Source organism: Croceibacterium ferulae, from assembly GCF_003660445.1.
Taxonomy (GTDB): domain Bacteria; phylum Pseudomonadota; class Alphaproteobacteria; order Sphingomonadales; family Sphingomonadaceae; genus Croceibacterium; species Croceibacterium ferulae.
Window position 1 is genome coordinate 172,399 of the sequence record NZ_QZVQ01000009.1, and the last position, 57,671, is coordinate 230,069.

At 68.4% G+C, this 57,671-nt stretch carries 39 protein-coding genes (2 of these 39 only partly in view); 17 read left to right on the forward strand and 22 right to left on the reverse strand.

Annotated features, from left to right (window positions below):
• From ald to D5S08_RS12215, 8 genes are all read right to left on the reverse strand, one after another.
• Positions 1–172: the 5' end (the start) of an alanine dehydrogenase gene (gene ald, locus D5S08_RS12180; protein ID WP_121118895.1), read on the reverse strand. 944 nt of this gene lie to the left of the window's left edge; the window shows 172 of its 1,116 coding nt (coding positions 1–172); the start codon lies at positions 170–172; its stop codon lies beyond the left edge, outside the window.
• A 126-nt stretch (positions 173–298) separates the two neighbouring features.
• Complete coding sequence (locus D5S08_RS12185) at positions 299–1,834, reverse strand: SulP family inorganic anion transporter (RefSeq protein WP_121118897.1); 1,536 nt, start codon at positions 1,832–1,834, stop codon at positions 299–301.
• A 3-nt stretch (positions 1,835–1,837) separates the two neighbouring features.
• Entirely contained in the window at positions 1,838–2,521 is a 684-nt protein-coding gene (locus tag D5S08_RS12190) for a carbonic anhydrase (RefSeq protein ID WP_121118899.1), read from the reverse strand.
• A gap of 120 nt (positions 2,522–2,641) precedes the next feature.
• On the reverse strand, positions 2,642–3,964 hold the full coding sequence (locus D5S08_RS12195) for an ATP-binding protein (protein WP_121118901.1): 1,323 nt from the start codon (positions 3,962–3,964) through the stop codon (positions 2,642–2,644).
• A 19-nt stretch (positions 3,965–3,983) separates the two neighbouring features.
• Entirely contained in the window at positions 3,984–4,688 is a 705-nt protein-coding gene (locus D5S08_RS12200; protein WP_121118904.1) for a response regulator, read from the reverse strand.
• A gap of 362 nt (positions 4,689–5,050) precedes the next feature.
• Positions 5,051–5,527: a DUF4168 domain-containing protein gene (locus D5S08_RS12205; protein ID WP_126665551.1), complete on the reverse strand. Its 477-nt coding sequence runs from the start codon at positions 5,525–5,527 to the stop codon at positions 5,051–5,053.
• Between the two features lie 63 nt (positions 5,528–5,590).
• A complete protein-coding gene (locus D5S08_RS12210; protein WP_121118907.1) occupies positions 5,591–8,002 on the reverse strand; it encodes an FtsK/SpoIIIE family DNA translocase in 2,412 nt (803 codons plus the stop codon).
• Positions 8,003–8,067: 65 nt separating this feature from the next.
• Complete coding sequence (locus D5S08_RS12215) at positions 8,068–8,598, reverse strand: thiamine phosphate synthase (RefSeq protein WP_241557378.1); 531 nt, start codon at positions 8,596–8,598, stop codon at positions 8,068–8,070.
• Here D5S08_RS12215 and D5S08_RS12220 point away from each other — a divergent pair.
• On the forward strand, positions 8,597–9,259 hold the full coding sequence (locus tag D5S08_RS12220; protein ID WP_121118909.1) for a YggS family pyridoxal phosphate-dependent enzyme: 663 nt from the start codon (positions 8,597–8,599) through the stop codon (positions 9,257–9,259). The genes D5S08_RS12215 and D5S08_RS12220 overlap by 2 nt on opposite strands.
• Here D5S08_RS12220 and D5S08_RS12225 read toward each other — a convergent pair.
• Entirely contained in the window at positions 9,256–12,000 is a 2,745-nt protein-coding gene (locus tag D5S08_RS12225; RefSeq protein WP_121118911.1) for a [protein-PII] uridylyltransferase, read from the reverse strand. The two genes, D5S08_RS12220 and D5S08_RS12225, sit on opposite strands and share 4 nt — an antisense overlap.
• Positions 12,001–12,125: 125 nt before the next feature.
• Here D5S08_RS12225 and lgt point away from each other — a divergent pair, with 125 nt between their 5' ends.
• From lgt to cobA, 11 genes are all read left to right on the forward strand, one after another.
• Complete coding sequence (gene lgt, locus D5S08_RS12230; protein ID WP_121119055.1) at positions 12,126–13,013, forward strand: prolipoprotein diacylglyceryl transferase; 888 nt, start codon at positions 12,126–12,128, stop codon at positions 13,011–13,013.
• Positions 13,010–14,065 carry a class I SAM-dependent methyltransferase gene (locus D5S08_RS12235; protein ID WP_421757461.1) on the forward strand — a complete coding sequence of 352 codons (1,056 nt, stop codon included), beginning with the start codon at positions 13,010–13,012 and terminating at the stop codon, positions 14,063–14,065. Before lgt ends, D5S08_RS12235 begins: the two co-directional genes overlap by 4 nt.
• Positions 14,066–14,163: 98 nt before the next feature.
• The gene (locus D5S08_RS12240) at positions 14,164–14,748 is read left to right on the forward strand and encodes a hypothetical protein (RefSeq protein WP_121118913.1); all 585 of its coding nucleotides are present in this window, start codon (positions 14,164–14,166) and stop codon (positions 14,746–14,748) included.
• 28 nt (positions 14,749–14,776) lie between these two features.
• A complete protein-coding gene (locus tag D5S08_RS12245; RefSeq protein WP_121118915.1) occupies positions 14,777–15,046 on the forward strand; it encodes a DUF2171 domain-containing protein in 270 nt (89 codons plus the stop codon).
• A gap of 119 nt (positions 15,047–15,165) precedes the next feature.
• Complete coding sequence (locus tag D5S08_RS12250; RefSeq protein WP_121118917.1) at positions 15,166–15,747, forward strand: ANTAR domain-containing response regulator; 582 nt, start codon at positions 15,166–15,168, stop codon at positions 15,745–15,747.
• Positions 15,744–16,955 (forward strand): CmpA/NrtA family ABC transporter substrate-binding protein, encoded by a 1,212-nt coding sequence (locus tag D5S08_RS12255; protein ID WP_121118919.1) that lies wholly within the window; start codon positions 15,744–15,746, stop codon positions 16,953–16,955. Before D5S08_RS12250 ends, D5S08_RS12255 begins: the two co-directional genes overlap by 4 nt.
• A gap of 219 nt (positions 16,956–17,174) precedes the next feature.
• Positions 17,175–18,431 (forward strand): nitrate/nitrite transporter, encoded by a 1,257-nt coding sequence (locus D5S08_RS12260; protein ID WP_121118921.1) that lies wholly within the window; start codon positions 17,175–17,177, stop codon positions 18,429–18,431.
• 212 nt (positions 18,432–18,643) lie between these two features.
• Positions 18,644–21,148, forward strand: a complete 2,505-nt coding sequence (gene nirB / locus D5S08_RS12265) for a nitrite reductase large subunit NirB (protein WP_121118923.1) — start codon at positions 18,644–18,646, stop codon at positions 21,146–21,148.
• A complete protein-coding gene (nirD, locus tag D5S08_RS12270; protein ID WP_121118925.1) occupies positions 21,145–21,471 on the forward strand; it encodes a nitrite reductase small subunit NirD in 327 nt (108 codons plus the stop codon). Before nirB ends, nirD begins: the two co-directional genes overlap by 4 nt.
• 1 nt (position 21,472) lies before the next feature.
• Positions 21,473–24,064 carry a nitrate reductase gene (locus D5S08_RS12275; protein ID WP_121118927.1) on the forward strand — a complete coding sequence of 864 codons (2,592 nt, stop codon included), beginning with the start codon at positions 21,473–21,475 and terminating at the stop codon, positions 24,062–24,064.
• A complete protein-coding gene (gene cobA, locus D5S08_RS12280; RefSeq protein ID WP_121118929.1) occupies positions 24,057–24,863 on the forward strand; it encodes a uroporphyrinogen-III C-methyltransferase in 807 nt (268 codons plus the stop codon). The genes D5S08_RS12275 and cobA overlap by 8 nt, the downstream gene beginning before the upstream one ends.
• Here cobA and D5S08_RS12285 read toward each other — a convergent pair.
• The 6 genes from D5S08_RS12285 to D5S08_RS12310 all read right to left on the reverse strand — a co-directional run bounded on the left by D5S08_RS12285 (position 24,791) and on the right by D5S08_RS12310 (position 36,582).
• The gene (locus tag D5S08_RS12285) at positions 24,791–28,054 is read right to left on the reverse strand and encodes an error-prone DNA polymerase (protein WP_121118931.1); all 3,264 of its coding nucleotides are present in this window, start codon (positions 28,052–28,054) and stop codon (positions 24,791–24,793) included. The genes cobA and D5S08_RS12285 overlap by 73 nt on opposite strands.
• The gene (locus D5S08_RS12290; protein WP_121118932.1) at positions 28,051–29,847 is read right to left on the reverse strand and encodes a Y-family DNA polymerase; all 1,797 of its coding nucleotides are present in this window, start codon (positions 29,845–29,847) and stop codon (positions 28,051–28,053) included. Before D5S08_RS12290 ends, D5S08_RS12285 begins: the two co-directional genes overlap by 4 nt.
• Positions 29,765–30,529, reverse strand: coding sequence for an ImuA family protein (locus D5S08_RS12295; RefSeq protein WP_241557379.1), 765 nt, complete (start codon positions 30,527–30,529; stop codon positions 29,765–29,767). The genes D5S08_RS12290 and D5S08_RS12295 overlap by 83 nt, the downstream gene beginning before the upstream one ends.
• Before the next feature lie 104 nt (positions 30,530–30,633).
• Positions 30,634–32,019, reverse strand: coding sequence for a glycoside hydrolase family 27 protein (locus D5S08_RS12300; protein WP_121119061.1), 1,386 nt, complete (start codon positions 32,017–32,019; stop codon positions 30,634–30,636).
• 29 nt (positions 32,020–32,048) lie between these two features.
• Positions 32,049–34,847, reverse strand: coding sequence for a TonB-dependent receptor (locus D5S08_RS12305; RefSeq protein WP_121118935.1), 2,799 nt, complete (start codon positions 34,845–34,847; stop codon positions 32,049–32,051).
• Positions 34,848–35,295: 448 nt separating this feature from the next.
• Entirely contained in the window at positions 35,296–36,582 is a 1,287-nt protein-coding gene (locus tag D5S08_RS12310) for an MFS transporter (protein WP_121119063.1), read from the reverse strand.
• A 308-nt stretch (positions 36,583–36,890) separates the two neighbouring features.
• On the opposite strand from D5S08_RS12310, the gene rodA reads away from it, so the two are divergent.
• Positions 36,891–38,021 carry a rod shape-determining protein RodA gene (gene rodA, locus D5S08_RS12315; protein WP_121119065.1) on the forward strand — a complete coding sequence of 377 codons (1,131 nt, stop codon included), beginning with the start codon at positions 36,891–36,893 and terminating at the stop codon, positions 38,019–38,021.
• A gap of 16 nt (positions 38,022–38,037) precedes the next feature.
• Here the strand turns inward: rodA and D5S08_RS12320 are convergent, their stop codons facing one another.
• Positions 38,038–40,125 (reverse strand): right-handed parallel beta-helix repeat-containing protein, encoded by a 2,088-nt coding sequence (locus D5S08_RS12320; protein ID WP_121118937.1) that lies wholly within the window; start codon positions 40,123–40,125, stop codon positions 38,038–38,040.
• Positions 40,126–40,390: 265 nt separating this feature from the next.
• Between D5S08_RS12320 and D5S08_RS12325 the strand changes: the two genes are divergently transcribed.
• Both D5S08_RS12325 and D5S08_RS12330 read left to right on the forward strand, forming a co-directional pair.
• A complete protein-coding gene (locus tag D5S08_RS12325; protein WP_121118939.1) occupies positions 40,391–43,447 on the forward strand; it encodes a glycosyl hydrolase family 28-related protein in 3,057 nt (1,018 codons plus the stop codon).
• Between the two features lie 80 nt (positions 43,448–43,527).
• A complete protein-coding gene (locus D5S08_RS12330; RefSeq protein WP_206610333.1) occupies positions 43,528–44,592 on the forward strand; it encodes a LacI family DNA-binding transcriptional regulator in 1,065 nt (354 codons plus the stop codon).
• On the opposite strand, the gene D5S08_RS12335 is transcribed toward D5S08_RS12330, so the two are convergent.
• Together D5S08_RS12335 and D5S08_RS12340 are read right to left on the reverse strand one after the other, a co-directional pair.
• The gene (locus D5S08_RS12335) at positions 44,517–46,202 is read right to left on the reverse strand and encodes a glycoside hydrolase family 43 protein (RefSeq protein ID WP_121118941.1); all 1,686 of its coding nucleotides are present in this window, start codon (positions 46,200–46,202) and stop codon (positions 44,517–44,519) included. The two genes, D5S08_RS12330 and D5S08_RS12335, sit on opposite strands and share 76 nt — an antisense overlap.
• Entirely contained in the window at positions 46,199–47,422 is a 1,224-nt protein-coding gene (locus D5S08_RS12340) for an MFS transporter (RefSeq protein WP_241557380.1), read from the reverse strand. Before D5S08_RS12340 ends, D5S08_RS12335 begins: the two co-directional genes overlap by 4 nt.
• A 475-nt stretch (positions 47,423–47,897) precedes the next feature.
• Between D5S08_RS12340 and D5S08_RS12345 the strand changes: the two genes are divergently transcribed.
• Complete coding sequence (locus tag D5S08_RS12345; protein WP_241557381.1) at positions 47,898–50,819, forward strand: TonB-dependent receptor plug domain-containing protein; 2,922 nt, start codon at positions 47,898–47,900, stop codon at positions 50,817–50,819.
• A 46-nt stretch (positions 50,820–50,865) separates the two neighbouring features.
• Here the strand turns inward: D5S08_RS12345 and D5S08_RS12350 are convergent, their stop codons facing one another.
• Positions 50,866–52,461 carry a glycoside hydrolase family 43 protein gene (locus D5S08_RS12350; RefSeq protein ID WP_241557382.1) on the reverse strand — a complete coding sequence of 532 codons (1,596 nt, stop codon included), beginning with the start codon at positions 52,459–52,461 and terminating at the stop codon, positions 50,866–50,868.
• A gap of 37 nt (positions 52,462–52,498) precedes the next feature.
• Complete coding sequence (locus tag D5S08_RS16715) at positions 52,499–52,648, reverse strand: hypothetical protein (protein ID WP_155522974.1); 150 nt, start codon at positions 52,646–52,648, stop codon at positions 52,499–52,501.
• Between the two features lie 28 nt (positions 52,649–52,676).
• On the opposite strand from D5S08_RS16715, the gene D5S08_RS12355 reads away from it, so the two are divergent.
• Positions 52,677–55,262 carry a glycoside hydrolase family 3 C-terminal domain-containing protein gene (locus D5S08_RS12355; RefSeq protein ID WP_206610334.1) on the forward strand — a complete coding sequence of 862 codons (2,586 nt, stop codon included), beginning with the start codon at positions 52,677–52,679 and terminating at the stop codon, positions 55,260–55,262.
• Between the two features lie 85 nt (positions 55,263–55,347).
• Here the strand turns inward: D5S08_RS12355 and D5S08_RS12360 are convergent, their stop codons facing one another.
• Both D5S08_RS12360 and D5S08_RS12365 read right to left on the reverse strand, forming a co-directional pair.
• The gene (locus tag D5S08_RS12360) at positions 55,348–56,253 is read right to left on the reverse strand and encodes an alpha/beta hydrolase (RefSeq protein WP_421757462.1); all 906 of its coding nucleotides are present in this window, start codon (positions 56,251–56,253) and stop codon (positions 55,348–55,350) included.
• Between the two features lie 110 nt (positions 56,254–56,363).
• Positions 56,364–57,671: the 3' portion of a sialate O-acetylesterase gene (locus tag D5S08_RS12365; RefSeq protein ID WP_121118951.1), read on the reverse strand. Its footprint extends 636 nt past the window's final position; 1,308 of the gene's 1,944 nt are visible here — the last part of the coding sequence; its start codon lies off the right edge, out of view; the stop codon is at positions 56,364–56,366.

The window sequence follows — 57,671 nt, forward strand, 5'->3', positions numbered from 1 at the left end:
CGACCCGTGCGCCGGCGGTGCGGAACTGCGCATCATCGGCGCCGATGCCCAGGCCCGCGCCGGCCTCCACCCACACCTCATGGCCGTGGGAGACCAGTTCCTTGACGCTTTCGGGGGTAAGACCCACCCGGTATTCGCGGTTCTTGATTTCGCGGGGGCAACCGATGCGCATGGGTGTTCCTCTCCACTCCGTTTGTTGCCCGCCATATAGCACCGCGCGTTTGGCGACGGGATAACAAAAAAACCCGGCGGCGCAATTTTCTGCGCCGCCGGGTCAATTGTCACAAGGGTGGGTCGATCAGGCGATCGCGGCCACCAGAGGTTGCTGCTGGACCGCACCGCCGGAGACCAGCTCCACCGTGCAGCCTCGCTGGCGGCAGCGCTTCAGCGCATCGCCCAGCAGTTCGGACGTGGTGTGATCGATGAACTTCACCCGCGTCGTGTCCACCCGCACATGGCCTTGGCCAGGCAGGCGGTCGATCATCGCCGCGACCTTGTTGATCGACAGGTAGGTCGCCTTGCCGGACAGGGCGATGACGTGCTCGTCCGCCGCCGGCTGACTTTCCTCGATCCGCAGACCCATGCCGCGCAGCTGCGGCAGCAGCTCCACCACGGTGAGGGCCAGGCCCACGACCACGCCGGTCAGAAGGTCCACGGTGACCACCAGGACGAAGGTCGCGACCCAGATCAGCGCCGGCAACGCGCCATAGCGGCCGAACAGGTGGCGCACTTCCGACACCTTCACCAGCTTGGCGCCGGTGATCACCAGCACGCCGGCCAGCGTGGCGGTCGGCACTTCGGCCAGCACAAAGGGCAGCAGGGCGACAAAGGCCAGGATCCACACGCCGTGCAGGATGGTGGAGGTGCGGGTCAGCGCGCCGGCCTGCACATTGGCGCTGGACCGCACGATGACGCCCGTCATCGGCAGCGCGCCGACCAGGCCGCACAGGAAGTTGCCAACGCCCTGCGCGCTCAGTTCCTTGTTGTACTTGGCCTGCACCCGGTCCTGCATCCGGTCCACCGCGGCGGCGGACAGCAGCGTTTCCGCACTGGCGATGAAGGCCAGCGCCAGCGCCAGGCCGATGATCGCCGGGTCGGCCATCATGGTCAGGGTCTGCGGGCCGGGCAGGGTCAGGCCGCCGATGATGCTGTCGGGCAGCTCGATACGCCGCACCGCCAGGCCGCCGATCATGGCGACAGCGGTCCCCGCCAGCACGCCGATCAGCGCGCCGGGCACCAGCTTCATGCTGGCGGGCTTGAACTTCTCCCACCCGATCATGGCGGCGATGGTGACCAGGCCGACCGTCAGGGCCGGCATGATGCTGTCCTCGCTGCCGAAGAAGGTGGCGGGGATGGCGGACAGGTTGGCCAGGCCGTCGCTCAGCGGGCTGCTGTCGACCAGCACGTGCAACTGCTGCAGCACGATCACCGCGCCGATGCCGGCCAGCATGCCGTGGACAACTGCCGGGGAGACGCCGCGGAAGAAATTGCCCAGCCGCAGCGCGCCACCGGCGAACTGCATGATGCCGGCCAGGATCAGCACGGGGCCCAGCACGGCCAGGCCGTAACGCTGCACCATGTCGAACACCAGCACCGCCAGCCCGGCAGCCGGACCGCTGACCTGCAGCGGCGACCCGGACAGCGCGCCCACGACGATACCGCCGATGATGCCGGTCACCAACCCCAGCTCGGGCGGTGCGCCCGAAGCCAGCGCGATGCCCAGACACAGCGGCATCGCCACCAGGAACACGACGAGAGACGCGGCGAAGTCACGGCCGAAAGCCGCCTTGGTTGTGGTCGCCACGTCAGTGGCCGGGGCTGCGGTGTTCGCCATGGATCAGGCTGCTTCTACGCTGGCTGCACTGCCTCTGCGGGCGCGGCGCGGAACGGCGATCGGCATGTCGGGGCCGGCCACGAAGTCCTGGAACGAACCCTTGTGGTCCAGCGCCTTGATCTTGCCGCTCTCGATATCGAACACCCAGCCATGCAGCTGCAGCCGGCCGGCGGCGAGGCCTGCCGCCACGGACGGATGGTTCTGCAGGTGGACCAGCTGGATGGCGACGTTTTCCTGGGTCAGCGCCGCAACCTGCCCGTCCTTGTCCAGGTGGCCGTAGCATTCCTTGACCACTTCGAAGGCCGGCTCCGAATGGGCGAGCCATGCCTTCACGTTGGGCATTGCGTCCAGCGCCTCGGCATTGAACATGCCCTTCATGGCGCCGCAGTCGGAATGGCCGCACACGATGATCTCGGTCACGCCCAGCGCCATCACGCCGAACTCCACGGTGGAGGACACGCCGCCATTCTTGACGGCGAAGGGCGGCACGATGTTGCCGGCATTGCGGCACACGAACAGGTCGCCGGGGTTGGCCTGGGTGATCAGCTCGGGCACCACGCGCGAATCCGCGCAGCTGATCATCAGATATTTGGGGGTCTGACCGTCACGTGCCAGCGTGCGGAAGAGCTCCTGCTGCTGCTTGTGAACGTGGTCCTGAAAGCGTGCGACGCCACTGCCGATTTCCATGCGATCTGCTCCGTTCCTGCGCTTGCCGCCATTGCGGTCTGTCAATTGGTCACAATGCACCGCCCGAATTGCTGCAGTGCATCACCGATGTAACAAAGCATTGCAGCAGGCGGCAGGCACTCAATGCACAAGCGGCAGGATCAGTTCGGCCCGCAGTCCCGGATCGGCGTTGGCCAGATGCAGCCGGCCGCCATGCTGCTGCGCCACCCGGTCCGCGACGGCCAGGCCCATGCCCATGCCGGTGGTGTCACGCGCCCGCGCCGAGTCGCCGCGGAAGAACGGCACGATCACCTGCGCCAGCTGGGCTTCAGGAATGCCCGGCCCGTGATCCCGGACGGTGATGGTGACCTGTTCGGCATCGGCAGACAGGGACACGGTGGCGTCGCCCGCATGGCGCAACGCGTTCTCGACCAGATTGGTCACTGCCCGGCGGATCGCGCCGGCATCCACTACGGCGTGGATCTGAGTCAGCTCCGTCGCCAGCGCGACCTCCGCGCCGACGGCATGGGCATTGTGGACGACGGAGTTGACCAGCGCCGCCAGATCGGTGCGCACCCGCTCGCCGCCCTCCGCCCCATCGGCCAGATAGGCCAGCAGCGAATCGAGCATGTCCTGCATCTCCGCCACGTCCGCCTGCAACGCTTCCTGGTCACCATCGCGCAACCGTCCGTGCAGGCGCAGCTTCAGCCGCGACAGGGGCGTGCGCAGATCGTGGCTGACCGCCAGCAAGGCCTCGGTCCGGCTGTCGATCAGCTCCCCGATCCGGGCCTGCATGGCATTGAACGCCTCGGCCAGGCGGCGCATTTCCTGCGGGCCGCCCGGTTCGATCAGGATCGGCTGCCGGCCGATGCCGATGCGGTCCGCCGCATCCGCCAGCGCGCGCAAGGGCGCGGCCATGGTGCGCACCAGCAGCACCGCCGCCAGCAGCACCGCGCCCGCCAGGAACACCAGGGATGCCAGCCATTGCAGGGAGGCATGCCAGTGGCTGACGGGTTCGCGCAGGCGGAACAGGATCCACCCGCCATCGCCCGTCCGGATGCCGCCCTGCAGCCGCTGCGTGCCGAAGCTGCGGCCGGACAGCCCCACGCGCAGGGCGTCCTCCTCCAGCGCGGGTTCCCATTGCAGCATGGCCGCCCGCGCGGCGCGGGTGATGTCCGATTGCCGCCCGGCGGGGGGCGGCGTGTCCGATGCGGCGAACACCACGTGGCGGGTGGAGAGGCCGGGCGCGATCTCCCGCCGCCTGTCGGGCGGCAACTGGCCCAGCACCTGTTCGGCGGCGACCACCTGTTCGGCCACGCGCTGCGCCTGGCCGGTCCGCAGCAGCAGGCGCTCCGCTTCGCCGAACACCAGCACGGTGCCGCCGAACTCCACCAGGATGGCGACCAGCAGCACCAGCGTGACCCGGCCGGTCAGGCTGCCGGGCCACAGACGCACCCGGCTCATCGGCGAAAGGCGTCCCGCTTCACTGGCGTTCGATCCGCGGCGTGAACATGTATCCGACGCCGCGCACCGTCTTGATCAGCGCCTCCCCGCCATGTTCGCCCAGCTTGGCCCGAAGGCGGCTGACCAGCACATCGATGCTGCGGTCGGACGCGCCGGACATCCGTTTCCTGGACTGCTCCAGCAGAAATTCTCGGCTGACCACGCGCTGGGCAGAGCCGACCAGGGTGATCAGCAGGTCGTATTCGGCGCCGGACAGCGGCACATCGTGCCCGGCGGGCGCGTGCAGCTCGCGGCGTTCCTCCACGATGGTCCAGCCTTCGAAGGTGATCTGCCGCCGCCGGTCGGCTGCCGGCTGGGTGACCGCGCCGCTGGTCCGCCGCAGCACGGCGCGGACGCGCGCGACTAGCTCGTCCGGGCCGAAGGGCTTGGACAGGTAATCGTCCGCCCCCAGCTCCAGGCCGACGATCCGGTCGGTCTGCTGGCCGCGGGCGCTGATGATGATGATCGGGATCGCGCTGGTCGCGCGCACCCGGCGGCAGATGTCCAGCCCGTTGGTGCCCGGCAGCATGATGTCCAGCACCAACAGGTCGAAGTGGTCGCTGTCCAGCAGCGGCTGCATCTCCGCCGCGGAGCCCACGCCCACCGTGTCAAATCCGTAATCGCGCAGCGTGCGGCCAATCAGAAGGCGCAAGGGGCCGTCATCTTCGACAATCAGGATCTTCATCGCGCGTGCTGCTGTGCGGCCCTTCCCGTCCTTGCCGCCAAGGCAAGGTCACGGGTGCCTTCTGCCTGTCCGCAAGGCAGGCGGCAAGCGGCGATGGCACCGGATGCGAATGCGGCATGTGCCGGGACATAGCCGCCTGGCGCCTCTAAACCTCGGCGGACCTGCAGCGCCGGACCGATCCGGGCGCACCGTTTGAGGTGACGGTGTTCGGCCGGACCCGGGCATCGGTTCATCACCTTTGCTCCGCTGCCATACCGTCCGGCTGGACGATCGGGCAGGTCACTCCGCCAGGGGTGACCAGGCCCGATCAGCCACCATGATCCGTTGCATGTGAAGAACAGCCACGGGCTTGGCCGTGAAGCTTACCTGCCCGGCTGCGGTTCCGTCGTCTGCGCCTGCTGGCCCTGCTGCTGCTGTGCGGTCGCGACATGCTGCTCGGCAGCGGCCTGGATGCGCTGCTGCAATCCGGTGTCGCTCTCGCTGGCGAGGGCGATCTGGTTGAAGCGCTGCGGATCGATGCCGGTCTGCTGCATCACGCCCATCATCGCGGCCTGCTGCTGTTCCTTGGCCAGCGAGGTGTCGGCGGCCACCTGTTCCAGCACCAGCGCGGTCAGGGCGAAGCGCGAAACCTCGTCGTCATTGATCTCGCCGGCGGGCGGCAACTGGGCCGGTGCGGCGGATGCGGGAGCCTGGGGCTGCGCCGGTGCCGTATCCTGCGCCAGGGCGGCGCCGGTCAGCATGGCGGGTGCGCAGAACAGCGCGAGTGCGATCTTGATGATAAATGCCTCCTGACTTTGCGTGCAGCAGGGTATGGGCGCTTTCGCCGGCAGGATAAGCACAGACCTGACGGTGCGTGGCCTGTGCGCGGCAGGCAGTTGCGTGGCCTGCCTGCCACGATTGGGTCAGAGCGGATTGCCGTCGCTGTCGCGGAAGATCTCCCGCCGGCCCAGATGGTTTGCCGGCCCGACGAAGCCGTCCTCCTCCATCCGCTCGATCCATTTGGCGGCGGTGTTGTAGCCCACGCCCATCTGGCGCTGCAGCCACGATCCGCTGGCGCGCTGCGCCTCGAACACGACCTGGCAGGCCTGGCGGTACTTGCGCTCGTCCGGATCGTCGCTGGCGGTGAGTTCGTCGTCGAAGCCGAAGCCGCCCTCGGCCGGTTCCTCCGTGACCGAATCGACATAGACCGGCTTGCCTTGCGCCCGCCAGTGGGCGGAGACGCGCTCCACCTCCTCATCCGACAGGAACGGGCCATGCACGCGCTTCAGTGCCGCGCTGCCGGACTTGTACAGCATGTCGCCCTTGCCCAGCAGCTGTTCGGCGCCGTGTTCGCCCAGGATGGTGCGGCTGTCGATGCGGCTGGTGACGTTGAAGCTGATGCGGGTCGGCAGATTGGCCTTGATGACGCCGGTGATGACGTCGACGGACGGGCGCTGCGTGGCCATGATCAGGTGGATGCCGGCGGCACGGCTCTTCTGGCTAAGGCGCTGGATCAGCACCTCGACCTCTTTGCCCACGGTCACCATCAGGTCGGCCAGCTCGTCCACGATCAGCACGATCTGTGGCAGCAGGTCGTAATCGAGCTGCTCTTCCTCGAACAGTTCCTCGCCCGTGTCGGGGTCGAAACCGGTCTGCACCCGGCGGCCCAGCGGCTTGCCCTTGGCGGCGGCGGCGCGGATGCGTTCGTTGAAGCCGGCCAGGTTGCGCGCACCGATGCTGGACATCATGCGGTAACGGCGCTCCATCTCCTCCACCGCCCACTTCAAGGCGCGGATCGCCTTGGGCGGATCGACCACCACCGGCGACAGCAGATGCGGGATGTCGTTGTAGACCGACAGTTCCAGCACCTTGGGGTCGATCAGGATCAGCCGGCATTCGGCCGGCGTGAAGCGGTACAGCAGCGAGATCAGGATGCCGTTCAGGCCCACCGACTTGCCGGACCCGGTCGTGCCGGCGACCAGCAGGTGGGGCATGGCCGCAAGGTCGGCGACCACAGGTTCGCCCGCGATGTCCTTGCCCAGGATAATTGGCAGATTGCCCTTGGCATCGGCGAAGGCCTCGCTGGCGACCAGTTCCTTGAAGCTGACCATCTGCCGGTCGGAGTTCGGCAGTTCGATGCCCATCACCGTGCGGCCGGGGATGGAGGAGACGCGCGCGCTGATCGCGCTCATGTTGCGGGCGATATCCTCCGCCAGGCCGATCACACGCACCGCCTTGGTGCCGGGCGCCGGCTCCAGCTCGTACATCGTCACCACCGGGCCGGTACGGACCGCCGTGATCTCGCCTTTCACATTGAAGTCGTCGAGCACGTTTTCCAGCAGCCGGGCGTTCCGTTCCAGCGCCAGCTTGTCGATCGGCGGGCCCTTGTCCGGCGGCGGATCGGCTAGCAGGTCCAGGCCCGGCAGGGCGACATTGTCGAACAGGTCCTGCTGCTTCGCCACCTGCGGCTTGGCCGCGCGGGCGGGCGGCTGGCTAGGGTCGGCGATCTCCGGCGAGCGGCGCGGTGCCGCACCGTCCTCGTCCGCATCGTCGGTGTCGAGCTGGACAGGGGCGGGGCGTTCGCGGCGGCGGGCGGGGCGGGGCGCCTCCTCCTCATCCTCGTCGCCGGCATCGAACGCGGCAGTATCCGCGCGCCGGCTTGCCCGTGCCCGGCGTAGCGCCCCGGGCAGGGTCAGCAATTGCTGCCAGTCGAAGGCAAAGACCCGGCCCGCCAGATAAAGGCCGCCGAACAGGCACAGCACGGCCGTCGCCAGCACCGCCCAGCCGCGCGCGGCAAGCGGCAGCAGACCGGCCAGTCCCTCGATAGCCTTGGCGCCCAGCAGCCCGGCCATGCCGCCGGTGCTGGCGGGCAGGCCATCGACCTGCCCGAAGGCAAGCGCCAGCACAGTCGCCAGCATCACGGTGGCGATCAGCAGAAGGCCGACCGGCTGCCACCAGCGGCGGCCATGCGGCGTCTCTTCCGCCTCCGCATCGCGCCACAGCTTGGTGGCGAAGGCGTAAAGCAGGGGCAGCAGCAGCGCGGCGGCGAGGCCGAACAGCAGCAGCGCGCCATCGGCGGCATAGGCGCCGGGCACGCCCATCCAGTTGCCCACCCGGTCGCTGGCCGCCGCGGTGGAGAAGGATGGGTCCGTCTGGTGGTAGGAAACCAGCGCCAGCAGCAGGAAGGCGAGCGCCGCGAACAGCAGCCCGGCGCCCGCCAGTTGCCCGGCCCGTGCCACGGAGCGGCGGAAGGCCGCGCGCCAGTCTGCCGCCGGCGCGCCGTTCCGACGGGTTCGTGCCGGTGCGGCGCTGCCGCCGATCGCCCGCGATGCCATGGTCAATGTTCCCCTTTCGTGCGCACTATCCCAGCCGGGCGATCCCCCGTCAAGCTGAGCGGCCCTCAGCTCAACCCGTCAATCGCCGCCCAGCGTGGCCAGCGGAGCGCCCGTGCCCCGCGCGGATCCATGCCGCCTAGCGCGATCACCGGGGCGCATGACAGCCGCGCCAGCAGGCGGAAGCGCACCGGCCCCAGCGTCGCCGCGCCCGGATGCGACCGGGTGGGGAAGACCGGCGAGAGCAGCACCGCATCGGCCCCGGCCAGATTGGCGCGGGCAATCTCCCGCGCCGAATGGACGGTTGCCAGATAGAGCCGGCCCGGCATTCTGGCGCCATAGTGCCCATCCGCCGGCCAGCGGGTCGCGCCCGCCAGCACCGCCACATGGCCGTGCGCCCGGCACAGGCGCCGCACTTTCGCAAAGCGGGCGCGCCGTTCCTCTGGCGGCAGGTGGTAATGGCGGAACACCAGCCCGCTGCCGCGCGGCAGCTTGGCAAGCGCCTGTTCCAGCACCGCATCGTTGCGGGCATCGGAGAGAAGCCACAAGGCTGGGAGGGTCTGGCGCGGGCGCATGGGGTGGCTATAGGCACCGATCATGCACGATCCCGCAACCCTTCTGGCCACGATCGAGGGCCGCATCGACCAGACCTGCCGTATCGCCAACCGCCCGCGCGGCGATGTGACGCTGATCGCGATCAGCAAGACCCAGCCGGCCGAGACGATCACCCCGCTGCTGAAGGCGGGTCAGCGCGTCTTCGGGGAGAACCGCGTGCAGGAGGCGCAAGGCAAGTGGCCCGCGCTGCGCGACCAGTGGCCGGATACGCAGCTGCACCTTGTGGGCCAGCTGCAATCGAACAAGGCGGACGATGCCGTGGCGCTGTTCGACGCGATCCACTCGTTCGACCGGCCCAGCCTGGTGACGGCGCTGGCCAGGGCGATGGACAAGGCCGGGCGGCAGGTGCCGTGTTTCGTGCAGGTCGATATCGGGGCGGAGTCGCAGAAGGGCGGCTGCCCGATTGCCGAGCTGCCGGCGCTGATCGCGGGGGCACGCGAAGCCGACATCCCGCTGGCCGGCCTGATGTGCGTGCCGCCCTTCGGCATCGAGCCCGCGCCGTTCTTCGCCCTGCTGGACAAGCTGGCAGGTGATCACGGCCTGCCGGGCAGGTCCATGGGGATGAGCGGCGATTTCGAGACCGCGATCATGCTGGGCGCCACGCATGTGCGGGTCGGCACCGCCCTGTTCGGGGAACGCGACTAGACGGGGACCGGCTGGCTCGCCGCCGCCAGCAACGCCTTCTCGATCTTCGCCAACCGTTCGGGATTGCGCAGCTTCGCACCGGTCAGGTCGGTGACGTAGAAGGTGTCGACCGCGCGTTCGCCATAATGGGTGATGTGCGCGGAGTTCACCATCAGCAGTTCCTCGAACAGCACGCGCGCCAGCCGGTTCAGCAAGGCGGGGCGGTCGGCCGCGCTGACCTCCAGCACGGTGAACCGGTCGGATGCCGCATGGTCCCACGAAACCTGCGGATGCACGTGGAAACTGTCCGCGCGCGGGTGGGAGAGCGGGCGGCGCGCCAGCTGCGGCGGCAGGTCGATCCGCCCTGCCAGCGCATCGCGGATCGCCTGTTCCAGCCGCTGCAGCTGGTAGGGTTCGCGGAACGGGCTGCCCAGCGGATCCTGCACCAGGAAATTGTCCACCGCCTTGCCCATCCGGGTGGTGTGGATGCGGGCGTCGATCACGTTGCCGCCGGCCAGATGGATGGCCCCGGCAATGCGGAAGAACAGGCCGGGGTGGTCGTCCCCTATCACCGTCACCAGCGTGGCCCCGCGCGCAGGATAGTAATGCGCGTGGATCGACAGCGCATGTTCCAGCCGCTTCGCCTCCGCATAATGCGGCAGGTTCAGCGCGATGATGTCCTCCGGCTCCGCGATCCAGTAATTGTCGTCGAAACGGTCACCGATCTCTTCCATGATGTCCGCCCGGTCGCCCAGCAGCTCGGTGACGCGGGCCTGCTTCGCCGCCACGCGCTGGCCGCCCGGCTTGCCGGGGGCGCCGCGCATGCGCTCTTCCGCCAGGGTGTGCAGGTCGCCCAGCAGCTGGCGCTTCCAGCTGTTCCAGATGCCCGGGCCCACCGCGCGGATATCGACCACGGTCAGCACCAGCAGCTGACGCAGGCGCTCGGCATCCTGTACCACGTCCACGAAGTCCGCGATGGTCTTGGGATCGGTCAGGTCGCGCTTGAAGGCGGTGTGGCTCATCAGCAGGTGATGCAGCACCAGCCAGCTGACCAGCTGCGTTTCCACCTCGTCCAGCCCCAGCCGCGGGCACAGGCGCAGCGCGATCTCCGCCCCCAGCACCGAATGGTCGCCGTCGCGCCCCTTGGCGATGTCGTGCAGCAGGGTTGCGACATACAGGACGCGGCGATGGGTCAGGCGGCCGATCAGCTGGCTGGCCAGCGGGTGATCCTCCTTCAGTTCGCCCTTCTCGATCCGCGATACGAGGCCGATCGCGCGGATCGTGTGCTCGTCCACCGTGTAATGGTGGTACATGTCGAACTGCATCTGCGCGCCCACGCGGCCGAAATCGCGCACGAAGCGGCCGAACACGCCCGCCTCGTTCATCCAGCGCAGCACGGTTTCGGGATCGTTGCGGCCCGCCAGCACCTCCAGGAACAGCCGGTTGGCCCGAGGGTCGCGCCGCACATCGCTCTTGATCAGTGCCGCATCGCGCAGGATGGTGCGGGTGGTCGCGGGATGGATCTCCAGCCCTTCGGCCTCGGCGATGCAGTAGATTTCGATCAGGCGCACCGGATCGGCCTGGAACCAGCCGTCGTCCGGGGCGGCGATGCGGCCGTTGACGATCGTGTAGCCATCCGCCCGCTGCCGACCATCGCGCCGCAGCGCGGCCAGCAGGCGGGACGGGCGGCGCGGCGCGGTGCCCTCGTCGAAATGGGCCAGGAACACGCCCGTCAGATGCCCGACATGGCGCGCCTGCAGGAAATACAGCTGCATGAAGCGTTCCACGCTGCTCTTGCCCGGCCGTTCGGCGAAGCGCATCCGGGCCGCGACCTCACGCTGCTGGTCGAAGGTCAGGCGGTCCTCCGCCCGGCCGGTGATCGTGTGCAGGTGGCAGCGCACCGCCAGCAGGAAGCCTTCCGCCCGGCGGAAGCTGCGATATTCGGTGGGGGAGAACAGGCCGACATCGACCAGCTCCGCCGCGCTGCCCACCTGGTGCAGGTACTTGCCGATCCAGTACAGCGTCTGCAGATCGCGCAGCCCGCCCTTGCCGTCCTTCACATTGGGCTCCACGACATAGCGGCTGTCGCCCATCCGCTTGTGCCGTGCCGCACGTTCCGCCAGCTTCTCGGCCACGAAGCGGGTCTCGGAACCCGGCACCACCTCGGCCCAGAAGCGCTGGCTCGCCTCCGCATATAGCCCCTCGTCCCCCCACAGGTACCGCCCTTCCAGCAGCGCAGTGCGGATGGTCAGGTCGGCGCGGGCCATGCGCACCATCTCGTCCAGCGACCGGCTGGAATGGCCGACCTTCAGACCCAGATCCCACAGGAAGTACAGCAACGCCTCGATCACCTGTTCGCACCAGGGTGCCTTGGATCCCGGGGTGATGCAGGCCAGGTCCACATCCGAATGCGGCGCCATCTCCGCCCGGCCATAGCCGCCTACCGCGATCAGCGTCAGCCGCTCCCCCTGCGTGCGGTTCGACGCAGGATAGACGTCCGCCACCACATGATCGTGCACCACGCGGATCAGCTGATCGATCATCCAGGCATGGCCGCGCGTGATTTCGTGCCCGGCGGAGGGCTTTTCCGCCAGGCGACGGGCCAGCTCCGCCCGGCCATTGTCCAGCGCAGCCCGCAACAGCGCCACGACCTGTGGGCGAGCCCGGGCGGCGCCATGCTCCGCCACCAGCGCGGCCAGATCGTCGGTCAGGGCGGTGCGGTCGAGCACCTTGCGGGGGGTGGGTATCTGCAGCAGTTTCACGGGGGTGACGGATAGGGCAAGCGGAGCCCCGCGAACAGATGGGCGAACAGATTGGCGCGGCTCGCGCTCTTTTGCTGGGCGGTGATCCGTGCCAAGGCGCGGGCCGCGATACACAGGATGGGCGCATGATGATCGAAATGCTGGCAGGCGGCGCGGCGCAGGCGATCCGGTGGGAAGATCTGGGCCTCAGGCCCGGTATCGAACTGGGCTTCTTCACCTTGCGCTATTACTCGCTGGCCTATCTCGGCGGCATCCTGCTGGCTTATTGGCAGGTGTCCAGGATGGTGCGCGCGCCCGGCAGCCCGATGGCGCAGCGCCATGTGGACGACCTGTTCTTCTGGTGCACGCTGGGCATCATCCTGGGCGGTCGGCTGGGCTATGCCGCGTTCTACCAGCCGGCGCTGTTCACGTCCTGGGACAGCAGCGAGACGGTGCCCTGGGCGCTGCTGCGCCTGTGGGACGGGGGCATGAGCTTCCATGGCGGGCTGATCGGCACCACGCTGGCGATGGCGTATGTCGCGTGGCGCGGCGGCGTCAGCTTCATTCGCGTGACGGATTACGTCTCTGTCGTGGTCGGCTTCGGCATGCTGTTCGGTCGCCTCGCCAACTTCATCAACGGGGAGCTGTGGGGCCGGCCGACCACTGATGTGCAGTGGGCGATGATCTTCCCGCGCGATCCGCTGGGCTTGCCGCGCCATCCCAGCCAGCTGTACGAGGCGGTGCTGGAAGGGCTGGTGGTCGTGCTGGTCATGCTGCCGCTGTTCTGGAAGACGCGCGCCCGCTGGCGGCCGGGCCTGCTGACCGGGTGCTTCGTGGTGCTGATCTCGCTCGGCCGGTTCACCGCGGAGTTCTTCCGCGAGGCCGATGCGCAGCTGGCCTGGGTGCCGCAGACAACCGGCCTCAACATGGGCCAGTGGCTGACCATTCCGCTGATCCTGGCCGGCGTGCTGCTGATGGCCTGGGCGCTGCGCCGGCCGGAGATCGGCGGGGGCCGCCAGCCCGCCGCCGCGTGAGCGGCAGTTCGGGCAGCGGGGCGGAGCGCTTCCGCCGGCTGATCGCCGCCAGCGGGCCGATCGGCGTCCACCAGTTCATGGGGGAGGCGAACGCGCTGTATTATGCAAGCCGCGATCCCCTTGGCGCGGCCGGTGACTTCGTGACGGCCCCGGAAATCAGCCAGATGTTCGGGGAATTGCTGGGCCTGTGGCTGGCCGATGCCTGGCACCGCGCCGGCGCACCGGCCGATGCCGCCTATGTGGAGGCCGGGCCGGGGCGCGGCACGCTGGCCGCCGACGCGCTGCGGGCCATGGCGGGGGCGGGCCTGCGTCCGCCGGTGCATCTGGTCGAAGGCTCGCCTGCCCTGCGCGCCCTGCAGGCGCAGGCCGTGCCGGGCGCGGTGTTCCATGACGATCTGGCCATGCTGCCGGAAGACCGCCCGCTGCTGATGCTCGCCAACGAGTTCCTGGATGCGCTGCCCGTGCGCCAGCTGGTGCGGATGGGCGATGGCTGGCGCGAACGGATGGTCGGGCTGGATGAAGACGGGCAGTTCGTGTTCGTCGCCGGTACCCGGCCGATGGACGCCGCTGTGCCGGCCGCACAGGTCGATGCGCCGGAGGGTACCATCATCGAGACCTGCCCCGGCGCCGCCGCCGCCGTGGATGAGGTCGCCCGCCGGCTGGTGCGGCAGGGCGGTGTCGCGCTGTTCGTCGATTACGGCCATTTGCACCCGCGCACCGGATCGACGCTGCAGGCCGTGCGCGCCCATCGCAAGGTCCCGGTGTTCGAGACGCCGGCGGAAGCGGACCTGACCGCGCATGTCGATTTCGCCACCCTGGTCGACGTGGCGCGCAAGGCAGGTGCGCGGGTCAGCTTCACCGCGGAGCAGGGCGCCTTCCTGCGGGCGCTGGGGCTGGAGGCGCGGGCCGCACAACTGGCGGCGCGCCGCCCGGCCCGCACCGGGGAGCTCGCCGCGGCGGTTGAGCGGCTGGCGGATCCTGCGCAGATGGGCGCATTGTTCAAGGTGATGGCACTGGCAGCCCCCAGCTGGCCGGATGGGGCGGGCTGCTGATCGTTTCATCTGTGCTCCGCCGGAACGCGTGGGCACGTCCGGCGGTTCTCCTGTGCACATGCCGCGCACGTGATGCGTGGCGACCGAGGAGATGCATCATGGGCGAGTATGAGCCTGACGACAGCCGCGATGTCACGCTGAAGCCGAACAACGTGCCGGGCGAGCCGGAGCCGACCGGCCCGCGCGAGGACCAGACGCGCCCGAAGCCCGATGCCGGCAAGACCCAGCCGCACCAGCAGCAGCAGGCGCAGAGCCAGTCCATGGGCGGGATGAGCCAGTCGCAAGGCGGCGGCTCGATGACGTCCAGAGGCGAACAGCCGAGCGCGCCCGGCGCTTCCCGCGTGAAGGCCGAGACCTTCGAGGAAAAGAGCGTGGAGACGGTCGATCCCGCGCCGTGGGGTGCCGAGGCGACACAGCCATCCACACCCGACCCCAAGCGGGAAAGCGACACCGGCATCGGCGGCTCGGCCTATGACAGCTATGCCGACACGCTGAGCGAGCAGGCCCCTGCCGGCAGTGACGCCAGGCGCCAGCAGGCCGCGGAGCAGGGCGATGCCGGTGATGTGCCGGCCCCGGCCGAGCCCGACGAGGATGCCGAAGCGACGGAGGCTGACAGCGCCAGCCGCGGCTACGGCGATTCCGGGGATGAGCGGCTGGCCACCCTGCGTGGCGGCGACGCCTGAATTTTTTCAACCTGAGGAGACACAGACAATGGCAGATGCAAGCGCAATCCGTGAGCACATGGAAGTCATCGGCGCCGATGGCGTGCATGTGGGCACGGTGGACAAGGTCGAAGGCGACCGGATCAAGCTGACCAAGAAGGACTCGGGTGCCCAGATCGAAGGGGCGGAAGGTACCCATTCGGGCCACCACCACTTCATCTCGCTCGGCTTGGTGGCCGAGGTTGAAGGCGACCAGGTCCGGCTCAGCGCCACCGCCGCCAACGCCCAGCTGTTCGAGGAAGAGGAAGGCGAGGCCTGACCGCCTGATCGCTTTTCGAAGATAGTGGACGGCCCGTCGCTGCGCGCGGCGGGCCGTTTTCGTGTTCGCTGCGGGTCGTTGCCAAAGCGCGTCAACTGCCGCATGCTGCGGGTGCGAACATGCGGATTGTCATCATCGACGATACGGGCGCCCGGGCCTCCGTCCTCGAGGACGGCCTGCGCGAAGCCGGCTATGACGACATCCATGTCGTGCCGCCGACGGGCGCCTTCGTCAGCCGCATCGAACGGTTGGTGCCCGATGTGGTGCTGATGGACTTGGGCAGCCCCAGCCGCGACACGCTGGAGGAGATGCTGCTGGTCAGCCGGGCGCTGGCCCGGCCCATCGCCATGTTCGTGGACCAGTCGGATGAACAGATGATCTCCGCCGCGATTGATGCCGGCGTGTCGGCCTATGTGGTGGATGGCCTGCGCAAGGATCGCGTGAAGCCGATCCTGGACCTGGCCGTGCGCCGCTTCACCGCGTTTGCGCGGATGCAGGCGGAGCTGACCGATGCGCGGAACCAGCTGGCCGACCGCAAGGTGATCGACCGGGCCAAGGCGATCCTGATGCAGCAGCGCGGCCTGGGCGAGCCGGAGGCCTATGCCCTGCTGCGTTCCACCGCGATGAATGGGAACAAGCGCATGGCGGAGGTGGCGGAGGCGCTGATCACCGCCAGCGAGCTGCTGGGGGGCATGAAGTGAGCACGGCCGGCGACACGATCCGGGCAGCCTTTCTGCCGCTGACCGACAGCGCGGTGCTGGTCGCCGCGCGCGAATGCGGCTTCGCGGCGGAGATGGGCATCGACCTGCAGCTGGTGCGCACCGAAAGCTGGGCCACGCTGCGCGACCGGCTGGTCTACGGCCAGGTGCAGGCGGCGCAGATGCTGGCGCCCCTGGCCGTGGCGGTGACGCTGGGACTGGGCGGCGTGCCGACGCCGCTGGCGGCCCCGTTCAAGCTGAACGTCAACGGCAATGCGGTGGTAATGCGGCCGGATTTCGCCGCGGCGCTGGACCCGGATATCGCCGCGCGCCTGAACGATCCGCTGGCCACCGCGCATGATTTCGCCACCGCGATCGGCCTGTATCGCCGCAAGCCGCAGATCGGCATCGTGCACCGGTTCTCCAGCCATGCGCTGATGCTGCGATACTGGCTGGCGAGCGCCGGCATCGATCCGGATCGTGACGTTGCCCTGCGCGTGCTGCCCCCGTCGCTGATGCTGGAGGCGATGCGCGGCGGGGAGATCGACGGCTTTACCGCCGGCGACCCATGGCCGGCCGCCGCCATCGCCGAAGGGCTGGCCGAGGCCGTCGCGCTGGGCGCGCGCATCTGGCAGCGCGGGGTGGAAAAGGTGCTGGCCTTCCGCAGCGACTGGCTGGACGACCATCGGGAGGTGGCGGACCGGCTGCTGCTCGCGCTGGCGCGCGCGGCAGCGTGGTGCGATGCGCCCGAAAACCGCACGCAGCTGGCCAGCTTGCTGGGCCGATCCGATTACGTCGACATGCCGGCGGCGCTGATCGAGCGATTGCTGTCCGGCCAGTTCACACCCCGGATCGGCGCGCCGCCGCTGCCGGTGGAGGACCTGATCCTGTTTCACCGCGAGGCTGCCAACTTCCCGTGGCGCAGCCAGGCCCTGTGGATCTGGTCGCAACTGGTCCGCTGGGGGCAGGCGGTACCGGGGGCAGAGGCGCAGGCAGCGGCCGGCGCGGTGTTCCGGCCGGACATCTACCGCCGCGCACTGGCGGGAAGCGGTGCGGTGATGCCGGGCGCCAGCGCCAAGCTGGAAGGCGCGGTTGCCATGCCCACCGGCGTCGGCGCTCATGGCGGCGCGCTGCTGCTGGGGCCGGACCGGTTCTTTGACGGGCGGGTCTTCGATCCGGAGGCAATCGACACCTATCTGGCCGGGTTCTAGCGAAGATTGCTTGCAAACAGCGCGAGCCTGCGTGATTATGTCCTGGTTCACGCAATGATGCGTGAACGCACAGGCTGACCTCCCCAAGGGCGGGGCACGGGCAGCACCAGCACAAAAGCAGCAAAGCCGCTGACCGAACGGGCACCCGCGTGCCTGTCCGGCCTGCGGCTTTTTTCGTGTCCACGATCCGGCCATTCGCGCCGGCCTGGGGGAAGCATCATGGCAACCGCTTATCTGGACGGCACCGATCGATCGCCGCCCGCGCCCTTCACCGTCGCGCCGGCGGACAGCTTCTGGCGCAGCGGGCACAAGCCCACGCTGATCGCCGCCTTCCTGTATTTCGACCTCGCCTTCATGGTCTGGGTCATCCTGGGGCCGCTGGCGCCCGACATCGCCGCCGCCTTGTCGCTCAGCCCGGCGCAGAAGGGGCTGATGGTCGCCACGCCCACGCTGATGGGCGCGGCTCTGCGGGTGGTGAATGGCCTGCTGGTGGATCGCATCGGCCCCAAGCGGTCCGGCGCGATCGGGCAACTGATCGTGATCGGCGGCCTGCTCAGCGCCTGGACGCTCGGGGTGAACTCCTTCGCCGGCACGCTGGTGCTGGGCGTGATCCTGGGCTTCGCCGGCGCGAGCTTCGCCATCGCCCTGCCGCTCGCCAGCCGGTGGTATCCACCAGAGCACCAGGGCAAGGCGATGGGCCTGGCCGGCATGGGCAATTCGGGCACGGTGCTGGCCGCCCTGTTCGCGCCGACGCTGGCCAAGCTGTTCGGCTGGAACACCGTGCTGGGCCTTGCCTGCATCCCGCTGTCGATCGTATTCGTCGCCTACATGCTGATGGCGAAGGACGCGCCGGGCCAGCCCGCGCCCAAGCCGATCACCGCCTATCTGGCGCCGCTGAGGAGTGGCGATGCCTGGTGGCTGATGGGCTTCTACGCCGTCACCTTTGGCGGTTTCTCCGGCCTTGCCTCCTCGCTGACGATCTACTTCACCGACCGGTTCGGGCTGACCACGGTGGCGGCGGGCTATTGCACGGCGGCCTGTGTATTCGCGGGGTCGCTGGTGCGGCCAATGGGCGGCGCGCTGGCCGACCGGGTCGGGGGCATCCGCGCGCTGCTGGTGGTGTTCGTGGTCGCTGCCATCGCGCTGGCGGGTGTCAGCATCGCCTCCACGCTGGTGGCGGCGCTGTCGCTGTTCGTACTGGCCATGCTGGCGCTGGGCACGGGGAATGGCGCGGTGTTCCAGCTGGTGCCGCAGCGCTTCGGCTCGGAGATCGGCGTCATGACCGGCCTGGTCGGCATGGCCGGCGGCGTGGGCGGGTTCTGGCTCGCTTCCTCGTTGGGCGTGGCGCGGCAGTTTACCGGCAGCTTTGCCGGCGGCTTCCTGGTCTTCGCCGCGCTCGCCGTGCTGGCCTTGGTCGGCCTGTTGATGGTGAAGGGTGACTGGCGCGCGCGCTGGTCCACTGGGGCGCGGATCTGACATCTCCCCCTGCGATTTGCGCAAGGTTCTGCTTGAGCATGGCGCCGAATCGTTCTAAAGTTGCATGAAAGAGAGCAAGGTCGCTCTCGATATCAGCGCCGCGACGATCCGCCGAAGGATTGCCAAGGCATCGTTGATGGCAAGGCCGCCATCCAGGCTCCGGTTCAAACCGGGGCCCGGATGGCGGCCTTTTTCGTTTTGGAGCACAGCCCATGGACCTGCAGACCGGCCTCGATCCGGCCCTCGACCCGGATGGCGATGGCGACCTGCCGTTCGCCGACCCGCGCGTCCGCCAGCATCTGGTGGTGATCGGCAATGGCATGGCGGGCTGCCGCGCGGTGGAGGAGCTGCTGGCCCGCGATGGCGGCAACTGGCGCGTCACCATCTTCGGGGCCGAGGCTCATGTAAACTACAACCGCATCATGCTGTCGCCGGTGCTGGCGGGCGAGAAGAGCTTCGACGAGATCGTCATCAATCCGCGTGGCTGGTATGACGACAACGCGATTGACCTGGTCACCAGCGATCCAGTTATCGCCATCGACCGGGCGAGCCGCACCGTCACCAGCCGATCGGGGCGTACGGTCGGCTACGACCGGCTGCTGATCGCCACCGGGTCCGACCCGTTCATCATCCCGGTGCCTGGGCACGACCTGCCGGGCGTCATCAGCTTCCGCGACATGACCGACGTCGACACGATGCTGGCGGCCAGCGCGGCCGGCGGATCGGCGGTGGTGATCGGCGGCGGGCTGCTGGGGCTGGAGGCGGCGCATGGGCTGGCGTTGCGCGGGATGCAGGTCACCGTGCTGCACCTGATGCCGACCCTGATGGAACGCCAGCTGGACGAGGCCGCCGGCTGGCTGCTGAAATCCGCGCTGGAGGCTCGGGGCCAGGTAATCCTGACCGGGGCCGACACCGCCGCCATCTATGGCGAGGGCCGGGTGGAAGGCGTGCGGCTGAAGGACGGGCGCGAGATCCCCGCCAGCCTGGTGGTGATGGCGGTCGGCATCCGCCCGTCGGTGAAGCTGGCGCGCGAGTGCGGACTGGCGGTGGGGCGCGGCATCCAGGTGGACGACCACATGGTCACCAGCGACGCCAACGTGCTGGCCGTGGGCGAATGCGTGGAACATGACGGCCAGGTCTATGGCCTGGTCGCGCCGCTGTGGGACATGTGCCGCAGCCTGGCCGACGGGCTGATCGGCACGGCCAATCCCTATCGCGGCTCCGTCACTTCCACCAAGCTGAAGGTGTCCGGCATCGATGTGTTCTCCGCCGGCGACTTCTCGGGCGGGGAGGGGTGCGAGGACATCGTGCTGCGCGATGCGGCGCGCGGGATCTACAAGCGGGTGGTGCTGCGCGATGACCGGGTGATCGGCGCGGTGCTGTATGGCGATACCGCCGATGGCAGCTGGTATTTCGACCTGCTGAAGAAGGGCACCGACATCGCGGATTTGCGCGATGTGCTGATCTACGGCCAGGCCTTCGCCACGGGGGGCGCCCAGGCGGACCCTAATGCCGCCGTTGCAGCCCTGCCGGCAGATGCGGAAATCTGCGGCTGCAACGGCGTCACGAAGGGGCAGGTGGTCGGCTGCATCGAGGCGGGCGCCGCCAGCCTCGATGCCGTGCGCCAGACCTGCAAGGCCTCCGCCAGCTGCGGTTCCTGCACCGGCCTGGTCGAGACGTTGCTGGCGCTGACCCTGGGTGAGGAGGCGGTGGAGAGTGGCCCCAAGACCATGTGCGGCTGCACCAGCTTCGGCCATGACGATGTGCGGCGCGAAATCGTGGCGCAGGGCATGCGCTCCATTCCGGAGGTGATGCAGCGCCTGCACTGGTCCACGCCCGATGGCTGTTCCAGCTGCCGACCGGCGCTGAACTACTACCTGCTGTGCGCATTGCCGGGCGAGTACCAGGACGACCAGCAGAGCCGCTTCGTCAACGAGCGCCTCCACGCCAACATCCAGAAGGACGGTACCTATTCGGTCGTGCCGCGCATGTGGGGCGGCCTCACCAACCCGCGCGAGCTGCGCGCCATCGCCGATGTGGTGGAGAAGTATGACGCGCCGATGGTGAAGGTGACCGGCGGCCAGCGGCTCGACATCTTCGGCATCAAGAAGGAGGACCTGACCGCCGTCTGGGCCGACCTCAACGCCGCCGGCATGGTCAGCGGCCATGCCTATGGCAAGTCCCTGCGCACGGTGAAGACCTGTGTCGGCAGCGAATGGTGCCGCTTCGGCACGCAGGATTCCGCCGGGCTCGGCGTCCAGGCGGAGCGGATGACCTGGGGCAGCTGGATGCCGCACAAGTTCAAGATCGCGGTTAGCGGTTGTCCGCGCAATTGCGCGGAGGCGACGATCAAGGATTTCGGCATCATCTGCGTCGACAGCGGCTACGAACTGCATGTCGGCGGCAATGGCGGCATGAAGGTGCGCGTCACCGACCTGCTGTGCAAGGTGGCGACGGAAGCCGAGGCGCTGGAGCATTGCGCCGCCTTCATCCAGCTCTACCGCGAGGACGCCCGCTATCTGGAGAGGACCGCCCCGTGGATCGAGCGGGTGGGGCTGCCTTACATCCAGGAACGGCTGCTGGGCGATGCCGACGAGCGCGCCGCATTGGCCGAGCGGTTCCACCATTCACAACGCTTCTCGCAAGACGATCCCTGGGCCCAGCGCGTCGAGGGCGCGGATGCCCATCTCCACCGCCAACTCGAGCCCGCGGAGTGACCCCCATGATCGATATCGGCCCGGTCGATGCCATTCCCCTGCGCGGCAGCCGCAGCGTAACGCTCGATGGCGAGAACATCGCCGTCTTCCGCACCGGCGACGACCGCATCTTCGCGCTGGTCAATCGGTGCCCGCACAAGCATGGCCCCCTGAGCGAAGGTATCATCCACGGCCACGCCGTCGCCTGTCCGCTGCACAACTGGCGGATCAGCCTGGAGACGGGCGAGGCACTGGGTGCGGACCGGGGCTGCACGCCCACGGTGGCGGTGCGGGTGGAGGCCGGCCGCATCCTGCTGGCGGCCCCCATCCGGGCCGCAGCCTGAAATGGACGGCGCCGTCCGCACCACCTGCGCCTATTGCGGGGTCGGCTGCGGCGTGCTGGCCCGCCGCACGGGCGATCGCGCGCTGGAGATCGCCGGCGATCCGCAGCATCCCGCCAATGGCGGGCGGCTGTGTTCCAAGGGCACGCATCTGGGCGAGACGGTCGGGCTGGAGGGGCGCCTGCTGCGCCCAATGATCGGTCGGGCCGAGGCGGGCAAGCGGGTGAGCTGGGACAAGGCGCTGGGACTCGTCGCCCGGCGCTTTGCCGACACGATCCGGCAGCACGGGCCGGACAGCGTCGCCTTCTATGTCTCCGGCCAGTTGCTGACGGAGGATTACTACGTCGCCAACAAGCTGATGAAGGGCTTCATCGGCTCCGCCAATATCGACACCAATTCACGGCTGTGCATGTCAAGCGCGGTCGCCGCGCAGACCCGCGCCTTTGGCGAGGATGTGGTGCCCGCCGGCTACGCCGATTTGGAAGCGGCGGACCTGCTGGTGCTGGTGGGATCGAACACCGCCTGGTGTCACCCGGTGCTGTACCAGCGGATGATAGCCGCGCAGGAGGGGCGCGGCACGAAGCTGGTGGTGATCGACCCGCGCCGCACCGAAACGGCGGAGGGTGCGGACCTGCATCTGCCGCTCAGGCCCGGCAGCGACGTGCTGCTGATGAACGGGTTGCTGGCCCATTGCCGCCGTGAGGGGCTGGTGGATGACAGCGCCTTGAACGTGCCCGAAGGTTTCTGGGAGGCGCTGGCCCCCGGCCACGATCTGTGGAGCGTGGCGAAGGGTTGCGACCTGCCGCCGACCGACCTGCAACGCTTCTTCGACCTGTTCGCGGCGCATCCCCGTACCGTCACCCTGTTCAGCCAGGGCGTGAACCAGTCGATCCGTGGCACCGACGGCGGCAATGCGATCCTGAACCTGCACCTCGCCACCGGGCGGATCGGCAAGCCAGGTGCCGCGCCGTTCTCCATCACTGGGCAGCCCAATGCGATGGGCGGGCGCGAGGTCGGCGGACTGGCCACCACGCTGGCGGCGCATCGCGGCTTTTCTGACGCAGACTGCGCCGATGTCGCCCGCTTCTGGGCCGCCCCGAACATCGCCACGAAGCCGGGGCTGAAGGCGGTGGACCTGTTCCGCGCGGTGGGGGAGGGCCGGATCAAGGCGCTGTGGATCATGGCGACTAACCCTGCCGTCTCCATGCCTGATGCCGGCAGGGTGCGAGAGGCGCTGGCCGGCTGCCCGTTCGTGGTCGTGTCCGATGTGATGGAGGCGACCGATACCTCGCTCCACGCCCATGTCCGCCTGCCCGCGGCCGCGTGGGGGGAGAAGGACGGCACCGTCACCAATTCCGAACGCCGCATCAGCCGCCAGCGCGCGGTGCTGCCGCTGCCGGGTGAAGCGCGACCGGACTGGTGGATCGTCAGCGAGGTTGCCCGGCGCATGGGCTGGGCCGATGCCTTCGCCTATGACCATCCGGCGCAGATCTGGCGCGAACATGCCCGGCTAACGACCTATCGCAATGATGGCGCGCGGGTGCTGGACCTGGGCGCCCTCGCGGCGCTGACCAATCGCGATTACGATGGGCTGGAGCCGGTTTGCTGGGGCGGTGAACCCTTTGCCAGTGGCCGCTATCCAACTCCGGATGGGCGGGCGCGGTTGGTTTCGGTGGAACAGCGGGAGCCGGACACGCCGCTGCCACGCTGGCCAATGACCCTCAACACCGGCCGCTATCGCGACCACTGGCACACCATGACGCGCACCGGCCTCAGCCCGAAGCTGGCGCGCCATCGGGAAGAGCCGCTGGTGGAGGTGCATCCCGCGGATGCCGCCACGTTGGGCCTGGCCGATGGCGGACTTGCCGGACTGGCGACGCCACGGGGCGCCAGCCTGTTCCGCGTGGCGCTTGCCACCGGGCAGCGGCGGGGGGAGCTGTTCGCGCCGATCCACTGGACCGACCGCACCGCCAGCGGCGGGCGCACCGGCCTGCTGCCGCGCGACGGGACCGATCCCGTGTCCGGCCAGCCCGGCTTCAAGCAGACACCCGCCCGGCTGGAGCCGGTGGCGCTGGGCTGGCGCGGCTTCCTGATCCTGCGGGGCGATGCGCCGCTGCCGTCGACCCCATGGGCGGTGCGCGTGGCGGTGCCGGGCGGCGTATTGTTCGAACTTGCGGGCGATGGCGAGCTGCCGGAAGCGAGCCTGCCGGCAGGGCACCGCATGGAGGCGAGCGATCCGGCACGCGGTACCCGCCGCATCGCCGTGCTGCAGGATGGCCGCCTCGCCGCCGCCCTGTTCGTCACCGCCAGCGGCGAGCTGCCGCCGCGCGACTGGCTGGTGGCGCAGCTGGGGGCGGAGCATGGCCCGCTGGTGCTGGCTGGCCGCGCGCCGGGGCAGCAGGAAAGCCGTGGCCCGGTGGTCTGCGCCTGCCTGGATGTGGGCCTCAACACCATCGTCGCCGCGATCCGCAGCCAGCAGCTGGTGGATGTCGCCGCGATCGGCGCGGCGCTGGGCGCAGGCACCAATTGCGGATCGTGCCGCCCGGCGCTGGCCCGCATTCTGGCCGAACAGACATTGGAGACGGCGCATGGCTGACGACTTCCCCGCAGGCACGGTCTGGCTGGTGGGCGCCGGGCCGGGCGATCCCGAACTGCTGACTCGCAAGGCGGAGCGGCTGCTGGCGGCCGCGGAGGTGGTGTTTCACGATGCGCTGGTCGGCCCCGCCATCCTGGATCTGGCCCCGCAGGCGCGGCTGGTGCCGGTGGGCAAGCGGTCGGGACGGCACAGCAAGGACCAGGGCACGATCGACGCGCTGCTGGTGGAGGCGGCGCTGGCCGGCGCGCGGGTCGTGCGGCTGAAGGGGGGCGATCCGTCGATCTTCGGCCGCTCCATGGAGGAGCTGACCGCACTGGGCGATGCCGGCATCCCCGTGCGCATCTGCCCCGGCATCACCGCCGCCAGCGCCACCGCGGCCTCCGCCGGCCTCTCGCTGTCGCTGCGCGGCATCGCCCGCCGGGTGCAGTTCGTGACCGCGCACACCCGCCGCGGCGCCGCGCTGGACCTCGACTGGACGGCGCTGGCGCAGGCCGATGCCACGCTGGCGATCTATATGGGGCGGGAGGCGGCGGGCGAGGTCAGCCGCAGCCTGATCGGCGCGGGCCTGGACGGCAGCACGCCGGCGCTGATCGCCTGCAATGTCAGCCTGCCCGATGAAAAGCTGCTGCGCACCCGGCTGGACCTGCTGCCGCTGGCGGTGAAGGCCTTTGCCGCCGATCTGCCCACGCTGATCCTGATCGGCGATGCGGTGGCGCAAACGGGGCCTCAGCGGAAGTCGCGTGTCTTGACCCGGATCGCCTCCTCCGGGTCCATGCCGGTGGAGTGCGGCGGCCAGTAGAGGTCGCGCGGGCCCGGTCGCCAGCCCTTGTCGCCGCGATCGGGCGCACCGCTATGCCGCGCGCCGTCGCCGCGCCCGGTGGCGTGGGGAAAGTCCATCTGCCCGACCTTGGCCAAGAGGTCGCCATAGTCGATGATCCGGTCGCAGATGACGTGGATCACCTCGCCTTCCTTCTGCACGCGGCCCCTGATGCCGATCATCGCCGCCGACATCACCGTGCGCCGCTGCGCCTCGAACCGGTCGGGCCAGATGATGCCATTGGCGACCCCGCTTTCATCCTCGATCGTGATGAACAATATGCCCTTGGCCGATCCCGGCTTCTGCCGGACCAGGATGATGCCGGCGACCTCCACATGGCGGCCATCGCGGATGCGCGCCAGATCGGCGCAGCGCACGATGCCGCGGCGGGCGAGGTCGTCGCGCAGGAAGGTCAGCGGATGGGCGCGCAGGGATAGCTGCAAGGCGCGGTAATCCTCCACCACCTCGCGCCCGTCCGACAGGGGGCGCAGCGCCACTTCCGGCTCCAGCCCTTCCGGACTGAACGCATCCTCGCGCGCGTCGGCGGCGGCGAACAGCGGCAGGGGCGCTTCGCCCAGCCCGCGCACCTTCCACAGGCCCTGCCGCCGGTCCTGCCCCAGTGAATGGAAGGCATCCGCCTCCGCCAGCCGCTCGATCGCGGCGCGCGGCACGCCGGCGCGGCGCCAGACCTCCTCCACCGATCCGAACGGCGTGTCGCCCCGCGCGGCGATGATGGCCGCGCCGTGGATATTGGCAAGGCCGCGCACCTGCCGCAGGCCCAGCCGCACCGCCAGATACGGCCCCCGTCCGGGCTCCAGCGTGCAGTCCCACCGGCTGGCATTGATGCAGGCGGGCCGCACCTCCACGCCATGTTCGCGCGCGTCGCGCACCACCTGCGCCGGGGCGTAGAAGCCCATCGGCTGCGCGTTCATCAAGGCGGCGCAGAACACGTCCGGATGATGGTGCTTCATCCAGCAACTCGCATAGGCGATCTTGGCGAAGGAGGCGGCGTGGCTTTCGGGAAAGCCGTACGATCCGAAGCCTTCGATCTGCTTGAAGGTGCGTTCGGCGAATTCGCGCTGTGCACCGCGCGCCACCATGCCTTCCACCAGCTTGTCGTAGAAGTGGCTGACCCCGCCGGTGAACTTGAACGTCGCCATGGCGCGGCGCAGCGCGTCGGCCTCCACCGCCGTGAACCCTGCGCCGACGATCGCGACCTTCATCGCCTGTTCCTGGAACAGCGGCACGCCCAGCGTCTTGCTCAGCACCGGCACCAGCGCGGGCATGGGATAGGTCACCGCTTCCTTGCCTTCGCGCCGGCGCAGATAGGGGTGGACCATGTCACCCTGGATCGGACCGGGGCGCACGATGGCGACCTCGATCACCAGGTCGTAGAACTCGCGCGGCTTCATGCGCGGCAGCATCGACATCTGCGCGCGGCTCTCGATCTGGAAGGTGCCCAGCGTGTCAGCGCGCTGGATCATGGCATAGACGGCAGGGTCATCGTCCTGCAGGTCGTCCATGCCCACCCGCACGCCCTTGGTTTCCTCCAGCAGGGTGAAGGCACGGTTCATGCAGCCGAGCATGCCCAGGCCCAGCACGTCGACCTTCATGAACTTCAGCGCATCGATATCGTCCTTGTCCCATTCGATCACCTGCCGGTCGACCATGGCGGCGGGTTCGATCGGGACCAGATCGTCCAGCCGGTCATGCGTTAGTACAAAGCCGCCCGGATGCTGCGACAGATGGCGTGGCACGCCGATCAGCTTGCGCGCCAGCTCCAGCGCCAGCCGCAGCCGGCGGTCCTCCAGGTTGAGGCCGAGTTCATTGACCTGCTTCTCGCCCACACCGTCCTGGCTCCAGCCCCAGACCAGCCCGGCCAGCGCCTTGGTCAGGTCCTCGGGCAGGCCCAGCGCCTTGCCCACCTCCCGCACGGCGCCGCGCGCGCGGTAGCGGGTGACGACGGCGGTCAGCGCGGCGTGGTTGCGGCCATAGGTGTCATAGATCCACTGGATGATCTCCTCGCGCCGCTCATGTTCGAAATCGACGTCGATATCGGGCGGTTCGCGCCGCTCGCCCGAGACGAAGCGTTCGAACAGCAATTCGTGCTTGATCGGGTCGATGCTGGTGATGCCCAGCACATAGCAGACGCAGCTGTTCGCCGCCGATCCGCGCCCCTGGCACAGGATGCCGCGCCGCTTGCTCTCCGCAACGATGCTGTTCACCGTCAGGAAGTAGGGAGCGTAGCCGAGCTGGCTGATCAGCTGCAATTCGTGCGCGATCTGCTTGCTGTAGGGCGGCGGCACGCCATCGGGGAACTTGCGCTCCACCGCCTCGCGCGTCAGCTGCTCCAGCGCCTCTTGCGCGGTCAGGCCCGCGACCACCTCCTCGTGCGGGTACTGGTAGCTCAGTTCCTTGAGGTCGAAGGTGCAGGCGCGGGCGATGTCCTGCGTCGCGGCGATCGCGTCGGGGAAGGCGGCGAAGCGGCGCTCCATCTCCTCCGGCGATTTCAGGTGCCGGTCGGCATGGCGTTCGCGCCGGTGGCCCAGCGTGTCGATCGTGCACTTTTCCCGAATGGCGGTGACCACATCCTGCAGCAGGCGGGCCTCCCGCGAGTGGTAGAGGATATCGCCCGTGGCCACCGCGCGCACGCCCGCCGCCGCCGCCTGCGCCGCCAGCTGGTGCAGCCGCAGCGCATCGTCCGGCCGGCGGCGGAAGGCCAGCGAGCAATAGCCGCGCCGACCGAACACTTCGCGCAGTTCGGCCAGATGGTGGGCGGTCACCTCCCCCGGCAGGTCCGGCAGCAGGATGGCGATCAGCCCCTCGCTCCACGCGACCACGTCGCTCCAGCCCAGCGTGCAGCCGCCCTTGCCGGCGCGGGCCTTGCCGATCGTCAGCAGCCGGGTGAGGCGCGACCAGGCGGCGCGGTCGATGGGGTAGAGCAGCAGGCCACGGCCATCGTCCAGCACCAGCCGTGTGCCGCAGATCAGCCGCACGCCGGTGCCATTCTGCGCATCCCAGGCGCGCACCAGCCCGGCCACGCTGCCCAGGTCGGCGATGCCCAGCGCCGTGTGGCCCAGCAGCGCGGCGGCGGAGAACAGCTCCGCAGGGGAGGACGCGCCGCGCAGGAACGAGAAGTGGCTCGTCACCTGCAGCTCGACATAAGCCATCAGCCGAACATCCCGTGCATGTACCAGCTGAGATCGCCGGTGGCCGCGTCCACGCCATCGCCCCGGCGGAACAGCCAGAAGCGGGCGCCGCTATCGTCCTCCACCCGGAAATAGTCGCGCACGGCCCACACCTCGCCATCGCGGCGCCACCATTCGCCATGGATCCGCTCTGGCCCGTCGCCCGCCACCACGGCATGGGCCTGCCCGCGCCAGGTGAAGCGGCGCGGCGGCTGGTCGGGCAGCAGCGCCAGCACATTGCTCAACGGTTCGGGCCGGCGCAGCAGCCGCACCGGGCGCGTCCAGGCGGGCCAGCCGGGCGGCGCGTCCAGCGGGCCGTGGCGCGCCGTCGCGCGCTCGGGCACGTCGCTTTCCACTGCCCCCACGGTGAACAGCGCCTCCGCCCCGGCGCGCCCGGCCAGCTGGTCGACCAGCGTGGACAGGTCCGCCGGGCCGTCATCGCCCGCCAGCGTGGTGCCCAGCGCGGTGGCGCCCAGCGGCTCGGTGCGGGTCGCTGCCAGCCGCATCGTCTCGATCCCGCTGCCCGGATCGATCCGCTCGATGCGCAGGTGGAACAGCCGCGCCAGATGGGCCGCGTCGCGCGTGGCGCGTGACGTGCCGATGGGCAGGCGCTGCTCGCTGCCATCCACCCGTTCCAGCGCCAGCACCAGCGCACGGGCGCCCGCGCCCCCTTCGCGCAACTGCTCCACCAGCAGCGCCAGCAGATCGCGGATCACCTGCTCGATCGCCTCCGCCGTGCCGATCGGTTCCAGCAGGCGCAGCGTGGCGACCGGCACTTCTTCCGGCACGACCGGCACGATCGGTTCGGCGACGCGACCCAGCGCCTGGTCCAGCCGGCGCAAGGCGGGCAGGCCCAGCCGCCGCGCCAAGGGCCCACGTGGCATGGGCAGCAGGTCGCCGACCCGCTCCAAACCGAAGCGGGAAGCAGCAGAAAGGATGTCGGGCGGAACCCGCAGGCTGGCCAGCGGCAGGGGGCTGAGCGCCTGTGCCTCCTTACCGCCGGCGATCCGCACGACTGGCTGCCCGCCGAACCGCGCCAGCGCATGGGCCGCACCCGGCGTGCCCGCCACCGCGATCCGCGCCGTCAGCCGTAGCCGGCGGCACAGGCCGATCACCCGGCGGCAGAAGCGTTCCTCCCCACCATGCAGATGCGCGACGCCGGTCAGGTCCAGCCAGATGCCGTCATCGCCGCTGACGGCAGCAGTGGGTGTCCAGTGCCGCACCGCATGCAGCGCCAGCCGGTCCAGGACGGCGCGGTCGGCGGCGGGATCGGCCGGGCGGATGTCGAGCCCCGGCACCAGCGCCCGCGCCTGTGTCACCGCCATGCCGGGGGCCAGGCCCAGCGCCAGCGCGGCCGGGCAGGCGGCGGCGATCAGCTGGCGGTTGCCGACGGGTGCCGCCAGGATCAGCGGGGCGGCGGCAGGTGCGATTGGCAGTGGAGCGGCAGGGGCGGCAAGTGGTGCGTGTGCGCGGCCCTTGAACGGATGCTCGGCCGCTTCCGACCGGCGGCCCAGCTCGCGCATGGTGGGTTGCTGGTGCAGCGGCAGCGCGGCAGCACCGGCCGCAACCGCTGCCCGATCCCCCGCTGCCCGATCCGAGCGCGCCCAGCGCGCACCAGGGCGCCAGTGCCCGCCCCGCGGCACCGAGCAGGCGCCGGGGTCGTCATCGACCGGCAGGGAAGGGGCGGCGCGCGGCTCAGGCTGCGCGCGCGCCGGCTCCAACCGCCGCAGCCGCTCGGTGGGCAGCATCGGCAGGTAGAGCGAGGCAACCCGTGTCATCACAAGCCTCGACCGTCAGGGAAAAGGGATTACCGCCCCGCTGGCGGACCAGCTCCACGGCCCAGCGGGCCCGGCCGACGCCGGGGGCGGGCAGGGGGGCGGAGGGCGCGCAGGCAATGCGCCAGCGGGTGGTGGCGGCGGACAGTTCGCTCAGCGGACAGGTTCCCTGCCGCCGCCAGCGGCGCGCCAGCAGGGCCGGGGTCTTGCCGGCATCGGCGGCCAGCTGCAGCCGGCGGCTGGCGGTCATGTCGGCGCGGCGCACCTCGCCGATCACCGCCGCCAGGCCGGCATGCCGCAGCCCGTCCTCCATCAGCGCCAGCACCTCGCGATCGTCGCGCCCTTCGGCGAAGATCACCCGGCCCGGCGGCAGGCCCGCCTGCTCCAGCCCGGGGGCATAAAGGTCGAAGCGGCTGGCCACCCACAGCACCCGGCTGCCGGCCGCCACCGCCAGGCGCGCGACGATGCCGGCGGCGAACAGGGTGGCGGCGGCTTCGTCGTTCAGCGACGGGGCGGCGGGCGCGATCTCGTGCAGGGCGGCGCCATCCAGCCCGCCATCGGCCAGCCGGCCATCGATCCCGGCCACGCCGAACGGCACGGCCTGTGCCTGCCGCAGGCACAGATCGGCAACGCTTTCCCGCAGGCGCGACAGGATTTCAGGATGGGAACCGGCAACGGCAGACATGGGGATCTCGACTCGCGTGTTCCCCTTATGTTCCGCTGATCCGTTCCCGCCGTCAAGGATCACCGGCCTGCGACAATCCACAGGCCGGTGATAAGTCAGTGCAATCAGGCCTGCGCCGCGATCGAGTAGAAGGCGCAGCCATGCGGCCGCAATTCGATCGACAGGTTGTTGCGGACGGTCGCCTCCTGCCCGGTCCAGATATCGCGCACCCGCGCCTCCTCCGGCGCGTTCAGTGCCTTCAGGGGCTGGTCGATCGGCAGGGGGCGATCGGAAAGGTTGAACAAGGCGGCATAGATCCGGTCGCCGGCCGGCGATTGCGCGCGCCACACGGTCTGCCGGTCATCGCGCCAGATCGGCTGATTGTTCACCGAATGCTGGTTGACCGCGATCATCTCCGCATTGGTGAGCAGCCGGTGCGTGGCATCGTCCATGGACCGGATGTCGCCGCCCATGATCAGCGGGGACCGGGCGATGGACCACAGGGTCATCAGCGTCTGCTGTTCGTCCCGGGTGAACTTGGTGTCGCCTTCGCCCATGCGCAGGCGGCCCAGCGGCAGCATGTCGGCATCGGGCCAGGCACCGGGACGGCGGAAGCCATTCCACTTCTCCAGCCGGCCGAACTGGTCCAGCAGCAATTGCCATTCGTCCCAGAAATCGTCGGAGATGCGCCACATCTGCGCGTGGTTCTGGGCATGCGCGCCCCAGGCCAGGTTCGCCTCGCCGGGCGACAGGCTGAGGATCATCGGCCGGCCGGTGGCATCCATCGCGGCGCGGATGCCTTCGACCTCCGCCCAATTGTCCTCGTAAGGGCGGCTGATATCGTCCACCTTGACGAAATCGACGCCCCATTCGGCCATCTGCGCGAAGACCGAATTGTAATAGGCCTGCCCGCCGGGATGGGTCATGTCGACCCCGTACATGTCGCTGTTCCAGGTGGAGACGGATAGCGGATTGGTCACCTGCCGTGCCGTATAGTTCGTGCCCAGCACCGGCAGGTCGCGCTCATAGGCCAGCCGCGGAATGCCGCGCATCAGGTGGACGCCGAACTTCAGGCCCAGGCCGTGGACGTAATCCGCCAAGGACTTGAAGCCCGCCCCGCGCGCGGCGCTGGGGAAGCGGTTGGGCGCGGGCTGCAACCGGCCATTGCCGTCCATCGCCAGATTGGCGCCGGGCCGGTAATCATAGCCGGTCGCATCGGGCTCGTACCACTGGATATCCACGGTGAAGACGTCGTAGCCGGCGGGCAGCAGCCGCTGGGCCATCACGGCCGCCACTTCGCGCGCCTGGCGTTCGGTGATGGTGGTCGCGAAGGAGTTCCAGCTGTTCCAGCCCATCGGCGGGCGGGGTGCCAGCAGCGGCGGGGTGCCCGCCCCTGCCGATGCCTGCGTCGCCGCGCCGGACTGCGCCTGTGCCGGGGCGGACCCCAGCAGGGGGACCATTCCGGCAAGGGCACTGGTGCCAATGAAGGCGCGTCGGTCGAATGTGGTCATCTGCTTCACCCCGTTGTCACGTGCGAGCATCAGAAGTCCGCCCGCATGCCCAGAGCGTAACGGGCGCCGGTCTCTTCATACAGCAGGATCTGGTTGTCGTAGCGGCCCGTCCGCTGATTTGCCTCGTTGGTGAGGTTCACCCCTTCGACAAACACCGACAGGTTCGGTGTCAGGGCGTAGCTGACGCGCGCATCCCACTGCTGGTAAGGCTGCACATAGGCCGGCTCTCCGCCGAAGCCGACCGCGGTCTGCAGGAACTTCTCGCGCCGGTTCCACGCCAGCCGCGCCTCCAGCCCGCCCATTTCGTAGAACACCACCGCATTGTAGCTGTCGCCCAGGCCCTGCAGGGCGAAGGTCTGCGTCAGGTCGCCCGTTTCCAGTTCCGCATTGCTGCTGACAAAGGTGGCGTTCGCCTGGAAGCCGAGGCCGGACAGCGGGCCGGGCAGGTACTCGAAGATATGCTGCACGCTCAGTTCCACGCCTTCGACGGTCGCCTGCTCCAGATTGTCCTGCGTGCTGACCTCGAAAGTCGGGTTGCCGTTGAACAGATTGTCCCGGTCGGCGATCTCGAACACGCGGTTCTGGACCACGTTGACCAGGAAGTTCTGCACATCCTTCCGGAAGCCGGCCACCGCGATGTAGCCGTTGGGCTGGTAATACCATTCCAGCGAGAGATCGAGGTTGAACGCCTCGAACGGCTGCAGGTCGGGGTTGCCGCTTGACGCCTGCAGATTGCCCGGCCGGGTGGTGCCGATGACCTGTCGCGGCGACAGCGCGCCCAGCGGGGGGCGGGTGATCGTCTCCGTCGCGGCGAAACGTGCCACCAGATCGTCCGTCAGGTTGAGGCGGGCCGAGAAGCTGGGCAGCAGGGAGTAGTAGCTGTTCGACTCGCTGACCGTCTGCGCCTCCCCCAGCACGGTCTGGTACAGCGTCGGGTCACCGCTGCTGATCAGGTCGAGCAAGGGCTGCGAGATGCCAAAGGCCGTGGTCTTGGTGCGCACGAACTGCGCGCCCAGATTGATGACCCACGGCATGCTGCCAAGATCGCCCTCCAGCGTGCTGTCGATATAGCCGCTGACGATCTCCTCCTTCACGCGGCTGGAATTGGGCCGCTGGTACAGGCGGAAGCCGCCATACTGGTCCAGCACCGCCTGCGTGGTGCCGGGCGCCAGGCCCAGGGTGGTGTCGCGCGTGGCGGCCGCTTCGGGCGATTGCAGGTAGCTGACAGCATCGTCCACGCTGAAGCTGAGATAGGTGGTCGGCACATCCAGGATGCCGCCCAGGTAATCGCTGCCCAGCGAGGTGGGGGTGAACAGGCTGTCGGGCACATCGACCTGATAGCCGCAATACAGGCACAGGATCGGGTCGGCCGACAGGCGCGAATCGGTCGATTGCTTCTGCCGCGCATAATACAGGCCGAACTTCAGTTCCGTCAGGTTGCCCTGGTCAGGCGTCCAGCGGGCATCCAGCTTCTGTTCGAACAGCTCGTCCCGGAAGTCCGCGCCGCCGCCCAGCGGCCCGCCGCCGCTGCCCAGCAGGGTGAAGTGCGCCTTGGGCAGGCTCGGATCGGCCACATCGCCCGGCACCACGCCGGTGACGGAGGGGAAGCCCTGCTCGTCGTAATTCAGCGTGTAGATGTTGTTCACATCGCGGAAGCCCAGCACCACGACGCCCGTATTCTCCGCCCCGCCGGAGGTGGCGCGCGACCAGGACGTGTCCGTGCTGACCTCCAGCGTATCGGCGACCTGCCAGGCGGCATTGAAGCCGAACGCATACAGGTTGGTCGGCCGGTCGCGTTCCGACCTGGTGTGGTCGATCGCCGCGTCGATCGTCTGCGTGAACTGCGTGGCGTTGCGGTTCTCGTCGAATTGGGCGGAGGTGATGATCGACGGCGTGACGAAGAAGGTCAGCGCGTTGCTGGTCGAGAAGACGTTGAAGCTGTTGTATAGGCCATCCAGCGTCAGGGTCAGATTGTCGGTCGCCTCATATTGCAGCGTGGCGTTGACCGTGATGCGCTCGCGATCCTCCTCGATCGGGCTGACGTTGAGGTTCTGCGGAATGAAGAACTGATCATCCGGGCCATAGCCCTGCGCCGCCAGATCGTCCGCGATCAGGGTCAGGCTGTCGCGCGGCGCGCTCAGCACACCGTCCATCAGGAAGCGGTCGATGCGGTTCTTGCGCCGCTGGTAACTGCCGGACACCAGCACGCCCAGCCGGTCGTCCGCGAAGGTGTCGCTGAACAGGCCGAACAGCTGCGGGGTGACCTCGCCCGACAGATCCTCGTACAGCGCCTTGCCCGACAGCACGATCTGCCGCTCGTTCAGGTCCAGCGGGCGCAAGGTGTTCAGGACGATGGTGGAACCGATGCCGCCCGCCTGCAGGTCGGCGGGCGCGCTCTTGTACACATCCACCGATGCAACCAGCTCCGCCGGCAGCACGTCGAAATTGAAGGAGCGGGCGCCCGTGTCAGACACCAGCCGGCGGCCGTTCAGCAGCACCGTGTTGAATTCCGGGCCGAAGCCGCGGACCGTCACCGTCTGCCCCTCGCCACCGCTGCGGTCGATGGACACGCCCGGTATGCGCTGCAGCGATTCGGCGATGTTGGTGTCGGGGAACTTGCCCAGGCTTTCCGATGCGATCGAATCCACGATCTGATTGGAATTCCGCTTGGTCTCCAGCGCCGCTGCAAGACTTTGCCGGATGCCGGTAACAATGATTTCAGAGCCGTCCCCGGCGGCCGGTGCGGTGCTGTCCTGAGCCATAACGGAACCTGCCGGAGCCACCAGTGCGGCGGTCGTCAGCAGACATGCGAGTGCCTTGCGCATCATCGATCTCCCTGTTCTTGTCCTTCGCCGCTTATTGCTTCAGCGATGTCGCCACCAATAGTCAGACAAGAATGGATCGTCCAGCCATCTTGCGACATTCCAAATCGATTAAAGGATTTTTGTCTCGGCAGAGGGTGAAGGGCGGGCGCGGCCTGCTTCCCCGAGGCTTGAACAAGGCCCCCGGCAACATCCCCGCACGGTATTTACTCTGCCTAGTTTCGCATGATGCGGATCACGCCGCCACCTGACCCCGGCGTCGGCGGGCAGGTATGATTGCGGCCACGCGGGCGCGATGCAGGACCGCGCTGGCAGCAGCAAAGTGCGGCGAACGCGGCTTGAGAGCTGGCAGAAGCACGACAAGGGCGAAGCAGGGGTGCCAAGTCGGGGGCGGCAGGGGAGGAGCGATCTCGACTCCCCTGCCAGCCGGCGCGTGCTCGCGCCGGAGAGCTGGTCAGGCCTGGCTGACCCGTTCCAGGCGTGGCGAAAGCAGGTGCACGGCCAGCAGCGCCAGGAAGTAGGCCGAGCCGGCCACGGCGAACAGCGGCACATAGCTGCCGATGCTGTCGAGCACGTAGCCGGCATATTTCGCCATCATCATGCCGCCGATCGCCCCGATCGTACCGCCTATGCCGACCACCGAGCCCACAGCCGCCCTGGGGAACAGGTCCGAAGGCAGCGTATACAGGTTGGCAGAGAAGGCCTGGTGAGCGGCGGTCGCGATGCCGATGACCAGCACCGCCAGCCACAGATTGTCGATCGATTGCGCGAAGAACACCGGCGTCACGGCGCACGCGCAGATGAACATGGTCAGCTTGCGCGCATAGTTCACGCTCTTGCCGGCCGCGATGAGGCGCGACGACAGCCAGCCGCCGGCAATGCTGCCGACATCGGACAGCAGATAGATCGCCACCAGCGGCGGGCCGAAGCTCAGCAGGTCGAGGTCGTAGCGTTCCCCCAGATAGCCCGGCAGCCAGAACAGGAAGAACCACCAGATCGGGTCGATGAAGAACTTGCCCAGCGAATAGGCCCAGGTTTCCCGGACCGTGATCAGGCGCTTCCACGGCATCGGCGTGATCGGATCCGCCGGATCCTGGTTGATCCACGCCAGTTCGCCGGAACTGACCTTCTTGTGCTCGCTGGGCCGGCGATACAGGACCAGCCAGGCGACCAGCCACAACAGGCTGACCGCGCCCGTGATCACGAAGGCCATGCGCCAGCCATAGGCGACGGTCAGCAGCGGCACCGCCAGCGGGGTGATGATCGCGCCCACATTCGCGCCGGCGTTGAAGATGCCGATGGCAAAGGCGCGCTCCTTGGCCGGAAACCATTCGGTCACCGCCTTGATGCCGGCCGGGAAATTGCCGGCCTCGCCAATGCCCAGGCCAAAACGCGCCATCGCGAACTGGGTGACGCTGTAGGCGCCGCCATGCGCCATATGCGCGACCTGCCAGATGACGAAGGCGATCGCGAAGCCGAACCGGGCGCCGATGACGTCCATGATCCGGCCGAAGCCGATATACCCGATGGCGTAAGCCAGCTGGAAGAAGAAGATGACGTTGGCGAAGTCGGTTTCCGTCCAGGCGAGATCGGCTGACAGGGTCGGCTTGAGCACGCCGATCATCTGACGATCGACATAGTTGATGCAGGTTGCCGCAAAGAGCAGCGAGACGATTACCCAGCGGTATCGTCCGGCCCTGTCGGCCGCTTTTTCGATTCCGCCCAACTCAGCATCAACCATCATCCCGCCCTTCTTATTGGAGCGTCAGCGCAGGCGCACCGCTCGCTTTGTGCTCACCTGCATGCCAACGGAAATCATGTCAACGGAAGCAGCCAGGAAAATGACAACGGTGTCCAACGGGGACGACGTAATTTGGAGATAGTGGCAGCAACGCGCCGGGTTGCTATCTTGCCTGCCGGTCTCGGGCCCCGATCCCCTGCGCCACCCGGTCGGAACGTGCCTGACCGTGGGGGCATCCGCGAACGCTTCCCGGGCCTTGGGCGTATTGCGCGGCAATCCGGCCTGCTATAGCGGACGTGGCACATATCATGCCCAGCATCATCCCCGAACCCATCGCTGCGCTTCCCTGGAAAGTGATCTTCGCGCTCTGCGGGATATGCCTGTTCGGCACCGCCGTGCTGTATTCTGCGGCGGGCGGGTCGATGCAGCCATGGGCCCAGCCCCACCTGGTCCAGTTCCTGGTCTTCCTATCGCTGGCGCTCGGGATCAGGATGATCAGCGTGGACCTGATCCAGCGCCTGGCCTTCGCGGCATTCGGGGCGTGCCTGCTGCTCCTGATATTCGTGGAGGTGCTCGGCCAGGTGGGCGGCGGCAGCCAGCGCTGGCTCAGCCTCGGGCCGCTGACGCTTCAGCCATCGGAATTGATGAAGCTGGCCATCATCATGGCGCTGGCGCGGTATTACGACATGCTGCCCGCGGGCGTGGTTGCGGAATGGCGCTCGCTCTGGCCACCCTTGTGCGTGATGGGATTGCCGGCGCTTCTGGTCCTGATCCAGCCGGATCTGGACACGGCGCTGATCCTGTGTGTCGGTGGCGCGGTCGTGATGTTCCTGGCCGGTACGCCGACGCGGGTCTTCGCGTGGGCGGCGGCCGCCGCGGCGCTGGTCGCGCCGCTCGCCTATTTCTTCGTGCTTAAGGAATATCAGCAGACACGGCTGCTGAGTTTCCTGGCGCCGGAGAGTGATCCGCTTGGCGCCGGCTATCACGTCATCCAGTCCAAGATCGCCATCGGCTCCGGAGGGCTGTTCGGAAAAGGCTTTCTCAACGGCACGCAGGGACGCCTGAGCTACCTGCCCGAACATCACACCGACCTGGTGTTCGCCACCCTGTTCGAGGAATGGGGCCTGGTGGGCGGCCTTGCCCTGCTGGCGGTCTACATGTGGCTGTTCATCTGGGGGTACAAGACCGCGGTCGCGGCGGCTTCGCGGTTCGGCAAGCTCATGGCCGCAGGCCTGACCACCACGATCTTTTTCTACGTGGCGATGAACATGCTGACCGCGACCGCCATCACCCCCGTGATGGGTGTGCCCTTGCCACTGGTCAGCCATGGCGGGTCCGCGATGATGACGATCATGATCGCATTCGGATTGATCATGGCCGTGGAACGGGAAGGGGCACGCAACCGCGCCCGCCCCCGCACCGGATTTCTGCTGCCGTAATTCTTGCGCAGGCTGGTCAGTGCTCTGCGTCTTCCGACTGGATGCCGCTGCGCTGGATCACTCGTCTTGCCTCACCTGGCCAGGCATCGCCTTCAACCGCGACATTGTTCTCCGCCCGGTTGTTCAGATACTCGGTCCAGCTGCCCTGCAGGCGGCCTGAATTGTACCAGTTGCCCACCGCGACATTGTCCATGGCGGTGCGTCTGGGCGCAAGATGGTCCTGCGAGTTCAGGTTCAGCCACACGCCGCCAACATCGTCGATGACGTTGTTGCGCACCGTGACGTGGCGTGATCCTTCATCGAGATAGATGGCGATCCCCCCTGAGCCCTTCACTTCGGAAATGTAGTTCTCCGCGATGAGCGCACCCGGGTCGGCAGACAGGTGATAGATGGCGCCGCCGTCAGGGAACCACTGCTTCACCCTGGACACGCGGTTGCCCACGATGACGGTGTCGCGCAGCGTTGTCGGCGTGTCGTACACACGATTGTCCGGCACATCGTAATAGCCCCGCTGCTGCCGCCAGTATTCCGGGCTGCCGCCGGGATCGTTCGTGCCCCATCCCCAGCCGACATCGATCCCGTCATAGGGCGTGTCGGACACGTCGTTGTTCAGGATCAGCGTTCCGGAGGCATAGGTGACGAGGATCGCCGACTGTTCCTTGTAGTCGTGCGAGATGCCGGAAATGCGGTTGTTGCGGATCAGGATGTCGCGCAGCGCCATTTCCGGGCGGGAAGGGTGATGCGCGTCCGGCCGCGTACCGCCGACCATGATCGCGCCGCCTGCCAGGTCGGCGAAGCTGTTGCGGGTCACCTCGATCGCCGCCGTGCCCAGGCCGATGCCGCTGTCGTTGGCGTCGGCATTGTTGCCGATGCCCAGTGCCACCTGGCCCAGCTGGCCGAACCGGTTGTCGTCAAAGATCACGCGCGTCGCCGCCGCCACCTGGACCGCGGCGGGTTGCTGGTTCCAGCGATTGCGCATCACCTCGAATGCGCGGCAACCCCAGCTGCAATCGCGGATCGGGTCCGCCGGGTAGTCGACCAGATCGCCGGCGAGATAGGCGCCGCTCTGCTGGCTGGCATAGCCCTCCGGCCCTGATGGCTGCAGCCAGCTGGTGTGGCGGAACGACAGGCCCCTGAAATGCAGGTCGCGCACCGGGCGGTCATAGGTGCCGGAAATCGAGATCAGCCGCTCCAGCCGGGGCAGGACCACCTCGGCGCTGCGCATGTCCTGCCCGGGGAGGGGCTTGTAGTAGAGAATGCCCGCCGCCGGGTCGGCATGCCACTGGCCGGGCTCCCGCAGGAAGGCCAGCGAGTTGACCAGGAACATGCGCGCGACCTCGACGGCGACGGGGCGGGCGAAGGTGTCGTAGCCGACCAGATTGTTGCGCCAGCCGGGCTGCTGCATGATGATGCGGTCGCGCTCGATCCGCTCGACCATGGCATGCCGGTGCGTGAACCAGCTCATCCCCTCCACCTCGATCCGGTCCTGATCGGGCAGTTCGGACAAGGTGCTCCAGGCGGCGTCCTTGATCGCCAGGCCCCAGGGGTGGAACTCGACAGCCGCGCGCGGGATCTCGACGCTGGCGCGGCGAACCAGGCGGCCGTCGACGGTCAGCTGGCGCGGGTCGGTGCCCTGCGGCACGGGCGCCGACCAGATGCCCCGCTCCGCATCCGCCAGCCGCCATCCTGTCACGGGCACGCCGCCCGATAGCAGCGGATAGCTGCCCGCCTCGCCTTCCCAGCGCACGGTCGAACCGTTCTGGCCGCCATCCTCTGCGCCGAAGCGCAGGGGCGCGGCCAGATTGTAGGTGCCGGCCGCCACCCGGACGGTCACGTCATGATCGCGGTTGAGCCGGCGTACCGCCGCCTGTGCCCGCTCGAATGTGGCGAAGGGGCGTGCGACCGACCCGTCGCCTGCGTCCGATCCGCTGGGCGACAGGTGCAGCACTACCGGCACCGGCACGGGCCGGTTGGGGATGACCACGCGGTGCCGCTCCGGTTCGACATGTGGGGGCGCCACCGGGACCACCGGAAAGGGACCGATCTGGGCGGCAGCGGGAGAGGCTGTCATCAGTACCATTGCCAGCAGCACGGCGGGCATCATGTCACTCATCATCCTCTCCCAAGGCATCGCGCAGTCTCGCCACGCCGGCGAACACATGCATTTCAGTCGCATATTATTGCAGATAATACGTCATACAAGCACGTAGCTGCTGACGTCCGGTAGGATTGGCAACATTCTCGCGCTGCCAGCGATAAGCTCTGGTCTTCCATGTCATGGTTACGTTAACAAGAGCGCCAAGGCGAGCGCCGGCGGAAGTTTTGCGGCCGATAGATTCGCCAGGAAAAGTTCAGTGGAAGGATGCAGCATGGCGGCAGTCATCGGGCGACAGGTCAGTGGGCGAAGCCATTCGGGCCGAACCGTTTGGCAACTCCTCTTGTTGGCGGCGGCGGCCGTGCTGTTCGCCGGATCCGCGGCCACAGCGGCGGCACCCTCACGCTCGGCCTATCAGGCGATCCCGCCTGATCCGGCCGCCATCATCGTGCGCGGCGCCGGCGACGGGCTGACCGACGATACCGCGGCATTGCAGCAGGCGATCGATGCGGCGGCGGAGGAAGGCGCGGGGGCCGTGGTGTTCGTGCCGGAGGGCCGGTACCGCCTCACCCGCACCTTGCTTGTCCGCTCGGGCGTCAGGGTGTTCGGCATAGGGCGCGAGCGGCCAGTCTTCGTGCTGGCGGAGCGCACGCCCGGCTTTGCCGAGGGGGTGGCGGCGATGGTCAGCTTCGCCGGCGAAGACCAGTTCCGCTCCGGTCGTCCGGCCGTTCCGCCGCGAACGACGGTGCCGTTCGACCCTACGGTGTTCGACGGCACGCAGACGACGTTCTATTCGGCACTGTCCAACGTGGATTTCGAGATCGGCGAGGGCAATCACGGCGCGGTCGCGGTGCGCTTCCGTGTCGCGCAGCATGCCTTCCTGCGGCACGTGGACATGCGGCTCGGCAGTGCCTTCGCCGGTGTCTACCACGTGGGCAACGAGATGGAGAACGTCCGCTTCTTCGGCGGGCGATACGGCATCGTGGCGGAAAAGACCGCGCCCACCTGGCCGTTCACCCTGATCGACAGCCACTTCGAAGGGCAGCAGGTCGCCGGCATCCGCGAGCATGAGGCCGTCCTGACGCTGGTCAACGTCACCTTCCGCGACATGCCGGTGGGGATCGAGATCGATCGCGGCTATTCCGACATGCTGTGGGGCAAGGACGTCCGCTTCGACAATGTGACCGATGCGGGTGTCGTCATTTCCATGGAAGGCAGCACGTTCACGCAGATCGGCTTCGAGAATGCCGTCGCCTCGGCCACGCCGACCTTTGCGCGCCTGCGTGACAGCGGACGGACCTTCGCCGGCGCGGGCGACCATTACCAGGTGCGCCGCTTCTCCCACGGTCTTGCAGTCGAGGCGCTGGGGGAGACCGGCACGACGCAGTCGGTGTTCGATGCGGTGCCGATCACCCGCGCCGCTGCGATGCGACCACCTGCCATCGCCGCGCTGCCGCCGGTCAGCGAGTGGGTGAGCGTGCGCGATCTCGGCGTCGCGGGCGATGACCGGACGGACGACACGGCGGCGTTGCAGCGCGCGATCGACACGCACCGCGTGCTCTACATGCCCACGGGCCGCTATCGCGTGACACAGCCGATCCGGCTCCGCCCCGAGACCGTACTGATCGCGCTGCATCCGAACACCACGCAGCTCTATCTGCCGGACGAAACCGCCGCCTATGCCGGCATCGGCGATCCGGTCGCCTTGCTGGAAAGCGCGAAAGGCGGTGCCGCCATCGTGTCCGGACTGGGTCTGTGGACCGGCGGCATCAATCCGCGCGCGACGGCGCTGCTATGGCGCAGCGGCGAGCAGTCCATGGTCAATGACGTGCGCATTCACGGCCCGGTCGTGCGGGTGAACGGCCAGGCAACCGGCGCCGTCGATCCGGCCGCGCGTCCGGATGGGCAGCAGGCCAGCATCTGGGTGACCGATGGCGGCGGCGGCACGTTCGCGGCGATCTGGTCGCCCAACACGCTGTCATCCTCCGGCTTCCACGTCTCGGACACGGACACGCCCGGCTATGTCTACGGGCTGTCGGCCGAGCATCATTACCGCCACGAGATCGTGCTGCGCAACGTGGCGAACTGGGAGTTCCTGGGTGCGCAGACCGAGCAGGAGGCGCGCGATGGTCCGAACGCCTTCGCGGTGGAGCTCAGCAATGTGCGCAATATCCTGCTGGCCAATTACCGCGCCTATCGCGTCACCCGATCGATCAAGCCGGTCGAGGCTGCGGTGCGCCTGTTCGGGTCGAACGAGGTGCGGTTCCGCAACGTGCACATCAATGCGGAAAGCGGGTTCTCCACCTGCGACGACGAGGGCTGCGGCACCTTCGCACGCGCCAGCAAGTTCCCGTTCGAGAATGCCATGATCGACGCGGCGAGCGGGCGCGAGCTGCGCGAGCGTCAGTTCGGCTGGCTGGACATCATGCCGGCGGCGGTGCTTCCTCCCGAACAGCGGATCCCGGCGGTATCGCCGGGCGTGCAGAAACTCGCCGGCGGGTTCTATTCCGCCGGCGGCGGCGCGGTGGATGCCCGGGGCAACCTGTACTTCATCGACCGCTTCTTCCACCGCATCTACAACTGGTCGGCCGCGCAGGGCCTGCGCATCGTCACCGATCCGCCGCTCGATCCGGTGAACCTGGCCGTCGATGGCGCGGGCAAGCTGATGGTGCTGTCCTCCGAAGGTGCCGAGGGGACCGTCTACAGCATCGATCCGGCCGCGCCCGACCGGGTGCAGGTGATCGCCCCGACACCGGCCCGCGCCGCGCCGGCGGCAGTGACGCTGCAGCCCGGCAATGTCTGGGCAAATGGCGAATTCGCCGACCAGATCGACTTTGCCACCTACGAGTTCCCGCCGCTGGCGCAGTTCTTCACCGACAAGCTGGGCGCGCCCAAGGCGATGGAATATGTCTCGCCCGACGGAACGCTGCGGCTACCGGCCTACCGCGTGTGGACGCAAGGGGGCGGCGATCATCGCGGCTGGCGCTGGTCGGACCCGCTGGACGCCTACAGCCTGGTGGGTGCGCGTTCCGGCGACCGGATCGTGCTGACCAATTCGTCGGAGAACCGGACCTATGACGGGCTGATCGGTGACGGGGGGCGCGTGACGGAGCTGAAGGTGCTGGCCGAGCGTGGCGGCGAAAGCGCCGTGCGCGCGCCGGACGGCACGCTCTACGTCGCCAACGGGCAGGTCTTCGTCTACGCCGCCGATGGCACATTCCTGCGCCGCATCGACGTTCCCGAACGGCCGTTGCAGCTCCTGCTCGGCGGAGAGGAGGGACGCACCCTGTTCATCCTGAGCCATCACAGCCTGCACGCCATGCCGCTGTAACCGCGAAAGCGCCGCCCCGGCTTCCGCAAAGGCGAGCGGCACGATAGGCTCCGGGTGAGATCGGCACACCAGGAGCGACGGTGATAGAAAAGAAGCGGCGAGCGCGCGGTGCGACCATTATCGACGTGGCGGCGCGCGCTGGTGTCTCCCCGATGACCGTCTCGCGGGTCATCAACAACCAGGCCGGCGTGCGCGCGGAGACCCGCCAGCTGGTGGAGGACGCCATCCAGGCGCTCTCCTACACGCCTAACACCGCGGCGCGCAGCCTTGTGACGTCGGGCGAGCTGCGCATCGGCGTGATCTATTCCAACCCGAGCGCCGCCTTCATGAGCGAGTTCCTCACGGGCATCTACGAGGAAGCCTCCGCCCACGGGGCCCAGCTGTTCCTGCTGAAGGGGGAGGGCGGCGCGCCCCTGTCGGCCGAGGCGATCCGCAACTTCGTCGGCATCGGGCTGTCCGGTGCGATCCTGGCGCCGCCGCTCGGCGAATCGGCGCGGGTGATCGACATGCTGCACAAGGCGGGCATCCCGTTGGCCGCGGTGGGCGCCTACGACGTCGCCGGGACCAGCTGCGTCAGGATCGACGATCGCCGCGCCGCCTACGACATGACCATGCACCTGATCGCGCTTGGCCACCGGCGGCTGGGCTTCGTGGTCGGCAATCCCGACCAGGCCGCCAGTGCCGAGCGGATGGCCGGGTTCTATGCCGCGGTGCGCGAGGTCGGCAATGCCGAGGTCAGGCTGGCGCAGGGCGACTTCAGCTATGCGTCCGGGCTGGCGGCGGGGGAGCAGCTGCTGGATGCGCCGCAGCCGCCGACGGCGGTGTTCGCCAGCAATGACGACATGGCCGCCGCGGTCGTCTCCGTCGCGCACCGCCGCCAGCTGGACGTGCCGCGGATGCTGACGGTGGTCGGCTTCGACGACAGTGCCGCCGCCGTGACGCTGTGGCCGCCGCTCACCACCATCGGCCAGCCCATCCGCCGGCTGGCGGCCGAGGCGCTGGCCGAGGTGGCGACGGCCGGAGCGGCTCCGCGCAAGGCCGGCGAGACCGGACGCACGAAGATCCTCGATTACGTGCTGATCAAGCGCTCCTCGACCGCGCCACCGCCGACAGAGGCTGCTTCGACGCCGGAGGATGCGGCCTGAACGGCAGGCTGCCCTTCGTAGCGGAACCAGGCGAAATCGGCCGGAAGCGCGGCGCCGGACATGTCCTGGCAGGCCATGCCGATGAAGGTGCCGGTGAAGTTCGGCAGGCCGGGGATGGTGACCTCGTCGGACAGCATGCCGGCATTCAGCGTGCCGGGCAGCGTCTGCCACTCGGCCCCCTCCTGCCGCCACGAAAAGCGCAGCGTGGCATGATCGACCTCGGCGCGCAGCTCGACCGGACCGTCCGGCAAGGCGGCGACGGCAACGCTGATCGAGCAGCCTTGGGCGGGGTCGGCGGTCATCACCTGCAGCTGGCGCACGCCTTCGTCGGCGGTCACGTACAGGTAGTGGAACTTCGTCCCGTTGTAGTAGCAGACCAGGCCGGCGGATTGCTGGAAGCTGGCGGGCGCGAAGCTGACCTGTGTCGTCGCGGTGTAGCAGAAATGTTCCTGCCGACGGGCGACCAGCGATTGTTCGAACACGCTGCCCAGGCTTTCGCGGCCCCACAGGCGCAGATGTCCGGGCCGCGCGGTCAGGCTGAACAGCTTCTCGGGTTCAGGGGTGCGCAGCCACTGGAATTCCGCCGGCATTTCGGCCGAAGTGAACCGGCCGTCCCATGGCTCGACTGGCCAGGGGTGGGGCGGCAGCGCGGGCAGCGGGGGCGCGGGATCGGGCCGGGCATCTTCGGTCAGCGTGCGCAGCCAGCCGTCGCTACCCCAGGCGACCGGCTGGATCGCGGTTTCCCGCCCCATCACGCAGCGGCCAAGGCCGGGTAATGGCCGGCCGCACAGATAGACGAGCCACGCCGACCCGTCGTCCAGTTCGACCAGGTCGCCATGTCCGGCGCGCGCGATCGGTGCGTCTTCGCAGCCGCCCGCGGTCAGCACCGCGCCGCCCGGGTGCACCTCGTACGGACCCCAGATCGAACGGGAGCGGGCCATGACGACGGCATGGTCCCAGCCCGTGCCGCCTTCGGCAACGAGCAGGTGGTACCAGCCATCGCGCTTGTAGAGGTGCGGCCCTTCGGTGAAGCCGCGCTCGGTGCCGTCGAAGATCACGCGGCTTTCGCCGACCAGCCGCATCGTCGCCCGATCCAGTTCCTGCATCACGATGCCGGCGAACCGCCCGCGTCCGGGGCGGTGGTCCCACAGCATGTTGAGCAGCCAGCTCCTGCCGTCATCATCATGGAACAGCGCCGGGTCGAAGCCGCTGCTGTTCAGGTGGATCCGGTCCGACCAGGGCCCCTCGATCGTCTCGCTGGTCACCGCATAATTGTGGAAGTCGCGCAGCGATGCACCGACCGCCCGGTCGGCGGTCGTCTGGCCATAGCGCTTCACATCGGTGAAGATCAGCCAGAAGCGGCCATCGGCCCAGGTCAGGTCCGGTGCCCACACGCCGCAGGAATCGGGATTGCCGCGCATGTCGAGCTGCCCGGCCCGGCACAGCGGACGCGCGACGAGGCGCCAGTTCACCAGATCGCGGCTGTGGTGGATCTGCACCCCGGGGTACCATTCGAAAGTGGAGGTCGCGACGTAGAAATCGTCACCCACGCGCACGATCGAGGGGTCGGGATTGAACCCGGGAAGGATCGGATTGTGGAAGCGTGTCATGCCGGCTTGCGCACCATGGTCCAGATGATGACGGCGCCGACAAGGTCGAGAACGCCAAGGATGACGAAAAAGGGTTCAAAGCCGACGCTGTCAACCATGCCGCCCAGCAGGACGGAGAAGACCAGCACCCCCAGATTGCCGGCAAAGCCGGCGAGACCCGCGGCCGTGGCGACTTCGTTGCGCCGGAACAGGTCGGACGCCATGGTGATGACGGTGACCGACAGCGTCTGGTGGGCAAAGCCGCCCAGGCACAGCAGGGCGATGGCGGCATAGGGGCTGGTGACGACGCCGACAAAGGCCATGGACACCATCATGCAGGCGCCGACCGTGAAGGCCCACCGCCGCGCATTGATCAGCGACACGCCGCGCCGCTGCAGGAAGGCCGCCACAGCCGGCCCGAACAGGCAGCCCAGATCCGCCGCCAGGAACGGCAGCCAGGCGAACAGCGCGATCTGCGTCAGGTCGAAGCCGCGTTCCCGCACCAGATAGAGCGGCAGCCAGAAGGCCAGCATGCCCCACACCGGGTCCGCCAGCAGGCGCGGCAGCGCGATGCCCCACAGATTGCGCCGGCGCAGCAGGGCGGGGATCGAGACCCGCGCACCGGTCGCGGCGAGATGCTCCTCCTGCCCTGCGGCGATATAGGCGCGCTCATCCTCCCGCAGCCGGGGATGGCGGGCCGGCGTGTTGTAGAACAGGTACCAGATCACCGCCCAGACCAGCCCGATCCCGCCCGCGATCAGGAAGGCCAGCCGCCAGCTTTGCGTCAGCACCGCCCAGGCCACCAGCGGCGGCGCCAGCACCGCGCCGAAGGAGGCGCCGATATTGTAGATGCCGCCGGCAACGCCGCGCTCCCTGGCCGGAAACCATTCGGCCACCAGCTTCTGGCCGGCCGGCTGCGCGGCGCCTTCCGCCAGCCCCAGCATGCCGCGCAACGCAGCGAAGCCCAGCCACCCATTGGCAAAGATGTGCGCCATCGTGATCAGCGACCACGCCGCCGCACAGATGGCAAACCCGACCCGCAGGCCGACCCCGTCAAGAAACCAGCCGGCGAGCGGCTGGAGCATCACTCCCAGCTGGAAGGCCCCGGTGATCCAGCCATATTGCTCGCTGCTGATCGCCTGTTCCACCAGGATCACGGGAGCCGCCACGCCGAGCACGGCGCGGGCAAGGTAGTTGATGACCATCGCGCCGACGAACAGGCCGATGATGATCCACCGCATTTTCGGGAAGCCAGACGTACGCAAGCCGCTCTCCGTTAACGTGAACATCCCACAGCGGCAGAGTTGCCTGATCCGGGATGTATGAGGGGGTGTTCAGAGAAACACCAATGATCTTTGATAATCGCTCGTGACCCTAAACCACGTGCAGGCGAATTGACAACAGCTAAACTCCTACATAAACCTAATTCTGTTAACGTTATCACGCTGCACTGCAACAAGCAGGCAGGAAGATCGGGTGGAGGATGCGCAATCGAGCCTGATGTGATGCGCGGATGCGTGTTGCGAAAGCAGGACAGGTGCATGGGCATCGCACATCTATTCTTCAGAAGTAACGCCGAACCGTATGTACTGGGCGGCAGGCGGATCTGTGTTGGCAACAAGAGCGAATGCTCGGCGCATAAACATAACACGAAGGGGAAACAGGATGTTCTACAACAACGCCAGCTACCGGCATTCTCTCATGCGCGGATCGTCGATGCCCGTGGTTGCGGCGCTGGCATGTCTTCTGCCGCTGCCTGCCCTGGCGCAGGTGCCGCCGGCGCAGACGCCGCCATCCGCCGAAGTCCTCGCCGGGCCTGACGGCCCGCTCCAATCCGCACCGGAGGAACTCTCCGACCCGGCGCAACCCGGTGGCCGTGCCAATGGGGAGATCGTGGTCACCGGCACGCGGATCGTGACCGGCGGGTTCGATGCGCCCACACCGACCACCGTGCTCGGGGCCGAACAGATCGCCGCGAATGCGCAGCCCAACATCTTCACCACCATTGCCCAGCTGCCGTCGCTGCAGGGATCGACCGGCACGCAGGTGAACACCTTCAGCACGTCCAGCGGGCAGCAGGGGCTCAGCTCCTTCTCGCTGCGCGGCGTGGGCGCGATCCGGACACTGACCCTGCTCGACGGGCAGCGGGTGGTCGGCGCCAACGTGACGGGCGTGCCCGATGTCAGCCTGTTCCCGCAATTGCTGGTGCAGCGGGTCGACGTGGTGAACGGCGGCGCCTCGGCGTCCTATGGCTCCGACGCGGTCGGCGGCGTGGTCAACTTCATCCTCGACAACCGCTTCCAGGGTATCAAGGGGAACGTCCTGGGCGGCATCACCACCTATGGCGATGACGAGCAGATCCTGCTCCAGCTCGCCGCCGGCACCAGCCTGCTGGATGACCGGCTGCACCTCGTGACCAGCATCGAATATGACGACGAAGCCGGCGTGCCGGGCGGCAATTACGGGTTCAATCTGGCCAACGGCCGTGACTGGTTCACCGGTTTCTCGATGATCAATCGCGGCGTGCTGAACGACGGTTCGCCGCAATATATCATGCGCGACCGGATCCAGACCGCGGGCTACGGCAAATATGGCCTGATCACCAGCGGCCCGCTGACCGGCACCGCCTTCGACATCGACGGCAACCCGTACCAGTTCCAGTTCGGCAGCCCCTGCTATGGCACTCTGTGCGAAGGCGGCAACGTTGCCGGCAATGTCGATGCGGGCCGCTCGCTGCGTTCCGCGATCGAGCGGCTGAACAGCTACAGCCGGGTCGGCTTCGAGTTTTCGCCCGGTCACGAGATCTATGGCACGGTCAACATCGCGCGCGTGCGCACCAGCAACCAGCCGGTGAACGGCGCGAACCGTCCCGGCCTGACGATCCAGTGCGACAACCCGTTCGTGCCGCAGTCGATCAAGGCGAGCTGTGCCACGGCCGGCATCACCAGCTTCGGCTTCGGCACCAGCAATGCTGCCCTGGGCAACACGCTGGTCGAAACCGAGCGGCGGCAATACCGCTATGTCGCGGGGGTGAAGGGCGAGTTCGGCATCGGTGGCCGGGACTGGAGCTACGACCTCTACGGCACGCACGGTATCAATTACACCGACATCGACGTGAGCAACATCCCGCTCAATCCCCGGTTCAACCAGGCGATCGACGTCATCACGCTGAACGGCCAGCCCGCCTGCCGCAGTGCGGTCGCGCGGGAGGCCGGCTGTCAGCCGCTGAACGTGTTCGGCGGATCGCCGTCCCAGGCGGCACTGGATTACGTCGTCCCGGCGAACGGCCCCTATCAGCGCACGCGCCAGACCCAGGATGTTGTCAGCCTCAGCTTCTCCGGCTCGCCATTCGACCTGTGGGCGGGCCCGTTCTCCATCGCCTTTGGCGGGGAGTATCGGCGCGAGTTCTACCGGGTGGAGGCCGATCCGTATGGCGCGGGCTTCGCCAACACGCCGCCCAATGCGGACTACCCGGCCGATCCGGTGCTGAACGCCTCCGGCAATGGCAACTGGTATGCGGGCACCTACAAGAACGGGCGCGGCGTCTACGACGTCAAGGAAGCCTTCGTGGAAGCCAATTTGCCGCTGTTCGATTCCACGGCGATCGGCCAGGCCAACCTCAACGGCGCGGCCCGGGTCACCGATTACAGCACATCCGGCGTGGTCTGGGCGTGGAAGTTCGGCGGAACGTGGGATACGCCGCTGGACGGCTTCCGCGTCCGGGGCGTGACATCGCGGGACGTGCGTGCGCCCAACCTGTCGGAACTGTTCGCGGCGCCTGTCACCACGACGCTGCCCAACTTCTTCGACCCGTTCACCAACACCAACGTGCTGGTGGTCCAGAACTCGATCGGCAACACCGCGCTGACGCCGGAACTGGCGCGCAACACCACTGTCGGCTTCACGTACAATCCGGCGTTTGCGCCCAACGTGAACCTGTCGTTCGACTACTACAATCTGGAGATCGAGGACGTCATCTCCGGCCTTGCGCCGGCGGACATCGTGCAATTGTGCTTCCAGAACGTCCTGCCGGAAACATGCAGCGCATTCGATCTCAACAACACCGGCGGCAACGGCAATTTCGTCAACGTGCAGGCGTTCAACCTGGCGTCGATCGAGACCAGGGGCTTCGATATCGAAGCCAGCCTGCGCCTGCCCCAGCCACTCGGCCTGCCGGGTTCGTTGACGCTGCGGGGCCTGGCCACCCATGTCATCGACTACATCACCGACACCGGCCTGCCCGGAACGATCCCGGTCGATGGCGCGGGCAACAATTCGGGCGCCACGCCGGACTGGAAGTGGTTGATGATCCAGAGTTATGAGACGGACACGTTCTCGCTCCTGGTGCAGGAACGCTGGTTCAGCGACGGCACTTACGGCAACCAGTATGTCGTCTGCGCGCCGGGCAGCTGCCCCGCCTCCACTTCGCAGCGACCGACGATCGACAACAACACGCTGAAGGGCGCGTTCTATGTCGACATCGGCGCGACGGTGAACCTGACGGAGGAGGTCACGCTGTATGGCAAGGTCGACAATCTGTTCGACCGTGATCCGGAACCCTCGCCCATCTTCAACAATCCGGCCCTGTATGACCAGATCGGCCGGACCTACCGCGCCGGCGTGCGCTTCGCCTTTTGATGCTGCCTTCCGCCGCCGTGGCGTGGGCCGCGGCGGCGGCACCGGTTCAGGGCAGGGCCGTCAGCGTGAACCCGTCGACATCCAGATGACCGCCAGCAGCTCCCGGATTGTAGCAGGACAGGGCGAACTGCACGCCCTGGAAGGTGCCGGTGCGCCAGTCATAGACCAGCGGCACCTCGCCCCCCACCGGCGTGAAGCCCTGCCCGTCCAGGCTGTAGGACAGGGTTGCGCGATCCCCTGTGAAATCCATGTCGGTGCGCAGCCACAGGCGTTCCGCAGTGATCGGCACGGCAGCGACGCGGCTGTCCACGACGGGGCCTTGCTCCGTCGCTTCCGTCACCTGCACCGTCAGCGCGCGGGTGCCGTCCGGCTGGCCGGTGATCGCCAGCTGGCCGCTGAACTTGCCGAAAGTGCCGAAGCCGCACACATCGCCGGGGCGGATGCCGCTGGCGTCCACCACCACCTCGCCGCGGCCGCCGGGGGCCTGCCCCTTCTGCACCAGCGTGTTGCGGGCCCCCCACAACTGGTCGCCGGGCGCCGCCTTCAGCCGCAGCCAGCCCGGCCGCTCCGTCAGGGACCAGAGGCGGTCCAGCGGGTTGTGGTTCCACTGCCATTGCAGGCCCAGCGTGGTGCTGTCGAAAGTGTCGGTGGCGGGCGGCTCGCGGAAGGGATGGCCGGTGATTGGCTTGGGCGCGCGGGCGGGCACCCGATCGGGCGCCTCGGGCGTGCCCCAGATCGGCCACCCGTCGCGCCAGAACACCGGGCTGATATTCGTCACCCGGCCCTTGGCACCGGCATCGAGCATGACGAAGCCGTAGAACTCCCCGTTCGGCAGGTCGACCAGCGCCCCCTGATGGCCGCCGGTCGTGTCGTCGATCGACGGGCGCGTTTCCCAGGGGCCGAACAGGCTGCGGGCGCGGCTGACCGTCATGGCCAGGCGGCGGGGGATCGAGTTGAACAGGTAATACCAGCCGTCCCGCTTGACGATCTTGGACCCCTCGGCCCCCTGGTAGTAATGCACCACGCGCGAGCTGGTGATGCGGCTGACCGTCTCGTCCAGCGTGTGCAGCGTGATCGTGCCGTCGCTGCCGATCGCGGTGGCGAGATAGCTGGCGCCGTCATCGTCGAAGAACAGCGCCGGATCGAACAGCTCCTGCCCCAGCTCGGCAAAGGTCCACGGCCCGCGCGGATCGCGCGCCTGGTAGATGCGCGTGCTCTGTCCGACAGGCGTGACCGCGACGTAGAAGGTGCCGTCCCGATGGCGCAGGCTGGGCGCGTAGACCCCGGCGCGATAGGCGCCGCCATCGGCCAGATCATAGTGCGGCCGCCCTTCCAGCCGGCCGACGACATGCGACAGGATGTCCCAGTTCACCAGATCCTTCGAATGCAGCAGGGTCAGCCCAGGCACATTGGCGAAAGTGGTGCTCACGAAATAGAAATCGTCGCCTACGCGGATGATGTCTGGATCGGGATAGTCGGCGTTGAGCGGCGGGTTCAGATATGTGCCGTCGCCCTGGTCCGAACGCCAGACCTGCGCCGGCGGTGCGCCGGTACCGGCAACCGGAAGCTGTCCGGCACATCCGCCGACAAGCACCGCAGCCGCCGCGCCCGCCATCCATCGCGCCGCCAATATCCTGTGCATCCGTTCCCCATCCTTGCTTCTTTTCGTTGCCCGCAGCCTAGGTCGTGCCGCGCAGCCGGGCAATCGCGGGATCCTGCACCGCCGGGGAAAGCAGGACGGGCAGATCGGCTGAATGACAATCCGAGGGAGAGACCATGACAAGTTCGAGCACCATCAGATTGCGGCGCGCCCTGGCAACGTTCGCCACCGCGACCTGCCTTCTGGCAACACCGCCGGTGTCCGCGCAGGTACTGCCCGGGGCCAGCGTGCCGACCTACCAGAAGGCGGACCAGGCACCTGATGCCCGGGCCCGCGACCTGGTCGGGCGCATGACGCTGGAGGAAAAGGCATCGCAGCTGGTGAATGATGCGCCGGCGATCCCGCGCCTGGGCATCCGCGAGTACAATTGGTGGAACGAAGGGCTGCACGGCGTGGCCGGCGCCGGCTTCGCCACCGTCTTCCCCCAGGCGATCGGCATGGCCGCGACGTTTGACACCGCGCATATCGGCGATGTGGCCAGCCTCATCAGCCGGGAATTCCGCGCCATACATCTGGCCAGACAGCATCGCTTCGGCGGATCGGACTGGTTCACCGGGCTGACGGTGTGGTCGCCCAACATCAACATTTTCCGCGATCCGCGCTGGGGCCGGGGGCAGGAAACCTATGGTGAGGATCCGTATCTGACGTCCCGCCTGGGCGTCGCCTTCGTGAAGGGCCTGCAGGGCGAAGACGACACCTATCTGCGGACGGTGGCGACGCCCAAGCATTATGCGGTGCACAGCGGCCCCGAGCCCTCCCGTCACCGGGACGACATCCACCCGTCGGCCCGCGATCTGGCGGACACCTATCTGCCTGCCTTCCGCGCGACGGTGATGGAGGGAGAGGCGGCCTCGGTGATGTGCGCCTACAACGCGGTGGACGGGAAGCCCGCCTGCGCCAGCGAGGAGCTGCTGACCGGCTACCTGCGCGATTCGTGGAAGTTCGACGGGTTCGTCGTGTCCGACTGCGAGGCGGTGGCGGACATCTATCTCGACGACCACCACGACTACACCGACACGCCCGAACAGGGCGTCGCCGCGGCGTTCGAGGCGGGGATGGACCTGATCTGCGGCGGCCCGGTCGAGATCGACCATGTCGTCAGTGCCGTGCGCACGGGCGTGCTGGACGAGGCGGTGATCGACCGGTCGCTGGTGCGCCTGTTCACCGCGCGCATGCAGCTGGGTCAGTTCGACGATCCGGCAGACGTGTTTCCCGGCATCACGCCGCGCGACCATGACACGGCGGAGAACCGCGCACTGGCGCAGCGGACGGCGGAAAAGGCGCTCGTCCTGCTGAAGAACGAAGGCAACCTGCTGCCACTGGCCCGCGCGCCGCAGCGGATCGCCGTGGTGGGGCCGAACGCGGACACGCTCGCCTCGCTGGTGGGCAATTACAATGGCGAACCTTCGCACCCGGTTACCGTGCTGGGGGGCATCCGGCGTCGCTACCCGCAGGCCGAGGTCACCTATGTGCAGGGGGCCGGCCTGATCGAGCCGGGCCTGGCGCCCGTGCCCGCCGGTGCCCTGTGCCTGGATGCGCGCTGCAGCAGGCCCGGCCTGCGGCTGGGCGAGTTCAGCGACCGCAGCTTTGCCGGCGATCCCGATGAAAGCGAGGTTCGGACGGACGTGCATTATGCCTGGGAAGGTGAGCGCCGCAACGGCGCCGTGCGGTGGAGCGGGTTCCTGCGTGCGCCGGAAAGCGGCACCTACACCTTCCGCTACGCGGCCAATGGCGGCTATCGCATCCGCGTCGGCGACGAGATGATCGTGGATGCCTGGGACGTCGACTGGCGCCCCTCGATCGCCACCGGGACGGTGACGCTGGAGGCCGGCCGCACCTACCCCATCACGGTGGAGGCGTTCCAGCGCGAGGACCAGGGCGACGAACGCCTGCTGTGGGGCATACCCAGCGACGAGGGCGCGCAGGCTGCGGTCGCGGCGGCGGGCCAGGCGGAGCTGGTGGTCTTCGTCGGCGGGTTGACGTCGGAGGTGGAGGGCGAGGAGATGAAGGTCGTGGTCGACGGTTTCGCCGGCGGTGACCGCACCAGCCTGGACCTGCCCGCCCCGCAGCAGAAGCTGCTGGAACAGGTGGTCGCCACCGGCACGCCGACCGTGCTGGTGCTGATCAATGGCAGCGCCCTGAGCGTCAACTGGGCGGACGAGAACGTGCCTGCGATCATCGAGGCGTGGTATCCGGGCGGACAGGGCGGTGATGCCATCGCCCGCGCCATCGCCGGCGATTTCAGCCCGGCCGGGCGCCTGCCGGTGACGTTCTACCGGTCGGCGAACGACCTGCCGCCATTCAGCGATTACGGCATGGCCAACCGCACCTACCGCTACTTCGCAGGGGAGGTGCTTTATCCGTTCGGCTACGGCCTGTCCTACACCACCTTCGACTATGCGCGCCCGCGGCTTTCTGCCCGACGCATTCGCGCAGGCCAGCCGGCCACCGTGTCGGTCCAGGTGACCAATAGCGGCGCCATGGATGGCGAGGAGGTGGTGCAGGTCTATGTCAGCCGGCCCGGCGTGGATGGTGCGCCGATCCGCGCGCTCGCGGCGTTCGAGCGGATCACCCTTGCCAAGGGGGAGAGCCGGACCGTGCGCCTCACGCTCGACCCGCGCGCGCTCAGCACCGTGGATGCGGATGGCGAGCGGCGGGTGGAGGCTGGCACGGTCGATCTGTGGATCGGCGGCGGGCAGCCCGGCATGCGCCCCGGCCTTGCCGCGGCGTCCGGCGTGGCGGCATCCCTCACCATCACCGGCACCGAAGCCTTGCCGCGCTGAGAAAACAGCAAGGCCGCCGCGCCGGGATCGACGCGGCGGCCCTTGTCGGCACAGGCGGGGAACCGGCTGCGCGATACTGGTTCCGCTATTCCGCTGCGGCCGTGATCCAGCCGTGCATCGTCATCCATGCGGCGAAGGCTTCGAACCAGTCGGTGCTGGTCGTGGTCTTGGGATACATGCCGAAGCCGTGGCCGCCCTGTTCGTAGAGGTGGAACTCGACCGGCTTCCCGGCAGTCTTCCAGGCATCGATCAGCCCGAACCCGCTATTGGCGAAGAACGGGTCGTCTGCCGCCAGTGCGACAAACAGGGGCGGGGCGTCGGCCGGCACCGTGACGCTGGCCAGCGGGCCGTAGACGTTGCCGATGAAGGCCGGCTTGGCCTCCTCGCCCGCCAGGGCGGTCGCCATGGTCAGCATCGCGCCGGCGGAAAAGCCGACCATGCCGATGCGATCGGGGTCGACCTTCCATTCCCCTGCACGGCTGCGGATCAGCGCAAAGGCGGCGCGCGCGTCGGTGATCTGCGGCTCCAGGTTCGCCATCATCTGTTCCGGATCAGGCCGCGGCGGGCGCGCCGCGGTGGTCGAGAACATCTGCGCCATGGACTGTTCGAACGCCCCCATCTCGGCCGGGGTCTGGTTCAGGCGGTACTTCAGGACAAAGGCCGCGACGCCCTTGTCCGCGAGCGCCTTCGCCACGTCCCAGCCCTCGTTCTCCATGGACAAGGTGCGGAAGCCGCCGCCGGGCGCGACCACCACCGCGGTGCCGTTGGCCCGTGCCGGATCCGGCAGGAAGGGCGTGAGCGTGGCCACCACCACATTGCGCGCAAAGACGCTGCCATACTGGCTGTGCCATGATTCCGGGATGTCGCCGCCTGGCAGCGGGCCGGTGCCGAGTTCGATCGCGGTCGGCTGCGCCGGGATCTCGATCGGCCGCATCTGTTCGTCCTGCGCATGCGCCGGACCGGAGAAGACCAGGGCCAGCGCCCCCGCCATGATCCCGAGCCGCCTGAACGAGAAACCTTGCCGCCGGGCTGCTGCTCGGTGTTCCATTGTTCTTACCACTTCGCCTCTCCTTGTTATGATTGGTCGGCAGCCGGCCCCGGTCAGGGCACGGGGATCTCGAACGTGCCCACCGGCAGGCGGGCATCGTCCCACAGATTGGTGACAGGCGCGTCGGCCCAGGCGTAGCGGACCCGCGCCACGGCCTGCCCGTCGCCGGCCAGGGTGACCTGTGCGCCTTCTGCTCGCGCCGCGGCAAAGCGGCAGCTTTGCGGCGCAGGCCCGCACAGTTCGAAGCCGATCGCCTGGGGGGAACTGCTGGTGCGCAACACCCCCGTCACGCCCGTGAAGTGCAGCACGAGGTCGTTGCCGCTACGCTCCGCACGAAGGATCGCAGGGCCGGCGCGGTCCGTCTCCGAGCCGGCCAGTGCAGCCCGCATGGCGCGCGCCAGCCGCTGGCCCACCAGCAGCTTCTGGCCCGGGTGGATGTCCGTTGCGTCGCCGATGTCGAGCGTGACCGCGAGCCCCGCGTGGCGGTCGGCGGCCGTGACCCGGCGCTGCGCATCCCGCACATTGCCCCAGCCGCTGTCCGACGGTGTGGTCGCAGGCGCACCATAATTGGCCAGCTGCGCCACGGCGAAGGCGGTCTGCCCGGTGCCGAAGCGGCCGCGCCAGTCATCGATCAGCGCCTGCAGCCGGCGGTCATAGCCCGGAATGCCGGTGTCGGATTCCCCCTGGTACCAAGCCATGCCGGCCAGACGGATGGGGCCGAGCGGGGCGATCATGGCGTTGAACAGGGTGCCCGCGCCGTTGATGGCATCCCACGGCACGCGCGGCGCGCTGCCGGGTACCGGCCGGGCGATGGCATAGCGCCACTCTGTCCCCAGCGGAATGGTCGTGCCGTCCGCCAGGGTGAGCCGCATGGCCTCGGCCGGGCCGATCATCCCGCCCAGCGCATAGACATCGTCATTGTTGACCGTGATGACGTTGCGTCCACGCTTCAGCGTGCCGGCTGGCAGCACATAGACGCGCGGAGTGCCGGCCAGGCTGGTGCCGCCGATGGCGCTGCCGTTCACCCAGGTGCGGTCCGCATCGTCGATCATGCCGAGGGACAGGATCGCGGCCCCAGCAGCCTGCGCCGCCGTGAGGTTCACGGCCCGCTGGTACCACAGCATGCCATTGTAGTTCTGCAATGCCGGGACGCCCCAGCTTTCGAAATTGGCGATCGCGGGCACCGGCCTCCAGGCCAGTTCCGCGCCCGTCTGCCACGGCTCCTGCCCCGGCGCATCGCCGGTCTGTGTCCGCCACCAGGTTTCCCAGATGGCGAACGCTTCCTGCGTCGCGGCGCGCGGATCGCGGTCATACAGCGCCAGCAGGTCCGCCTCGTCGGCCAGGCCCGCCTGGCGCAGGGC

Excerpts from the sequence above, each read along its gene's own strand:
- D5S08_RS12185 (WP_121118897.1), bottom strand. The coding sequence starts at position 1,834 with ATGGCGAACACCGCAGCCCCGGCCACTGACGTGGCGACCACAACCAAG.
- D5S08_RS12190 (WP_121118899.1), bottom strand. The coding sequence starts at position 2,521 with ATGGAAATCGGCAGTGGCGTCGCACGCTTTCAGGACCACGTTCACAAG.
- D5S08_RS12195 (WP_121118901.1), bottom strand. The coding sequence starts at position 3,964 with ATGAGCCGGGTGCGTCTGTGGCCCGGCAGCCTGACCGGCCGGGTCACG.
- D5S08_RS12200 (WP_121118904.1), bottom strand. The coding sequence starts at position 4,688 with ATGAAGATCCTGATTGTCGAAGATGACGGCCCCTTGCGCCTTCTGATT.
- D5S08_RS12210 (WP_121118907.1), bottom strand. The coding sequence starts at position 8,002 with ATGGCATCGCGGGCGATCGGCGGCAGCGCCGCACCGGCACGAACCCGT.
- D5S08_RS12220 (WP_121118909.1), top strand. The coding sequence starts at position 8,597 with ATGCACGATCCCGCAACCCTTCTGGCCACGATCGAGGGCCGCATCGAC.
- D5S08_RS12215 (WP_241557378.1), bottom strand. The coding sequence starts at position 8,598 with ATGATCGGTGCCTATAGCCACCCCATGCGCCCGCGCCAGACCCTCCCA.
- lgt (WP_121119055.1), top strand. The coding sequence starts at position 12,126 with ATGATGATCGAAATGCTGGCAGGCGGCGCGGCGCAGGCGATCCGGTGG.
- D5S08_RS12240 (WP_121118913.1), top strand. The coding sequence starts at position 14,164 with ATGGGCGAGTATGAGCCTGACGACAGCCGCGATGTCACGCTGAAGCCG.
- D5S08_RS12245 (WP_121118915.1), top strand. The coding sequence starts at position 14,777 with ATGGCAGATGCAAGCGCAATCCGTGAGCACATGGAAGTCATCGGCGCC.
- D5S08_RS12250 (WP_121118917.1), top strand. The coding sequence starts at position 15,166 with ATGCGGATTGTCATCATCGACGATACGGGCGCCCGGGCCTCCGTCCTC.
- D5S08_RS12260 (WP_121118921.1), top strand. The coding sequence starts at position 17,175 with ATGGCAACCGCTTATCTGGACGGCACCGATCGATCGCCGCCCGCGCCC.
- nirB (WP_121118923.1), top strand. The coding sequence starts at position 18,644 with ATGGACCTGCAGACCGGCCTCGATCCGGCCCTCGACCCGGATGGCGAT.
- D5S08_RS12275 (WP_121118927.1), top strand. The coding sequence starts at position 21,473 with ATGGACGGCGCCGTCCGCACCACCTGCGCCTATTGCGGGGTCGGCTGC.
- cobA (WP_121118929.1), top strand. The coding sequence starts at position 24,057 with ATGGCTGACGACTTCCCCGCAGGCACGGTCTGGCTGGTGGGCGCCGGG.
- D5S08_RS12290 (WP_121118932.1), bottom strand. The coding sequence starts at position 29,847 with ATGACACGGGTTGCCTCGCTCTACCTGCCGATGCTGCCCACCGAGCGG.
- D5S08_RS12295 (WP_241557379.1), bottom strand. The coding sequence starts at position 30,529 with ATGTCTGCCGTTGCCGGTTCCCATCCTGAAATCCTGTCGCGCCTGCGG.
- D5S08_RS12300 (WP_121119061.1), bottom strand. The coding sequence starts at position 32,019 with ATGACCACATTCGACCGACGCGCCTTCATTGGCACCAGTGCCCTTGCC.
- D5S08_RS12305 (WP_121118935.1), bottom strand. The coding sequence starts at position 34,847 with ATGATGCGCAAGGCACTCGCATGTCTGCTGACGACCGCCGCACTGGTG.
- D5S08_RS12310 (WP_121119063.1), bottom strand. The coding sequence starts at position 36,582 with ATGGTTGATGCTGAGTTGGGCGGAATCGAAAAAGCGGCCGACAGGGCC.
- rodA (WP_121119065.1), top strand. The coding sequence starts at position 36,891 with ATGCCCAGCATCATCCCCGAACCCATCGCTGCGCTTCCCTGGAAAGTG.
- D5S08_RS12320 (WP_121118937.1), bottom strand. The coding sequence starts at position 40,125 with ATGATGCCCGCCGTGCTGCTGGCAATGGTACTGATGACAGCCTCTCCC.
- D5S08_RS12325 (WP_121118939.1), top strand. The coding sequence starts at position 40,391 with ATGGCGGCAGTCATCGGGCGACAGGTCAGTGGGCGAAGCCATTCGGGC.
- D5S08_RS12335 (WP_121118941.1), bottom strand. The coding sequence starts at position 46,202 with ATGACACGCTTCCACAATCCGATCCTTCCCGGGTTCAATCCCGACCCC.
- D5S08_RS12340 (WP_241557380.1), bottom strand. The coding sequence starts at position 47,422 with ATGCGGTGGATCATCATCGGCCTGTTCGTCGGCGCGATGGTCATCAAC.
- D5S08_RS12345 (WP_241557381.1), top strand. The coding sequence starts at position 47,898 with ATGCCCGTGGTTGCGGCGCTGGCATGTCTTCTGCCGCTGCCTGCCCTG.
- D5S08_RS12350 (WP_241557382.1), bottom strand. The coding sequence starts at position 52,461 with ATGCACAGGATATTGGCGGCGCGATGGATGGCGGGCGCGGCGGCTGCG.
- D5S08_RS12360 (WP_421757462.1), bottom strand. The coding sequence starts at position 56,253 with ATGGCGGGGGCGCTGGCCCTGGTCTTCTCCGGTCCGGCGCATGCGCAG.